We start from the raw sequence: 55,851 nt of genomic DNA, 5'->3' as shown, positions 1-55,851 counted from the left end.
CTCACGGGCAACCTTCACTTCTTCAACCGGGTCCGCACTCAATGAAATACGAAGCGTGTTCCCGATTCCTTTGCTTAAAATCGCCCCAAGACCGGCCGCACTTTTCACGGTTCCGGCGAATAATGTACCCGATTCCGTAATACCGAGATGAAGAGGGTAGTCGAACGCTTTCGCTGCTTTTTCATATGCTTCAATGGCCAGATTCACATCGGACGCTTTCATGGAAACAATGATGTCATGGAAATCAAGGTCTTCCAAAATTTTAATATGGTGAAGCGCGCTTTCGACCATGCCGTCCGCAGTCGGATAGCCGTATTTTTCTAAAATTTTGCGTTCCAGACTGCCGGCGTTGACACCAATCCGGATCGGGACTCCCTTTGCTTTTGCCGCGTTGACAACAGCTTCTACTTTTTCACGGCGGCCAATGTTTCCGGGATTAATCCGTATTTTATCGACACCCGCTTCAATCGCTTTTAATGCCAGTTTATAGTCAAAATGAATATCAGCAACGAGAGGGATGTTAATGCGGCTTTTAATTTCAACCAGCGCATCAGCAGCACGCTCATCCGGGCAGGCAACGCGGACAATTTGACAGCCTGCTTCTTCAAGACGGTTAATTTCCGCCACAGTTGCTTCTACATCGTGTGTTTTTGTTGTGGTCATACTTTGAATGACGACCTCGTTATTGCCGCCAATCGTCAAGCTGCCGACTTTGACCGGACGGGTTTTCGTGCGGTGGGTGATTTCACTCAATGGTGATTCGCTCCTTTAATGTTAATCTACTATCTGTTTTCATTTTATCAGAGGGATGCCCGTTCAGACAACCGTTGCGTTTACTTTGGCGCTCCAGGTAAATAGCGGACAGCCGCATACAGCATAGCTCCGGTAATCAGCCAGTCAAGCAAATAGCCTGAAGGCAGTGTCCAGCCTGCAAGCTCCAGTATGATCGTGATGATGGCCGGCAGGGTCACAGCGTAGGCTGCCATTCTGAATGTGTGTCTGTATTCTGCCCGCTTTTTCAATATACGGGCGATTAAGAGACCGGTACCCCCAAAAATAGACACTTTTACAAACAATATGAAGGAAACCAACAAATAGTAAGTGACGAATACGACCGGCATGATGTCTCCTTTTAATGCCAGAACCGGTAATTCTGCTTCTACAATTCCTTTGGCTGACTCACTGCCAGATATTACATATAAAAACATGTAAACAATCATTGGTACGCACATAAGGAGTGCGAGGAAAAAAAGGTAATTAATCGTTTTTCCAATACCCTGCATGCGAAAGGCGGCAATATGTTTTGGTGAAAACAAACTTTTTATAAACTGCTTGAAAATAGACATTTAGATTCTATTCCTTTCTGTTCTGTTAGAAATCAAGCCTTCTATATTGTAGTCACACGATCAATTCAATTCAAGATAAATACATTGTAATGATTTTTTTTTGTAACCTATTTGTAATATTAACCCCTTTATATTAACTAAATGTAAATATTATGTGTAGCTACTTTACTTATTCCTTACTTTTTCTTCATAATTGTAAAGGATTTTGTTGAAGAAGAGGACTGGAGCTGAAAAGATGGTAATCAATATCCAGGAAACGTTGTTTCAGTTTTTGGGCGGTCTAGCGATATTTTTATATGGTATTAAACAAATGGGAGATGGTCTTCAGGAGTCTGCGGGTGATCGTCTTCGTGAAATTTTAAACCGGTTTACAACGAATCCGCTTTTAGGTGTTTTAGCGGGTATTCTTATAACCGTTTTAATTCAAAGCAGTTCAGGAACAACTGTCATTACAGTTGGCCTTGTAAGCGCGGGATTTCTGACTCTTAAGCAGGCCATAGGTGTTATTATGGGGGCGAATATTGGAACGACTGTAACGGCTTTTATTATTGGGATCGACATAGGCGATTATTCTCTGCCGATATTGGCGCTCGGTACTATGTTAATCATTTTTTTTAAAAATAAAAAGGTGAACAATCTGGGACAGATAACTTTCGGATTAGGTGCTCTTTTCTATGGATTGGAGTTAATGGACAGCGGCATGAAGCCGTTTCATAATCTTGAGTCGTTTCATGATTTAACGTTGAATATGGCGTCGAGTCCAATCCTTGGCGTAGCTGTCGGCACAATATTCACGATGATCGTTCAAAGTTCAAGTGCGACAATAGGTGTTTTGCAGGGGCTTTTTGCAGAAGGTCTGCTTGATTTACCAACTGCATTGCCTGTCTTATTTGGGGATAATATTGGAACAACAATAACAGCCGTGCTTGCTTCTATTGGCGCGTCTGTTGCAGCAAGACGTGCAGCAGCGACTCACGTTTTATTCAACATTATTGGAACGGTTATTTTCTTGGTCTTATTACCACTGTATACAAACTTTATCTTATTTTTGCAAGAAGCATTGCATTTAAATCCCCAAATGACCATTGCTTTTGCGCATGGTACATTTACCGTGACTAATACTATTATTCAGCTGCCTTTTGTTGCAGTTCTGGCTATGATTGTCACAAAATTGATTCCAGGTGAAGATTTATACATTAAATATAAGCCGAAGTACCTTGACCCAATTTTTATTGAGCAGTCTTCATCGATTGCGCTCAGCCAGGCAAAAGAAGAAATTATTCGCATGGGTCAATATGCGATAAGTGAAATGGAAGCAACACATGAATACTTCAAAACGAAACATCAAAAACATGCCATAACCGCCAGTCAGCTAGAGGAAGCACTTAATAACCTTGATCAAAAAATTACCGATTATCTTGTCAATGTTGGTGCTAAACAGCTGACATGGGCTGAATCGGAACGTCATACAACTTTAATGGATGCGGTCCGCGATATTGAACGGATCGGTGACCATGCGGAAAACATTTGTGAACTTGTCGAATATCAGCAGGCAAACAAAGTGCTTATTACTGATCAGGCAGTGGCGGATCTTGATGAAATGTTTAAACTGACGATTGAAACGGTGACAAAAGCGATTCGTGCGCTTGATTCAAATGATATGGATCTTGCCCGTGAAGTTGCGGAGCAGGAGGACCGGATTGATAAAATGGAGCGGAAATTGCGCAAACAGCATATTTTACGCTTAAATGAAGGGAAGTGTACGGGTCAGGCTGGCATCGTGTACGTAGACATTATTTCCAACCTGGAAAGAATGGGCGACCATGCGGTCAACCTTGCAGAAACAGTTCTTGGCATTCGTGATTTATAAAAGTGAGCAGCCGGCGCCGGCTGCTCATTTTTTATGGGCATAATCATTGCGCCATGTTCACAATTTTGTTAATCTTATTAATGTTAGCAGTTATATCAATTTTAATTTTTCGGGAGGAATTTCACAATGGCATTTGAACTACCACAACTACCTTACGCGTATGACGCACTTGAGCCTCACATCGACAAAGAAACAATGAACATTCATCACACAAAACATCACAACACGTACGTAACAAACTTAAATGCTGCACTAGAAGGCAACGAAGAGCTTCTTTCTAAATCAGTAGAAGAAGTGATTGCAAACCTTGATGCGGTTCCTGAATCTGCACGTACCGCAGTTCGTAATAACGGCGGCGGACATGCCAACCACTCTCTTTTCTGGCAGCTTCTTTCTCCAAACGGCGGCGGCGCTCCATCTGGAAAATTGGCTGATGCAATCAATTCAAAATTCGGCAGCTTTGATGCATTTAAAGAAGAATTTGCAAAAGCAGGCGCAACCCGTTTCGGTTCTGGCTGGGCGTGGCTTTCAGTTGCGAACGGTGAACTAGAGCTTTCAAGCACACCGAACCAGGACTCTCCAATCATGGAAGGTAAAACGCCAATTCTTGGTCTTGACGTATGGGAGCATGCGTATTACTTAAACTATCAAAACCGCCGTCCTGACTACATTGCCGCATTCTGGAATGTTGTCAATTGGGATGAAGTGTCAAAGCGTTACGAAGCGGCTCTTTAATAGCTGATTCTTTTGAACCGGTCCTCTAAATGGACCGGTTTTTTGGTGGAAAAAAACGTGCCGGTTCGCTACAATGAAAGATAGACAAAAAGAAACATAGAAAGGATCAGACGGTTGAAAAAAGCAAATAAAAAGAAAAAAACGCATGTCCCATTTCGCATGAATATGTTGTTTTTTATCGTATTTCTGCTGTTCTCGGCGCTTATTTTCCGTCTTGGGATTGTGCAGATCGTACAGGGTGAGGATTATCAGCGCAAAATTGAACGAACGGAAGATATTACGGTAAATACAAGTGTACCGCGCGGGAAAATTTTTGACCGGAATGGACAGATTGTGGTCGATAACGTGCCGCAAAATGCGATCACGTATACGCGTGCGAAGAGCCCGGACGCCGATGAGATGATGGAAACTGCGGAGAAACTGGCACAGCTTATTGAAAAAGAAACGGATCAAGTAACGGAGCGGGATAAAAAAGATTTCTGGATCCGTAAAAATGAAGAGAAAGCGAAAGCAAAAGTGACCGATGAGGAATGGGCCGCATATGAAAATGATGAGCTCTCGGAAGACGAAATTTACGATTTGCAGCTGGACCGTATTACAGAAGAAGATTTAAGCGAATTGACCGCTGAAGAACTTGAAGTCCTGGCTATTTACCGTGAATTTACAGCCGGGTATGCGATGACACCGCAAATTGTGAAAAATCAAAATGTGACGGATGTGGAATATGCGGTTGTCAGTGAAAATTTATCGTCGCTTCCAGGTGTGAATACGACAACGGACTGGGAACGCGCGTATGCGTTTGACAGTACATTAAAAACCGTACTCGGCAATATTTCTTCCTCTAAAGAAGGACTTCCAAAAGAAATGGTTGATTATTATTTAGCACGTGATTACAGCCGTAATGACCGCGTTGGAAAAAGTTATCTCGAGTATCAGTATGAAGATGTATTACGCGGCCAGAAAACAAAAATGAAAAATATAACGGATAAGTCAGGCAACGTGCTTGACTCGGAAATCATTACGGAAGGGCAGCGGGGGCATGACCTTGTTCTCACAGTCGATATGGATCTGCAAATTGCTGTTGAAAAAATCATTGAAGAAGAGTTGGGCAAAGCGAAGCGCTCCGGGGGCCATCCACTGCTTGACCGTGCTTTTGTCACGATGATGGATCCGAATACGGGCGAAATTTTAGCAATGGCCGGTAAAAAGTATGAAATCAATGACGGCAAAGCAGAGATGCTTGATTTTGCGCTCGGCAACATGACAACTTCTTATGCAATGGGGTCTGCTGTCAAAGGAGCGACCATTTTGACAGGCTATATGACCGGAGTCAATGAACCGGGGGAATATATTGTCGATGAACCGCTTCGCTTTGCTGGGACAAGCCCGAAAAGCTCCTGGTTTAACCGCGGAGGCGCCTTTGGCATAAGCGACACGTATGCGTTGATGCGTTCATCCAACGTGTACATGTTTAAAACAGCGATGAAAATCGGAGGAGCTAATTATGTTCCAAATGGCGGCCTGCGAATTGACATGGAAGCATTCAGTACGATGCGAAAATATTTTAATCAATTTGGACTTGGCGTGAAAACAGGTATTGATTTGCCAAATGAGCAGGCAGGCTATCAAGGGATAGTAGATCCGAGAGAACCGGGTAAACTGCTCGATTTTTCAATTGGACAGTTTGATACGTATACACCTCTTCAGCTCGCACAGTATGTGTCAACGATCGCGAATGGCGGCTACCGGATGGAGCCGCACATTGTAAAGGAAATTCGTCAGCCGATGTCTGATGCGAATAAAATTGGACCGGTTGCAGAAGAAATTCGGCCGAAAGTATTGAATACACTGGATCTGGAACCCGGCTGGATTGAGCGTGTACAGGAAGGGTTCCGTCTCGTAGCACAGGCTTCTCAAGGTACAGCGTCCGGCTATTTCGGCGATGCGCCATATAAAATGGCAGCCAAAACCGGAACAGCAGAAGGTGTTTATGATGGGCCATTAAGGGAAAACTATAAGAACCAAATGACGTGGAATGTAACGCTGGTCGGCTATGCTCCCTATGACAATCCCGAGGTCGCAATGGCCGTTGTGGTTCCATGGGCATATCAAAGCAGTGCAAACTCCATTCCGATCAATCATAATATCGGACGCCGGGCAATGGACAAGTACTTTGAATTGAAAGCACAAAAAGCGAAAGAAAAACCGGCAGACGCTATTGTTGAGCAGGAAATTTTGAATAAAAAAGAAACAGAAACGGAATCATAATGAAAAAGACGTTCTTTTATGAAGGACGTCTTTTTTGGTTTTTACAAAACCTTAACATTTCATTAAAACCGTATTAATACTGTTCCTTTATTGTATTCAGTGTAGCAAATAACCAAAAAACAAAATTGCAGGGGGAAATGAAGAAAATGAAACCAGTGAAAGTCCTTACTTTATCAGCATTGCTTGGATCGGCGCTTGTGCTTGGAGCTTGTGGGAACGATGCGCAATCCGACACGGGGGAAAATACAGAGCAAGCAGAATCAGGAGACGCGCAGCTTCAAGGACAAATCGCAATTGATGGTTCATCAACAGTCTTCCCGATCATGGAAGCTGTTTCTGAAGAATTTATGATGGAACAGCCTGATGTACAAGTAACAGTTGGATTATCTGGAACTGGCGGCGGTTTTGAAAAATTTATCGCCGGTGAAACGCAAATGAGTAACGCTTCTCGCCCGATTAAAGAGGAAGAAGCAGCTGCTCTTAAAGAAGCGGGAGTTGAATTTACAGAATTCCAACTTGCATATGATGGTTTATCCGTTGTTGTAAATAAAGACAATGACTGGGTGGACCAATTAACAGTGGATGAATTGAAAAAGATGTGGGTTGATAACGGTACTGCCGTGAAATGGTCTGACATCCGTGAGGGATGGCCGGAAGAAGAAATTAAATTCTATTCTCCTGGTACAGATTCAGGAACTTTTGATTACTTCGATGAAGTGATTTTAGATGGCGCCCAAATTAACAAAGGTGCAACTCTTTCTGAAGATGACAATGTGCTTGTTCAAGGTGTAACCGGGGAGAAAAACGCTATCGGCTACTTCGGTTATGCATATTATTTGGAAAACAAAGACAACATCAAAGTGGTTCCGATCGTAAATGAAGAGGGTAAGGCAGTCGAGCCAAATGCTGAAACAATTGAAAGCGGTGAATACGAGCCACTTTCACGTCCGCTTTTCACATATGTAAGCAACGCGGCGATTGCGGAGGATGAAGCAACTGCAGGATTTGTTCAATTCATGCTGGAAAATGCATCCGTTCTTTCTGAAGATGTTGGATATGTATCTCTTCCACAAGAAAAATATGATGAACAATTGGTAACACTTGAAGGTTTGAAATAAATTTTACAGTAAATATAAAAGCGGATAAAGAACATGACGTACACCAAAAAGAAGCAGAGGCTTCTTTTTGGTGTACTCGGGTTGAAAGGAGTAATTCGGGTTGAAAACGACAAAAAAAGAACTCAGTCCGGTTCAACAGCTGCTTGAAAAAAAATATAATGGCGGCTTTTTGAACAGAAGTGAAAGAATAATACCGATCGTTCTCTTTTTTATGGCGGCGGTATCCGTATTAACTACATTAGGTATTGTGTTAACATTGATTTTTGAAACAATAATCTTTTTTGGTGAGGTATCAATTGTCGAGTTTTTCACAGCGGCAGAATGGTATCCATTCTCTGAAACAGAAGCTGTTTATGGCATTTGGCCGCTGGTCCTTGGTACACTGAAAATCACATTGATCGCATCCGCTTTTGCTGTGCCAATCGGCCTTGCAGTAGCACTTTATTTGAGTGAATATGCCAGCCGCCGCACACGCAAAGTGATGAAGCCGATTCTTGAAGTGCTTGCTGGTGTGCCGACAATCGTATACGGTTTTTTTGCTCTTACATTTGTTACACCTGTTTTGCGCGACTTGTTCCCGTCAATTGAATTGTTTAACGCGATCAGCCCGGGAATTGTTGTAGGAATCATGATTATCCCAACCATCGTTTCTTTATCGGAAGATGCATTGTCATCCGTGCCGGAGCCGGTGCGTCATGGTGCTCTTGCAATGGGTGCTACAAAATGGGAAACAGCATCAAAAGTCATTTTCCCGGCTGCTCTATCAGGTATTCTTGCTTCGATTGTCCTCGGGGTATCACGTGCCATCGGTGAAACCATGATCGTGTCCATTGCAGCAGGTTCTACACCGTCTGCCGCACTTGAATTAACGTCATCTTTACAAACGATGACATCGTACATTGTACAGGTCACAACAGGTGACGCCGGCTTTGGAACGACGATTTATTACAGTATTTATGCTGTCGGTTTTACATTGTTCATCTTTACATTGTCGATGAACGTGCTGGCTCAGTTCATCTCGAAGCGCTTTAGGGAGGAATACTGATGGAGAAGATAGAACGTATTAAATCTGAAGAAATGATCGGCCGGATTGATAGCCGGCTGGTAAAAAATAAAGTTGTCAAAAGCATCTTTTTTGCTGCGACAGTTTTCACATCGATTATTCTAATTGTGCTGCTTGTCCGCATTCTAACTCAAGGTGCTCCTTATTTATCTTGGGACTTCCTTCAAAACTTCGCTTCACGCCGGCCTGAACAAGCGGGGATTAAAGCAGCTGTCATCGGAACAGTATGGATGATGTCCGTTGTCATTCCTACGGCTGCGATTCTCGGTGTCGGTACAGCGATTTATCTGGAAGAATATGCAAAAAAGAACGCCATAACCCGCTGGATTCAAATGAATATTTCAAATTTGGCTGGTGTTCCTTCTGTCGTATTCGGTTTACTTGGTTTAACGATTTTTGTCCGTTTATTTGGCTTCGGCAACAGCGTTTTGGCAGCCGGATTTACAATGGCCCTGCTCGTGCTGCCGGTTGTCATCGTGGCATCCCAGGAAGCCATACGTGCCGTTCCCAGCGAATTAAAAGAAGCTTCTTATGGCCTTGGTGCAACAAAATGGCAGACGATCTTCCGGGTTGTTCTTCCATATGCCATCCCAGGCATCGCGACAGGAAGCATTTTGGCTTTCTCACGTGCCATCGGTGAAACTGCACCACTGATCGTGATAGGGATACCAACATTTGTTGCTTTTCTGCCATCTGATGTATTTGATTCTTTTACTGCCTTGCCGATGCAGATTTACAACTGGACCAGTCGTCCGCAGATTGAGTTCCATAACCTTGCAGCAGCGGGAATCATCATTCTTCTCGGTGTGCTGATCGTCATGAACTCCGTTGCGGTATGGATTCGTAATCGTTACCAGAGCAGATAATTCGTTTTGTTTTGAGGAAAAATGATTTTACATTTGGAGGGGACTTGAAATGGCGTTAACAGCAGTAAAGACAATGAAAAATAATCAAACAACACAGACAGAAGAAGTGCTTGTTTATAATACAAAAAACTTGAATTTATGGTATGGCGATCATCATGCGCTGAAAAACATTAATTTGGACATTAAAGAAAAAGATGTGACAGCTATTATCGGTCCATCGGGCTGTGGGAAGTCCACTTATATTAAAACTTTAAACCGCATGATTGATCTTGTACCTGGTGTAAAAACAAACGGAAGTATTGAGTACCGAGGCCGTGACATTTTCAGTAAAGAATTTCTTGTGGAAGAGTTGCGGACCCGTGTCGGCATGGTTTTCCAAAAGCCGAATCCATTTCCAAAATCGATTTATGAAAATATTGCATTCGGTTTGAAAATTCATGGTATTAAAAATAAGCAAATTATTAATGAAACAGTTGAAAAAAGTTTGCGCGGAGCTGCTCTCTGGGATGAAGTTAAAGATCGGATTCATGAGCCGGCATACGGACTGTCAGGCGGGCAACAGCAGCGTCTTTGCATCGCCCGCTGTCTCGCGCTTGAACCGGATGTCATTTTAATGGATGAACCTACGTCTGCTCTTGACCCGGTGTCCACACTTAAAATTGAAGAGTTGATTCAAGAGTTGAAAGAACAGTATTCAATCATTATTGTGACGCATAACATGCAGCAGGCAGCTCGTATTTCAAATAAAACAGCTTTCTTCTTAAATGGGGAAGTCGTGGAGTTTGATTCGACAGAAACCATCTTTAATAATCCTGCCGACAGTCGTACAGACGATTATATATCAGGACGATTCGGATAAGAAAAAGCCGGCGCTATGGGGTCAGTCCCATGGCAACGCCGGCTTTTTATTTTATTAAAATTGATACAATTTCCTCATTCGACATATTTGGTGAAAACGTGAAGGTGCCGATTTGCAGCTTTGATGCATATTTATTTTCTTTCAAATATGCATTAAAAGATTGCGCATCTTCTATCACACCGGCATTTTCCAGCGCCTTTACAATATCGGCAGAGGACATTCCAGATGCAATGGTAATGGTCATTTCTTTCTTGCCAGTAACAGATTCGACCGGCTCAATATTTTCTTCTTCGGCTGGTGTTGCTGGTTCTTTTGATTCAGGTATGGCTGGCTGTTCGTTCATTTCATCGTCTGTTAGTACCGTATAGTTTTGTTCTTCGAGTAACCTGATCATTTCTTCATTTGTCATTGTCTCTTCTTTAGAAATGTTATCAAAAAAGGAAAGAGCGGCTGCAGAAGCAAGGAGACCAAGGCCAAAAGCACGGATTGATTGCTTCATCATACTCCCGCGTCCCTTCGGCTGGACTGATTCATTGCTAGGATTTTCTTTACTTGTTCTACTGATAAAGAAGATTGTCCGGCAATTTGCTGCAGATCAATCCCTTGATTGAAAAGAGCGATTACCTGACTTTGTATAATTTGATTGACGGAGGCTGCAGGTGCTGACGCCGGAGAAGGCACATCGCTTATTAACAGCTCTTCTTCTATAATTTTTAATTTTTTATTTATTTGATAATGTTCTTGAAGCATTTGCATGGACAGTTCTTCCAGGTCTTTCTGGAGCTGCCGTTGCTTGTCTTTTATAAAAAAGGACAGAAAAATAAAAGCAGCACCTGAAGCGGCAAGTCCGATGATCAGTCCGTTCATACATGTTTCCCTCCTTGATACTAGTCCATTCATTATACCACATTTTAGCAGAATAAAGAGATAGATGCTGTCCATTGCCGCACGGATTCGAAAATGATACGATAGAAATATAAACAAATTAGGGAAAAAATGCTGGACTGGGGTGATTCAGATTGATTGAAGAAATCGTTCAACTAAAAAAACGTAATTTTTCATGGGATCAGATTTCAGACCAATTGGACCTGCCGCTTGATAATATAAAAAGCAAATGGCGTAAGTATACGAGACAACAAGACGGCATACGTTGGCAAAATGATTTGAATGCGGTTTTTTTATCAGCAGACCGTTTGTATTGCCGGTGGCGAATTCACCCTTCAATTCTAGAGGCAGCGGTCCGATGTGAAAAGCCGTTAAATCCGGCCATTATGGATTTACGTATTTTTGATATTACCGATATTTATTATAATGGTGTGAATGCTCACTCCGTTACTTGTATAAAAGTAAGTAAGGACGATCAATTCTGGACGATAAAAGGACTGAAGTGCAATCGTTCGTACATTTGTGAGCTTGGGTTTTTAACGGAAGATTATTTGTTTTTTCCGATCGTGCAATCTCATCCTATTCATACACCTTACCAGAGCAGCGGAGATTATATTCACAGACTCCGCGAAGCGAAACAGTTTTATCACAATCCGTTCCGGCCTCCGTGCTGGATTGAACATCCTGACTGCCATTAATGAAGTATGAACGAAAAAGAATTGGAGGTTACTACAAAATGGAATATCCATTTTCGATAATGGTACTGGCAGATAGTCCGTTCCGGCCTCTCGTTCTTGCCGGTTCAAGTATGAGCAGTAAAGAAATAACAAAAATTATGGATGTTTACGGCTATATCATTGCGTCCGCTAAAAAATCGACAGCAGAAAAACCGATTGCGGCCGCTGTCAATTTATTTACACTAGGTTGGTTGAATGGGGTAAGGGGAAAGATGGCCGTTCAGTCGTTTGTAGAGAACCAGCCTAATCATGCAGCTGCAGCCTTTTTAAATGAATGTAGTGGTTCTTTTATCGATGCCTGCCGGTCATTAATAACGGAAAAGAAACTTCTGCTCATTCCGGTTGCGCTCAGTCAGTTTCCACTTACTTCTTATCCTGTAAAGAATGCCGCAGCGGAAGATATTAAACGGACAGTTAAGATATGGAAAGATATTTTTGGTGAAGCGCCGCCTTCTATATGGCTTCCGCGCGGTGCCTATATGCCCGGTATTGATGAGCTGCTTCAGAGGGAAGGCTGCCGATTTGTTTTCTTGCCGGGCGAAGCGTTCCCGGCGAATGAACGGGATACATTTCATTGGATATCACCTCATGGTTTATCGATTTTACCTTATGAATATGGACAAATAGAAACGGATCACAATCGATCTACTCCACCAGTCATTCGGCTAATGGAAGAAAATGCCTATTCTTTTTATGAACAAGTTGATTTTTTGCATTTTCATGGATCAATTAGTCAAAATGATGAACGAATCATTCATATTCCACTCATATATGAACGTATGAATGAAGGAAGGGCGTTACTGACAGCAGAAGAGCTGAACCGCTGTGAAACGATTTTTCAATTAAAACATGAATGGGATGACAGGACGGCCTTTCAAATGTGCGAAGCGGGCGGTGTACTCGATCTTGAATGGGCTTTTTGTTTATACGCTTGCTTACACAATTTAGAGGAGGAATTGGAGAGTGCAGTAGACTCGCTCCGGTATTTGCTGGATGGGGCCTTGAAAAAATTTCCTGATTTTGATTATGCGCATCAAAGAATGAGGCTTCATTACGGTGTTGAACTTATTCCGACGTTATTACATGAAGAGCTCGATGAAATGGATGGCGCTGTTGTCATGCTGACATGGGAGTATCCACCGAATATTATAGGCGGCATGGCAAGACACGTGCATGGACTCGCGGAAGCTTTGGTTGAATCAGGACGTGAAGTGATTGTGCTCACATCTGCTTGCCGGGGTGCTCCTGAATACGAGTGTGTAAATGGCGTTCACATATACCGCTCGGGGCCTTTGCATGAAAGCGAGTACGATTTCATGCGCCGTGTGGCTGATTTGAATATGTGTTTATTCCAAAAAGGCGAGGAATTAATACGGAACTATGACATTTCCGTCATTCATACACATGACTGGCTGACCGGCGACGCAGCCGTTCTTTTAGCGGAGAATCATCAGCTCCCGATTGTGTCAACCATTCATGCTACAGAATACGGCCGTAATAATGGAATTCACAATGAACTTCAGTCGTCGATTGCCGCAAAAGAAAAGAAATTAATTTCCGCATCCAACACAGTAATCGTGTGCAGCCAGCCGATGAAAGAAGAACTTCGTGTTTTTTATGAAGCCCGCGATAAAGATATTTATGTTATTCCAAACGGTGTCGAATTTGAGGAACATGTAACGACAGAAGGCCGTTTTCATCAAATGCGTCCCTTTATATTTTCTATTGGGCGGATGGTGTATGAAAAAGGTTTTCAAACTTTTTTTGACATTGATATAAAAAACTTGAAAAAAAGAAATATTCAGTTTATTATTGCCGGTAAGGGTCCGCTTTTGGAAGAGTGGCGAAGAGAAGTGAAGAAACGCGGTTACGAGGATATTATTCATTTTGTCGGTTATGTAAGTGATGACGAGAGAAAAGCGTTATTTCAAACATGTGAAGCAGCTGTATTTCCGAGTCTTTACGAACCGTTCGGTATTGTAGCTTTGGAAGCAATGGCGTTTCGTAAACCAGTCATCGCTTCTGCAACGGGCGGATTGAAGTCGTTTGTGCTTCACGCGCAGACAGGGCTTTTATTTGAGCCGGGAAACCCTGGTGATTTGTCCACAAAAATCAGGACCATTTTAGATCGTCCTGAACTTGCAAAACAATTAGGTGCCAATGGACACGAAATGGCGAAAGAACTTTATAGCTGGAAACACATCAGTGAGCAGACAGAAAAAGTGTACGATCAAACCGTTTTCATCAAAAAAATGGAAGGTGTTCGAACATGATAGGAGTATTGCTTGCAGGAGGAAGAGGGAAACGTCTCCGGCCGATGACAGACCATATTCCAAAGCCGCTGGTGCCATTGTTGAACAGACCGCTGCTCGATTATAATTTAAACGTATTTAAAGTGAATGGAATTCGCCGCATATTTATGACGGTGTGCTACAAAAAAGAAATTATTAAACAGTACGCAGGAACGGGAAAAGAAGCCGGGATGGACATTCAATACATCGAAGAGATTACACCGCTCGGGACAGCAGGGAGTCTTTTCGCATCAAATGAATTATTTGAAGAAACAATTGCTGTCTTAAGCGGCGATGCTTTAACAAACGTGCCGCTTCGGGATGTTTATGCTTTTCATCAGGCAAAAAAAGCGCGCGTCACCATCGTCACGGCTCCGTCAGAAAGCCCGGAACAATTTGGCGTTTGCCTGGCGGACAGGGAAAGCCGTCTTTTATCTATTTTGGAAAAGCCTGATGAACCCCGTCTGTTGACGAATCAGGTGAGCACCGGTATCTATTTAATTGAATCGTCTCTTTTTTCGGACTATGCGTTCAGAGGAGAAGTTGATTTTGCAAAAGATGTTTTCCCTGCCTTACTGGCTAATGGTGAACCTGTTTTTGTGTATGAAACGAATGCATACTGGCAGGATATTGGGACGATTCGTCAATATACATTAGCCGAAAAAAGGCTGAAACGGGGGATACCGGGAATCAGCCTTCTGAAGCAATTTTATCCGCTGTCTAAAACCTTTTCAGCACCACTTTTACACGAAAAAATATTGCCGGCAGCACTGGCTGATTCTTATTCATCAATCTTAAAAAAACAGACTGGCATTTTAGATGAAAAGGTGCTATTATAGAAAAGTCGCAATGAACAGAATAAGCGAGACAAGTTTGGAGGGAAATGAACTATGCGTGTAAATATTACATTAGCTTGCACTGAGAGCGGTGATCGCAACTATATCACAACTAAAAACAAACGTAACAACCCGGATCGTCTCGAGTTGAAAAAATACAGCCCGCGATTGAAAAAAGTGACAGTGCACCGCGAAACGAAGTAAACAGCAGGAGACTCTCCTGCTGTTTTTTTGTATGGAGGAAATGATGAAAAAAAAGCAAATGCGATTGCAGATAAAAGAACAGCTGTCTGCACTTGAAAAAACGGAATATGAGCAGCGATGCCACCTTATTGCAGCACAATTGTATGCGCTTCCGGAGTGGCAGCGTGCCGAGGTTATAGCGGTAACCGTTTCAGCACCGTACGAGATTGACACATGGTCGATTATTCGCTACGCGTGGCTGAGCGGGAAAAAAGTATGTGTGCCGAAATGTGCCCCTGAAACGAAAGAAATGCATTTTTATATCCTTTCCGATTTTCGTGAGCTTGAAAAAGTATACGCCGGCTTATACGAGCCATCTCCTCACATGACTGCATTCATTTCGCCTAATTTGATTAATTTTGTATTGGTACCTGGATTATTGTTTGATGAAAATGGCTACAGGATCGGATTTGGCGGGGGGTATTATGATCGTTTTTTAACGGCATTTAGGGGTACCACTATATCGCTTGCTTTCTCATTTCAGCTTTGTCATGAAGTTCCGGTTGAGCCGCATGATGTGCCTGTTCAGAAAATTGTGACTGAAATGGGTGTTATAAATTGCGCGAAATAATTCTTCGCACTTTACCGGCTGAGTGTGTTCCGCTATAGTGAGAACAACAGGATGTACGAAAGTAGTGATGAAATGAATGTACAAACAGATGTTATTTTCTGGCGGCTGGCGTTTTTTTTCGTTGTTGAACAAGAGTACACCATTGCACGCTTAAGCCAGGATCGACAGGAAATGTGGCTTGAAAATCGGTCAAATAAAGAGGCATCCATTGTTCGGCTGACGAACCAAAATCTCGGCTGGGCAGCAGGGCTTGGGCGTGATGTAGAACGTCTCCTGTGGAATGGTGAGCAAATACGCAAAAAAATGGGTGCGAGAAAACTGTCTTTGTTGAATATTGTTGTCTCTCCTTACCCGCCTGTTGATGATTATGATCGCTTTTTAAAACCAGTTCTTTCCCCAAAGAAGGGGAGAACGAAAGCGGCCACATTGCTTTTTACAAAAAATGATCTGGATGAATCGTTAAGAAGGCTTGAATCCATTTTGCCTCCTGTACCCGAACGCCGTGACTTTGACGGAGCAGAAGATGAAGCTGCAGCATACGAAAGAGCCGTTTTATCCCATGAAGTAAAGCGAAAAGAAGAGGAACAACGCTTTTTTCATTATGGAAAACCATTTTTTACGTATATCTTTACGGCGGTTAACATCATTCTGTTTATCATGATGACACTTGCAGGCGGCAGTACCAATACGGCTGTGTTAATTGAATTCGGAGCAAAATTTAATCCGCTTATTTTAGAAGGAGAATGGTGGCGATTCATCACACCAATGTTTTTACACATCGGATTGCTGCATCTCATCATGAACTCGCTTGCTCTCTATTATCTCGGTACAGCGGTGGAACAAATATATGGCCGTCTTCGCTTTTTGTGGATCTATTTGTTTTCGGGGCTCACTGGCAGTCTGCTTAGTTTTTTACTTACACCAAATTTGTCGGCCGGGGCGAGCGGAGCCATTTTTGGGCTATTTGGTGCGCTTCTTTATTTCGGTGTCACCAAACCGAAACTGTTTTTCCGGACAATGGGCATGAACGTCCTTGTTGTCATTGGGATTAACCTTCTATTCGGTTTTTCGGTTCCCGGGATTGATAATGCAGGGCATATTGGCGGATTGATCGGCGGCTTTCTGGCGACAGGTGTCGTTCATTTCCCTAAAAAACGGCGCATATTACAACAAATGGCATTTGCTGCAGCGGCGGCGGCAGCAGTCGCAGCAGGCCTCTTTATTGGTTTTCAAAGCGGCTATGCGGCCATTGATGCAAATGCAGTCAACTTACGTGTTCAGGAAGAAATTAATGCCGGAAATGATGATGAAGCGGAAGACATACTGGGCGCTTTTATAGAAGACGGCGGCACACCTTCTGCTGAAACGTTTTTCTATCTTTCCTATATTGAAATGGGCGACGGCCGTCTTGAGGAAGCGGAACAGCATTTAAAGCAGGCCATCGAGGAACGGGCCAATTTTCATGAAGCGCATTATAACCTGGCGCTCATTTATGTTGAAAACGGGCAGTTGGAAGAAGCAAGGAAATCAGTAGGAGAAGCGCTTACGTACGCACCGGATGAGACGCAGTACCAGGAACTGGCGAACAAACTTGATTAATGGGTCGGGTGAACGAAATGAGAACGATTTATGATGTTCAGCAGCTGTTAAAACGATATGGTGTTTTTGTGTATATCGGAAACCGCGTTGCGGATCTGCAGCTGATGGAAGTGGAGTTGAAAGAGCTGTACCAGTCACAGCTTGTTGAAACACAGGAATATCAAATGGCGCTGCTGCTTTTGCGACAGCAAATGGCGATTGAAAAAGAGAAGGAACAGGAGAGTTGATGATGGGAGAAAAACGACTTGGGGCTTGTGATATTGGCGGAACATCGATTAAAATGGCCTTTTTAACAACAGAAGGCGACATTATTCGCAAATGGTCGATTCCAACCGATCGGTCAGAGGGCGGCCTGAACATTGTGTCTCATATTGCCCGTTCATTTAACGAGGAGCTTGAACAGGACGGAGTAACAGCCGCGGATGTAATAGCGGTCGGTGTTGGGGCGCCCGGGCCTGCTGATCCGGTTGAAGGTACTATTTCAGGAGCGGTGAATATTGGCTGGGAAAATGGCTATCCGTTGAAAAAATTGCTGGAAGAAGCGCTTGAACTGCCTGTATTTATTGAAAATGATGCCAACTGTGCGGCACTAGGAGAAATGTGGCGCGGTGCAGGAAACGGCGCCGGTGATGTTGTATGTGTGACTCTTGGGACAGGCGTAGGCGGAGGTGTTGTATCAAAAGGCATGATTATTACCGGTGTTAATGGAGCGGCAGGAGAAATCGGCCACATTACAGTCGTGCCGGAAAATGGCTTTTTGTGCAACTGCGGCAAAAAAGGATGCTTGGAAACAGTTGCATCGGCGACAGGAATCGTCAATCTTTACAAAGCGGAAGGAAAAGATGCTCCGGATGCGCGTACTGTGTTTGAACGGGCTGCAGAGGGTGATGCGGCGGCCAAACGTGTCATCGACCGGTGTGCGTTTTATCTCGGGCTTGCAATCGGTAATATCGCAAACACACTGAACCCGGCAAAAGTGGTTGTTGGCGGCGGTGTATCAGAAGCAGGCGATGTTCTTCTTGCACCGCTTGAACAGTATGTACGCCAATTTACGTTCCCGCGGGCGATGGATGTGCTTTCCATCGAAAAAGCAAAACTCGGCAACGATGCGGGCGTGATTGGCGCAGCGTATCTTGCAAAAGTGATGACAGTTTAATCAAAAATCCAGTTCCGTTAAAAAGGGACTGGATTTTTTTTTGAAACTATTTAAGAATCAATGCGTATGAATAACATGTGCAAGGGTCAAGAATACATTATAAAGATTTTCAATTTCGTGCTGTTTGATTTTTTGTAAAAAAAGTATTAAGATTGTGGAAGGCAATTTACAAAGGTTGAAAGATCCGTTCGACCCCGTAACAGTGTTACAGATGTAACGAGGAGGTTAGAAAGATGAAAAGAACAATTCGCAGCAACATCTCACTCATTGCTGTGGCTGTTTTGTTCTTATGGATGAAAACATATATCGTCTATAAAACAAGCTTTAACATGGATATTGAAAACGCGCTCCAGGAGTTTATTTTGCTGATTAACCCGCTTAGCTTTATTATGCTGGCAATGGGGATCGGTTTTTTATTTAAAAGTGATAAAGCGCGCAACCGTTATTTGCTTACAACCAGTTTTCTCTTAACATTTTTGCTGTATGCAAACGTTGTGTTTTACCGCTTTTTCAACGATTTCATTACGATGCCGCTGTTGTTTCAAACAAGCAATTTTGCAGATCTGGGCAACAGTGTAACGGAAGAATTTAGTGTAACGGATATTTTATATTTTGCAGATGTGATTATTTTATTCCTTCTGTTAAAATTTAAGCCGTCATTTGTGAAATTCCGCCCAATGTCAAAAATGAACCGCCGCGCTTATTTTTTATCCGCCGCGGCTATTATGTTTTTAAACCTTGGTCTTGCGGAAGTGGAACGACCGCAGCTATTAACACGAACATTCGACCGCGAAATGCTTGTTAAAAATATCGGTACATTCAACTACCACATTTACGATATCTTTTTACAGTCGAAATCATCTGCTCAAAGAGCACTTGCGGACGGCAGTGAACTAACGGAAGTCGAAAACTTTGCCGATGCTAAATATGCAGCGCCGGATGATGAATTGTTTGGGGTTGCTAAAGGTAAAAACTTAATTATGGTATCAGTAGAATCCACACAGGCTTTCGTGCTGAACAACACAGTGAACGGTCAGGAAATCACGCCATTTTTAAATGATTTCGCCAAAGAAAGTTTAAACTTTACAAACTTTTATCACCAGACAGGGCAGGGGAAAACGTCCGATGCTGAATTTTTAACGGAGAATTCACTCTATCCGTTAAGCCGCGGTGCAGTATTCTTCACTCACTCTGGAAATGAATTCAATTCGATGGCTGAGAAGCTTGCAGAGAACGGCTATTATTCGAATGCCATGCACGCGAACAATAAGAGCTTCTGGAACCGTGACATTATGTACAAGTCACTTGGATATGAGCGTTTTTATGAAGTGTCTGACTACGATGTCAACGAAGACAACAGCGTGAACTGGGGGATGAAAGACATTCCGTTTTTTGAACAGTCTGTCGGCTTAATGAAAGAAATGCCGCAGCCTTTTTACTCTAAAATGATTACTCTCACAAACCATCATCCATTCTACTATGATGCAGAGGATCAAATGATTGATGAGTTTAATTCAAACAGCGGCACACTTAATCGTTATTTTGTGACGGTCCGCTACACGGATGAGTCGCTGAAGCGTTTCGTCGAAGAATTAAAAGCATCCGGTTTATATGATAATTCTGTTATCGTGCTTTACGGTGACCATTACGGCATTTCTGAAAATCACAACGAAGCCATGTCTCAATACCTTGGCAAAGAAGTAACGCCGTTTGTCTCTGCGGAACTTCAAAAAGTACCATTTATGATTCATATTCCGGGTGTAGATGGACGGGAAATTCCAACAGTCGGCGGGCAGGTGGACGTACGTCCTACATTGCTGCATTTGCTCGGTATTGAAACAAAAGGGGATATTCAGTTTGGCCAGGATCTGCTTTCGGACGATCATGAAAGCTTTGCTGCATTCCGTGACGGCCGCTTTGTCACAGAAGATTATGTATATGCGGATAATAAGTGCTGGGATAAAGAAACGGAACAGCCGACAGACAATAGTTACTGTGAACCTTACATTGATAAAGCAGCAGCTGAATTGAGCTATTCGGACCGTGTTATTTATGGCGATTTGCTCCGCTTCTATGATCCGGATTCTGCGAAAAAAGAAGAATAAAAAAAACTGCCTTCCGGGGCAGTTTTTTTTTGCATGAAAAAAGCACCCGGAGAATTGGGTGCCTGTTTTTTTAGTGGGCTGCTGGATAACCGTGGTGAATAATCGTCATGATTGTGAACCAGCCGATCACGCCGGCAGTGCCAAGACCAAAGAAAATACCAAGCGGGTTTTTGTTTTTCAAGGCGCTGATCGTACTGAATACAGCAAGAATCGCAACTAAAGCGAAAATAATCGTTAAACCGTTCATTTCATCAAACCCCTTTCTATATCAGATCATTAAAAGAAAAAACTATGTAAAATCAGTACATACACCAATATTGTATAGTGTTTCATCATATTTGTCGAGAGTGAAAACGGATTGTTCTTTTATCAGACAAGATTACCTGTTAAGATGGGTGAGTACAGAAAAGGAAAGGTGGAGATTATATGGATTGGACACAGCTGCCGCTTGGTCCGCTTGCGACAAACTGCTACGTGCTTTCACATGGCAAAGAATGCGTTATTTTTGATCCTGGATCAGAAGGGGAAAAGCTTGCGGAATGGCTGAATCAAAACAGTTTAAAGCCGCTCGCTATTCTGTTGACACATGCCCATTTTGACCATATCGGAGCCGTTGAACACATCAGGCAGACGTTTCATATTCCTGTTTATATTCATAAAGCGGAAGAGCAGTGGCTTGAAAATCCGGAATTAAACGGCTCGAACCGATTTGGTATGGGAGCCATTACGGCCGCTCCTGCCGATTTTATCGTGGAAACAGAAGAAGAGCTGGAGATCGGTCCATTTCAATTTAAATTGTTTCATACACCAGGTCATTCACCTGGAAGTTTATCGTATTTTTTTGAAGAGGGCGGCGCTTTATTCGCTGGAGATACGCTTTTTATGGGCAGCATCGGGCGGACTGATCTTCCGGGAGGCGATCATCAGCTGCTGCTTGACAGCATTCATCACAAATTTCTGGCACTTCCTGAAGAAACCATTGTTCTGCCTGGACACGGACCTGCCACATCGATCGCAAGCGAGATGGACAGCAATCCATTTTTAAATGGTTTTTAAGAAACATAAAAAGAGAGTGCCGATTTGCGGTACTCTCTTTTTTGGGGGATGTTTTTTCTCCTCGTAATGGGAGGGGTAAAGCTTAAGCTATTGTTTAAAATTCTAATACAAGTAAAGTACTATGTCAATAGTGTTAATGTCATAAGGAGGGGGCTGTCAGCCGCTCAGCCCGTAAATTTCATGATCTGTTTTTTGTTTGTTAAGCTTCTTAATTTCTCAGGATTATAGCCGACGACAAGCGTTTTGCCATCTGTTAAAATCGGCCGGCGCAATAATTTCGGCTCGTTGATTAATAAGTCAACAACATGTGAGAGCGGCATGTCATCAATGTCAATATTTAAAGATTTAAACGTGCTGCTGCGGGTGGCGAGGAGTTCATCCACCCCCTCTGAAGTCATGGATAAAAGCGTAAATAATTCGCTTCTGGTGGGTGTCTCACGAAAAAGATGCCGTTCTTGTACCTTAACTGAATGGGTACTAAGCCACTTTTTCGTTTTGCGGCATGAAGTACAGCTTGGATACGTAAAAAATGTGACGATCGACATCAGTTATTCCCCTTTCATGTACTTTTAATTATTGTACGCTGATTGTATAACTTTTGTATATATAAGATTTTTTGAAAATTGCGCTTTTTTTCGAGATGCGTAAAAAGTATAATGATTATCATTTTCTACCATGGGATAGTTGTTTATAATAAATAAAAACAAGATTGGAGTGTTATAATGAACACAATATTGAAAGTAACCGGAACGCTGGCCGATGCAACGCGATATTCCATTTACGAATATGTTTTAAAAGAACATAATGACGTTACGGTTCAGGATGTAGCGAATGAATTTGGCATTCATCCAAATGTGGCCCGCTTTCATTTAACAAAGTTAGAGGATGTAAAATTAATTTATTCTCACTTATATAAAACAGGTAAAGGCGGCAGGCCAGGAAGGGTATATAAGCCAGCAGAAAAGGCGGTGCAGCTCTCTTTTCCCCGCCGTGATTATCAGCTTCTAGCCGATATTTTAGTGGAAACGGTACAAATGCTTGGTGAAGAAGGGGTGAATATGGCCCAGGTAGCAGCCATGAAGGCTGGACGTCATGCTGCGGAGGCTGAAGCTGGAAAATCCATTTCTGCTTTAACGGATGAGGAGAAGTTTTTGCTGTTGCAGTCAATAGCTGCCCAAGTTGGTTACATGCCGAAAATGGTGCATACAAAAGATGGATTGGACGTGCAATTTGTCATTTATAATTGTCCATTTAAAGAGATGCTTCATGATAAAACAGATTTGACATGCGGTATACATACTGCGTTTTTAAATGGAACGTTTCAAGCACTTTTTGATGGGACGGAACTGAACCAACAAACGTCCATGTTAGAAGGCTGCCATGATTGCACGTATCACGCAATCGTCACAAACTGACTGAAAGAAACATTTACAATTCCACACTGATTCCTTTATAATATGTTATTGATGGAGTGTACGAATAAAGGAGGGATATTTAATGGATCGCATGTTTCGCGTAATAGCATTCTGGACCGGGATCTTCGCATTGATGTTTTATCTCGGGCACATGGACAAAACCGCATTGCTTTTCCTTGGTCAAACTGGATTTTTCTTGTTATTAGGTTATTTACGTCTTTCTGAACGCATGTACATCTACGTTTTTGGAGCGTACTTGACTGTCGCTTTTGCAGGTTTTACATACTGGTCAACATTCATGATGACTCCTGGAAGCGGCGGTCATTAATCGCGCTTCCCACCTTTAAAGCAGTTTGCTTTAAAGGTTTTTTTGTTAAGAATTTGTAAATTTCGTCGAAAAAGTGATGAAATTTTCTGATAAATGTTGTATGGTATAAAAAAGAAGGAAGGTGATATTTTGAAAATTGAACAAAAAGTGGAACATGTTTTAACGACTGCGGTTCAAATGCAGGCGACCGATATTCATTTAACGCCGAAATTAAACGGCTACTTGATGCGAATTCGGACAGGCGGCATGTTGACCGGTACGGATTCCCTATCAATCCGTGAAGGCGAGCGGATGATCTCATATTTAAAGTTTACCGCCTCATTGGATATCGGTGAAAAGCGAAAACCGCAAAGCGGGTCGTATAAACAAATGATTAAGGGTATTCCAATTTCTCTGCGCATCTCAACGCTTCCCGCTGTTCCCCACAAAGAAAGTTTAGTCATCCGGATTCTTCCGCAAGAACAGGTTCCGCCTCTTTCGGATTTAACTCTTTTCCCTGGTACAGCCAAAAAACTAACCTCATTATTGAACCATTCAACCGGCCTTGTACTGCTCAGCGGACCGACTGGAAGCGGCAAATCCACCACGCTTTATTCCATGATTCAGTACTGTGCTGGCATACTTAACAAAAATGTCATCACCCTCGAAGATCCCGTTGAAAAACAACATGATTCCTTATTACAAATACAAGTAAATGAAAAAGCCGGTATAACTTATGCGACTGGCTTGAAGGCCATTTTAAGGCATGACCCCGATGTGATTATGGTCGGCGAAATAAGAGATGAAGAAACGGCTCGTGTAGCTGTACGTACCGCGCTTACCGGTCACCTGGTGCTGTCGACGATACATGCCCGTGATACGTATGGGGTGATAGGGCGTCTGTTGGAATTTGGTATAACCCATCATGAAATCAGCCAAACGATTGTGGGTATTACGGCCCAAAGGCTCGTCCGAATTCGCTGTCCGGCGTGTGGTGATTCATGCAGGCTAGAATGTGAAAAAGTCATTCGTCAAGCCATCGTGTGTGAATTATTATCCGGATGGACGCTGGAATCGCTTTTAAAGGAGGTGAAGACCGGGGACCGCTGCATCTTGTATAAGCAGCTGAAAGATGAAATTGGAAAGGGGATTGCCTATGGATACCTCGCTCAAGAGGAGTGGGCTCGCTGGGTTATTGACAAAGCGGATGTCAGCGAAAAATAGTGCTGATTTTATTTGCCGGCTCGGTGAAATGATGAACAAAGGTTTTACAATCAGGGATTCAATTGATTTTTTAATGTTGAACATACCGGGATTAAGCCGGAAGCAGATGGACTATATTAGGCAAAATCTCCAGGCTGGATCACCTCTTCATGAAATTCTGCCAATTCTTCATGTACCATCACTCATTTGTCTTCAAGTATATTTCGCTGAAAAACATGGAAATGTTCAAGAGGCGCTTATGCATGCAGGTTCACAGTGGAAAAAATCTGAACAGTCAAAAGAAAAATTGATGAAATTGCTTCATTACCCGCTCTTTCTCTTGTTGTTATTAGTGCTGCTTCTGGCCGTTTTGAATACGTTTGTGCTCCCGCAATTTCATGATTTGCATGCATCAATGGGATACAAGCCAGAAGGACTAATTTCACTCCTGCTTTTTTTTCTGCAATGGGCTCCGCCGATCACACTTCTCTTGCTTCCGGGTACAATTGGGCTTTCTCTATTAATGTATACAAGGTACCGCATGCTGCCGCCAAAAAAACGGGCGGATAGGCTGTCCAGAATTCCTTACGTCCGGACCTTTTTTCAGCTTTACTTTACAAGGCTTTTTGCACGTGAAACGGCACAGCTTTTAAACAGCGGATTTGCAGTAAATGAAATCCTTGATGTCTTTGAGCGCCAGACTATTTATCCAATTTTGAAGGCCGTATCCACAATGATTGATGAGCGTTTAATGAACGGTGAATCACTTCAAGAAGCCATTAAACATATTCCATGGTTTGATAAAAAGTTGTCCGCATTAACCGCTCATGGGGCCGCCAATGGCCGAATGGGAGAAGAACTGCTTATTTATGCCGAATTTTGCGATGGACTTGTCGAAGAGAAAATGAAAAGGTTGACCGGTTTTATTCAGCCGGCTGTCTTTTTGTTTATCGGCACTGTCGTCATGGCCGTCTATTTGTCGGTGATGCTTCCAATGTTTGAGATGATCGGCTCAGTATAAAAAGGGGGAGTCTATAATGAAGAAACAACTGCAAAACGAGACCGGGTTTACACTGGTTGAAATGATGATTGTACTCCTGGTTATTACAGTCCTTTTGTTTATTGCAATTCCGAACGTCGCAAAACAAAACAAAAACATTAACGCAAAAGGCTGCAAAGCATTCCAGCATATGGTGCAGGGACAGGTGCAGGCATATCGCATTGATAACAAAAAATACCCGGATTCAATTGAGACAATGGTAACAGACGGCTATTTACGCCAAGATGAAACCACGTGTCCGGACGGCGCGGCGCTGACGATTGATGCCGAAGGAGAAGTTCAGGTAAGTGGCGCATAAAGAAAGCGGCTTCACGCTGGTTGAAATGATGCTTGTTTTAACGGTTTTCATGGTTTGCTTTGCGGCTGTCCTTATCCCGCTGTTAAACATAACAGATAAGGTAAACGATGAGCAGTTTTTTAATCAATTGGAGCGGGACTTGTTTGAGGCACAGGCTTTTGCGATTGTAAACAATGTAGGTGTCATCGTTTCTTTTTATCAGTCAGGGCAGCATAAATACAGGATCGCGACCTATGAATCTGATCGGAAAATGTTAGTGGAGCGTGATATTCCTGCTCATTTTATTTCTGTAAACGGAAGTATGCCGGATATTATATTTCAAAAATCAGGCATGACCAACCGGTTTGGCACCGTTTATTTTAAATCAAAGGAAAAGAGGACGAAGCTGATTTTTTTAATTGGGAGGGGGCGCTTTTATTTTTTGGAAGAATGAAGATGGGTTTACGCTATCGGAAAGTATTCTGGCACTGTCTGCATTGTTAATCGCTGCAACGGTTATCCTGCCGCTTTGTTTCAAAATGGCTGCTGAAACATCAAGCAGGTGGGAACAGCAGGAAGGAATGAGAAGATTATATGAAGAGGCAGAATGGCGGATTTATGAACCGGCTGCATTTTCGCATGAAGTGGATCAGCCGAATTTTTCAGGACGAATCTTTTGGAAAACAGAGAATGGAAAAGATCAGGCCTGTGTATCTGCAGCCGGTAAAACAACGTGTGTTTCGGAACAGTAATGGATTTACGCTCGTGGAGGCACTGATTGCGCTGACTATTTTTTTGGCGTGTGCCGCGTCTTTTCCTCTTTTATACGATGCAGGCTATCGCGCCATTGCAACAAGTAAAGCGGAAAAAAATATAGAATGGGAAATTTTCATTATACAGCTTCGTAATGAACTGCACATGTCAAAAAACTGGTATATTTCTGGAGGGGCGTTGTATTACGGTGAAGAAGACGCCAAAATTTCCATCAGCCAGTATCAGGATAAGCTGCGTCGTCAAATAAATGGACAAGGTCATGAAGTCATGCTTCAGCATGTTAAAACGTCGGCTTTTTCCTTGGAAGGAGGGAAAGTGTATATTCATGTTACTTTTCAGAACGGCGAAGAGGAAGGAGCCTCGTTTTATCCATTTAACCGGGAGACTCCGTCATGACGAGCAGGGCATGATTTATCCGCATGTGCTTCTGCTGCTTTTTTTAATAAGTTCGGCTGCCATTACAGCGGCAGATGCGGCAGTTACCAAAATGAAAACGTCGGATCAATTAACAGAGTATTATGAGATAAGAGTAGTGGAACTAATGGCAATTCGGGATGTGCTGCAACATCCGGAAGCCTCTGATTTTTCAATAGAGACAAATAAAGGGACTACCACGATTCAAATAACGGATCGTTCAGAAACAGAGCGAAAAATCCGTATTACGACAATGAGAGAGGAACGTCTGTTTTATTCAACATTCTTTTTAAATACAGCACAAAACCGAATTATGAAAAGGACAGAGCATAACTAGAATGAGTGATACCGTTCATGTGATAAATAAAAAAGACCGCCATTTAAAACAGAAACATGAATGACCGGCTCAAACCGCCTCATGATCGCTTCTTTCTCTTTGTTGTAAAGTTCATGATCTTCTTCATTGCCATTGTAAAAGGCATGGAGCAGCGAAAGTTCCTTTTCCTGTTTCTTTTTTGCTTCTTTTGCCCATTCATGATCTTCTTGATCAAGTTCGTTTTCTAAAAGCTTCCGTAGTCGTTTCAGGCCGCTTACAGGTGTAATAAAGGGCGACAGCACATAATGCAAAGAAGGAATCGTCTGATCAAAAGGGATCGTGGAAATTTTCGATAAAAAGTCATGATGAACCTTGCCGCTTATTAAATGGATGGCTATCGATTCCATTCGTTCCTTCTTTCCGTTTGCTTCATAAGAAACTAAAAAATGAACGAACAGCCATGGCTCCATTTTTACCGGCTGTATCGATTGGCATTGTTCATATAGACGGACAAATGACGATTTTTTTTTCGCATAGTCGAGCAGCTGATGAAAGCGGGGAGACCCAAAACTGATGTATTCTTCCTGAGCACGCAGCGGCTGACCAGTGTGTTTAACATAGAAAGTGACAGTCATCGGCGCCCCTTTTTCATTCAGCTGATCTTTATAGTGCCAGTAAAAAGGACGGTTCATAAAGGCGCGGTCGGCTTCTTCCGTTAATTCAACTTTAATGGAATGGTCATCCCGGGCAATGATCCGGCAGTTGCAGGCGCTGAAAAATTGTTCAAGAAAAGACATCACATTACATCACTCCAGTGCGGCAGCAAGATTATGAACTTTAATTTCCCATTCACGAATGCTTTTTGAATGGTGAAAGGCATCATGCAAATGCTCTTCAATCCAATTTTGATCCAGAATATCATCCAGCTTCCCGATTGCGGATTGAAATAAATGAATTTTTTCATGAAGCAGTGTAAGCATCCGATCCTCAACAGTCTGTTCGTACGCCAAATGGTAAATGTGGACATCCTGTTCCTGTCCGAACCGATGAATCCGGCCGATCCGCTGTTCCAGCTTCATTGGATTCCAGGGCAGGTCAAAGTTAATGAGACGCCGGCAAAATTGCAGATTAAGACCTTCACTGCCCGCTTCTGTCGCTATCAAAACGTTCGCAGGTCCTTTGAAGAGCTCCACCATCCAATCTTTTTTCCCTTTTTTGAAATTCCCTTGAAATGAAACTGCCATTAATCCGTGTTCTCGGAAATAGCTTTCAAGATATCGCTGTGTGGCTCGATACTGTGTAAAGATAATGGTTTTTTCTGGATGATTTTTGATAATGGAAAGCGTTTCTTCTGCCTTAGAGTTCGCAGTAATAGCTTCTGCAAGCCTCGTGATTTCTTCCCGCTCCTGCCCGGGCAGCTTTTGAATGGTGCTGAGTGCCGCATATTTACTGCTGCACGCTTCCCGTTGCAATGTTAACAGCGTCATGGCATTTGGAACAGCGTCTTTTAACTGGATGAGTGCTTCATAAAACGCTTTTTCTTCTTTTGTCTGTGTAATCCGGATCGTTTCCACGAAACGTTTGACAGGACTTTGATCCGTTTCATCCCGCCTGTTGCGGATCATCACTTTTTGCAGTAATGCTTTAAATGAATCCTGGTCGTGAATGGAACGTTTCCCATTTTTAAAGCGGCTGTTAAATGAGTCGCTGCTGCCAAAATGGCCGGGTTTTAATAAAGAAACAAGATGAAATAGTTCATCGACATTATTTTGAACGGGTGTCGCGGTTAACAACAGGCAGTAAGTTTTATTTAAGCGGCGGACAAATTGATAATTTAATGTAGCGGGATTTTTTAACCGGTGCGCTTCATCGATAATGACCATGTCAAATATCATCCCTTCCATCGCCTCCGCATTTTTTGCCTGTTTGGCGGAATCGATGGAAGCAATTTGTACGCCGTTCCATGTCCAGTCCGGTTTCTTTTTTTGTACAAGTGCGTAAATTTGACATTTCTCCCGGAGTTCTTTTGCCCACTGGTTGACAAGTGAGGCCGGTGTTAAAATAAGTGCCCGTGATACGAGGCCGCGCAGCATGTACTCTTTTAATATCAGCCCTGCTTCAATTGTTTTCCCGAGACCGACTTCATCTGCTAAAATAGCGGTTCCGTTCATTTCTTCCATTACCGTGCGGGCTGCCGCTGTCTGATGGGGAAGAAAATCGATAGAAGTAAGCAATGACGGTGTCAATAATCCATGAAATTCATCCGGAATGATCCGCAATTTCGTTTCGATGGCTAACTTGAAGAGCGGCCAGCTGCTGACTGTGTGAGAAGAACGAAGCCAATCAGGAAGCTGCTGTTCCCATGAATGATCAAATGTAATCTGCGGTTTCAAATTGACAAACCTTCTTTCCAATCTAGTTGCCGAACTAGATAAATGTTGTTACGATGAATGAAAATGATGGGATCAGTATGCCCGAATAAGCAGATTATATGAATAATAAATGATTCAGCAAGCAGCGTTCTTTTGAATACGGCCATTTCAGGAGTGGTAATGAGGCAGAAGCTGCGCTTCCAAAATAAAAAGCAGCGCTGAAAAATTTCAGGGCTGCTTTTACGATTATTTCGTTTTAATTTTGCCTGTCCATTTTTTGAATCCGCCCTGCAGATGGTAAATATCGCGGTAGCCTTTTTTGTAGAGCATCTGCGCTGCGCGGCCGCTGCGAAGTCCGCTTTGGCAATACAAGTAAACGGGTTTATCGGGTCGGATTTCCGTCATTCGCTGCTTCAGTTGTGTAACAGGAATATTGCGTGCGCCAAGAATGTGGCCGCCATTATATTCATTCGGTTCACGCACATCAATGAGCTGTGCTTTCCGGTATCCTTGTACAAATTCTTCCTGACTGAGCGGCTTAACCGCACGTTTTTGAGAGAAATACATAAAGAGAGCGTACAAAATAATCGCTCCGAGTACTGCGGCGATAGAATAAAGCAACGTCATGTTCCCCTTTCGAATAAACTGCTTCTTTTATTATATCTATACGGCCATCAGATGGAAAGAAAATTCTCTGTAAAAAAGCAGTGTTCGCGGCTTTGATTTTTACGTTCAATTTGTTAGACTGTATTAGGGAATTTACAACGAAAAGAAGGCGTTATTCATGACGAAAGAAACATGGGCTTTTCTCGATACAGGAAACCATAGTGCGGCTTACAATATGGCTGTGGATGAAGCGCTGCTTGACTGGCACAGCAAAGGTGAAATCCCGCCTGTCGTCCGTTTTTATGGCTGGGAGCCGGCTGCGCTATCGATCGGTTATTTTCAAAAAGCAGAAAAAGAAGTCGATTTTGACGCGCTCCGCAGACATAATCTTGGCTTTGTGCGCCGTCCGACCGGCGGCAGAGGGGTACTTCATGAACATGAACTTACGTACAGTGTCATCGTCAGTGAAGAGCATCCTGAAATGCCGGCCGGCGTGACAGAAGCCTATCGAGTGATTTCGGAAGGTGTCCTGCAAGGGTTTCGGGCGCTCGGTCTTGAGGCTGAATTTGCGGTTCCGAGAACAGAAGAAGAAAAAGCCAGTTTGAAAAACCCCCGCTCAAGCGTCTGCTTTGATGCACCGAGCTGGTATGAGCTTGTCGTTGAAGGCCGTAAAGTGGCCGGCAGTGCGCAGACAAGACAAAAAGGGGTTATTTTGCAGCATGGCTCCATCTTGCTGGACATCGATGAAGACAAGCTGTTCAGCCTGTTTCATTATTCAAATGAGCGGGTAAAAGAACGTATACAGCGGGCGTTTAAAGAGAAGGCCGTTGCCATTAATGCGTTAAGATCTGAACGTGTAACGCTTGATGAAGCACGTACAGCGTTTAAAAAAGGATTTGAGCAGGGGCTTCATATCGATCTTGAGCCGCTTACTTTGACAGAAGAACAGATTCAGCAGATTGATATGATTCAAAAAGAGCGGTATGAAAATCGCGAATGGAATTTCCGGAGATAAGTATTCCCGGCTGAGGCCGGGAATTTTTTACGGACAGAAAAATTTTTTTTTGCGTATTTTAGACAGGAATCGTGCCCGTTTGCGGCTTTTTGCAGAAATCGGCCTGCTTGACAAATAGATCTTTCTCACTCAATATATAGAGTATAAAACAGAAAACAAACACAATATATTGTGTTTGTTTTCGTTTTTTCTACTAGACAACAGAATACTAAAGGAGTTGTTTGCATGTCTGCTACGTCCACGAAACAAATGTCGCTAAATGTCGACAGATTAAACAAGGACATCAGCATTTTTCCTCAGGTTCACCCTGTTACACCCGAAATGAAGATTACACACAAAGGCGTTTCCCGTCTCGTCATGATTGACCGTTATTCATTTAAAGACACGGAAAAGATTACATTATCTGAAGGCGATTTTGTTGTGTTGACGATTAAGGAAGATCCGAAATTTCCTGCACGCGGAACTGGCTTTATTACAGCCATCGACCGTGAAGCGAAAAAAGCATCGATTTTAATTGATGAAGAGTACAGAAGCGCGATTGATGATCCGCAAGAAGCGGAAACGGGCATCATTCACCGGGGGCTTGATGTTATTGAAAAGCCGCTTGAAGTGTTCTACGAGCAAATTGCAAAACGGAACGCGACAGGTCTTGCCTCTGTAGAAAAAACAGAAGAAAAGCGAAAAGAGTGGTTTGATAAGTTTTACAATGAACTCGTGAACTTGAATTTTATTCCGGCAGGACGTGTTTTATATGGAGCGGGCGCCGATACAGACGTTACATATTTCAACTGCTACGTCATGCCGTTTGTAGCGGACTCACGCGAAGGAATCTCAGAACACCGTAAACAGGTGATGGAAATCATGAGCCGCGGCGGCGGTGTCGGTACGAATGGTTCAACCCTTCGTCCGCGCAATACACTTGCAAAAGGTGTCAACGGCAAATCATCCGGCTCCGTTTCATGGTTGGATGATATTGCGAAATTGACACATCTTGTCGAACAGGGCGGATCCAGACGCGGAGCTCAAATGATTATGCTCGCAGACTGGCACCCGGACATTGTTGAATTTATTATTTCGAAAATGCAAAATCCGCGTATTTTGCGTTACTTGCTTGAAAACACAGAAGATGAGCAGATTAAAAAAGCGGCGAAAGACAAGCTGAAATTTAAGCCGCTCACAGAACGCGAAGAGCAAATGTACCAGGGTGTTGTCAACTACAAAAACATTCCCGGCTACGGCGGATTCAGCCCGGAAATCTTTAAAGAAGCAGAAGAAAAACTTCGCACAGGCGGCACATACAGCGTACACAACCCTGAATTTTTAACGGGTGCAAACATTTCGATCTGCCTGACGAAAGAGTTCATGGAAGCTGTTGAAAACGATCAGGAGTATGAACTCCGTTTCCCGGCCGTTGAAAAATATACAAAAGAAGAAATGGCGTACTATAACGAAAACTGGCATAAAGTCGGTGACGTCCGCGAATGGGAAAAAGAAGGCCATGAAATTCGCACGTATCGGAAAATTAAAGCGCGCGAACTATGGAATTTGATCAATGTCTGCGCGACATATTCCGCAGAACCAGGCATTTTCTTTATCGACAACGCGAACGATATGACCAATGCCAAAGCATACGGACAGCAAGTTGTCGCGACAAACCCGTGTGGTGAATAGTTTGCCTCACGTAAAACATTGCGGAATAAAGCGGGAAGGCTGAGAAGCTAATCCGAACCGAAGGCTGAATGTAAAAATTCAGTCAGGGGCAACGCATAGGAGATGAACCTGCCAGAGGCAGAATATAATTCTCCCACGAGGCCGCAACATTACAATAACTTTTTTCGCCTTATATCAATGGATTAGCTCTGAAAGGAAGGGTGATTGTCAATGAACAGGGGATACGCGGGTTTTTATAAGGATTTTTATTTAAGAAGTTCTTATGAATACGCGTATGCTGTATACTTGGATCATCATTCGATTCCTTGGAGTTATGAAGATAAAATATATGATATTGGGTTCAAAAAATATAAGCCGGATTTTTTCTTTTATGATCAATACGGTAATGTTGAAAAAATTGTGGAAATCAAATCACGAGATTCACAAGCAAAAAAAGACGCGCAGCATTGTTTAAAAACGATTGAAAATATGTATAACATTGGTCAAAAAATAATAAAGAAATCGTTTTGAATACGCGTCTTAACAAAATAAAATCAACTATTACTCCGATGACAGATGAAATTTTCGCAAAATATGGTGTTAAAGATTTCAGAGTTATATCTAAAGCCGTATTTGGTCAAGATCGTGGAAGAAAAGAATTGCTTATATTTATGAAAAGTGTTTGTAATGAAAATATATGCTGAGCTTACAGGAATATGAACTGTAAGAACTAAAGGATAAAAAGCCTTTAGGATAACATAAAACTGGAACAGCCGCTTGCGCCATTCTCCGTCTGCAACCTGGCGGCGGTAAATCTTGCTGAAATGGCGGATAAAGATTCAAAAACCGTAAATTTTGATAAACTGAAGGAAACGGTTCGTACCGGTGTCCGCATGCAGGATAACGTCATCGATGCGACACCTTATTTCCTTGAAGAAAACCGGAAGCAGGCCCTTGGCGAACGACGTGTCGGCCTCGGCGTGATGGGACTTGCGGACTTGCTCATTTACTGTGAAAAAGAGTATGGTTCACCGGAAGGAAATGAGCTTGTCGATCAAGTATTTGAAGCGATAGCTGTAACAGCGTATGAGACGTCTGTTGAGCTTGCGAAAGAAAAAGGCAGTTTCCCATTCCTTGAAGGGGAAACGCTTGAAGAAACAAATCGTCTGCGCGATGCATTTATCAACACAGGCTACATGAAAAAAATGCCAGAGCATGTACGCCAGGCGATCGTTGAAAATGGTATTCGCAATTCTCATTTATTGACGGTTGCTCCTACAGGAAGTACCGGTACGATGGTGGGCGTATCAACAGGTCTTGAACCATACTTTTCATTCACATACTATCGCAGCGGCCGCCTTGGTAAATTTATCGAGGTGAAAGCCGATATCGTAACGGATTATCTGGCGCGCAATCCTGAAGCAGACCCGGATCAGCTTCCAGACTACTTTGTGACGGCAATGGGTCTTGCACCGGAAGCGCATGCGGATGTTCAATGTGTGATCCAGCGCTGGATTGACAGCTCGATTTCAAAAACGGTTAATGCACCGCGCGGCTATACAGTTGAACAAGTACAAGATGTTTACGAGCGTCTATATAAAGGCGGCGCCAAAGGCGGTACTGTCTATGTCGATGGAAGCCGTGATTCTCAGGTTCTGACGCTGAAAGCAGAAGAAAATAGCTGGGATGAAGAAGAAAAAACAACCACAAAAGAATTTGAAAACCATGTTGTTCTTGTTGATACGATTCAAGACCTTCGTTCAACAGATGTGACAATCGGCAGCGAAGTCGGCAACACTTGCCCGGTCTGCCGTAAAGGTACAGTAGAAGAACTGGGCGGCTGTAACACATGCACAAACTGCGGTGCACAGCTAAAATGTGGATTATAAAAATATAAAATGGAAAGAGCCGCCCCTGTCAAGGAGGCGGCTCTTTCCGTGACCAAAATGAGAAATAAAAAAACCGCCAGCATTTCTGGCGGAATCATTCGGAGGAAGCGCGCGTACCTCGTTTACCTTTGTTACCTTGAATCACGGTTAAGTGTGAGGCTTTCTTGCGCCGGGCTTGCTTCTTTTTCGATTTGGTTGAGAAAGAAGAAGCGCGGACAGGTGAATATTTTGTTTTCGAACGGTGCCGCTTTTTCGACTGCTTGACAGCTTTTGAATAGGCACGGTCTTCATTGCTGCTGCCCATGCGCTTTCTCATGATCAAACGGAACAATAAGATCACAATGGCGACAGAAACAACAGCGAATATCAGCTGCCGCATAAGCTGCCCGGGAGAGGTGATCATCATAGACACGAGACCAATGGCAGCAAGCGCGACAATAACGGACGTTAAGACAGTACGAGCATTCATTAAAGCCACCTCCCGGAAATAGTGTTACTTACATATTAGACAATTTCGTCTGATTTTAACCCTTTTTCAGCACTTTTTTCGATGGAAATTAATTTCTCGAATGAAGCAATGGCGACTTCCGCTTGATCATCAGACGGCTCTTTTGTTGTCAGCAGCTGCAGCCAGAGCCCGGGATAGCCGAGGAATTTCAAAACGGGAATATCCCGCACTTTATTCGTCAGCTGCAGTACTTCAAATGAAATACCGAGAACAACCGGAATAAGGGCAATACGGTTTAAGACGCGGACATAGAGCGGTTCAGTCGGGACAAGCATATAGACAAACATTCCGACAATAACGGTAAATAAAATAAAACTGGATCCGCAGCGATAATGTAGACGCGATGATTTTTGTACGTTCTCAACCGTTAACGGCAGACCGTTTTCGTAGGCATTAATTACTTTATGCTCGGCACCGTGATATTGGAATACCCGTTTAATAATGGGTGTCATCGATATGAAGTATACATAGACGAGCAGCAGTAAAAGCTTAAAGGCCCCTTCGACTAAAATTTGGGCAAAGTCACCGGAGAAAACAGGACGTGTCAATTCGGCCAAAAACACCGGTACAAGTGTAAAGACAAATTTTCCGAATAAAAACGACAGTATGCCGACAAGGGCAACGCCTAACAGCAATGTTAATTTAGACGGTTCCTCAGCGATCTCGTCTGCCTCTTCACCCGGCTTAACATCGTACCGGTCGTTGGCAAAGTTTAAATGTTTCGATCCAGTTGCGGCTGCATCTAAAATCGCTACAATACCACGTAAAAACGGAATTTTTTTAATGGTTTGGAGTGCAGGGCGGACCGCGCGGGGCAAGTGAAAGTATTCAATAGATCCATCGTTGCGCCGGATCGCTGTTACCGTATGCTTTTTGCCGCCGAACATCACGCCTTCGACAACGGCCTGACCTCCGTAAACCGGCTTATCATTACTCATTCAATCGTTCCCTCTTTCATTCATCTTGGCAAATCAAGACAGGTAGTAATCATATTTTAGCGATAAAGCGGCAAAAATAAAAGTGAGACTTATCAGATGGGGGGAAAAAGAATGAGTAGTCAAAATAATTCTAAACATTCAGATAATTTTAAGGGGAAAATTATTCAAACTGGCATCGCGGCAGGCACCCTGCTCTTTATATTCAGCTGGCTGGCCTATACTTTCCGATTTTCCAGACTGGACCCGGCTTCACCTGTTTTATTTTTGCATCAATCGGCCGTCATTCAGAACATCATCGCTTTTTGCTTCATCATATTAATTTCCATCGTGCTGTCTTTATTATACTATGCACTGCTTGGGAAAGGAAAGCCTTTCATTACGGGAATTGTCTTTGGAGCAGTTCTCTTTTGGCTGCTTTTTTCTTTCATTTCTCACAGTATGCTTAATTTGATCACAGTCTTTTGTCTTCTTATATGCTATTCAGTCTTTATCAGCACATCAATTTCGTGGGTTTATGAGCGAAGAAGGTAGTATTTTACCGGCTGAATATGATAAACTATTCGGGAAAATTGCATAGGCGGGAGACGGGGATGAATGAAAAAAATTCTTTTGATGAACGGTGTGAATTTAAACAGATTAGGCAAGCGCGAACCGCATATATATGGTTACACGACACTCGGTGAACTTGAAAAACGGGTCATTGAACGCGGTCAAAAAGCGGGTGTGGAAGTGGTGACGTTCCATTCCAATTTTGAAGGGGAGCTTGTGGAACGCCTTCATCTGGCAGAAGATGAAGGTTTGGACGGGATTGTTTTTAATCCAGGAGCGTTTACCCATTACAGCCATGCCATCGGTGACGCAGTGGCAGGAATTAAAGTGCCGGTCGTGGAGGTACATATTTCAAATATTCATGCGCGTGAGGAATTTCGGCGTCATTCTGTCGTAGCCCCTCATGCGGCCGGACAGCTTTGCGGGTTCGGGTTGTACGGCTATGAAATGGCGCTTGACTTTTTAATCAGCCGGGGGGAATAAAAGATGTCTTTACTTGAAAAGCTTCGCGTGCAGCTGGCCGACAATGCGGTGGATGGACTCTTTATTATGAGCCCATATAACCGCCGCTATGTAACCGGATTTACCGGTACAGCAGGCGCGGTACTTGTCACACAAAACGATGCGGTTTTCTTAACGGATTTCCGCTATACTGAGCAGGCGGAAAAGCAGGCGTCGGGCTTTACCATTGTCCAACATACAAAGCCCCTTTTACAGGAAGCGATGGAGCAGGCGAAAACGCTTGGTGTTCAAACCCTTGGTTTTGAAAAAGAGCACGTTTCCTACCAGGAATATGAACTTCTTAATAAGTACTTTACCGGCCATCTTAAACCGGTTGCCGGAATCGTTGAAAACTTGCGCTTGATTAAGACGGAATCAGAGATTAAGATATTAAAGGAAGCGTGTAATATCGCGGATGCAGCGTTCAAACATATTCTCGATTTTCTTAAGCCGGGAACGAGAGAAATTGATGTGTCTAATGAACTCGAATTTTTTATGAGAAAATGCGGTGCGGCTTCTTCTTCCTTTGATATAATCGTCGCATCAGGTGCGCGCTCAGCATTGCCGCACGGTGTTGCGAGTGATAAAAAAATCGAATCAGGCGACTTCGTGACATTGGATTTCGGTGCACTCTACAAAGGATATGCATCGGACATTACGCGCACAGTCGCAGTGGGAGAACCATCTGAACAGCTGAAAGAGATTTTTGAGATCGTTTTGGAAGCACAGATGGCGGGGGTCGAACAAATCAAGCCGGGTATGACCGGGAAGGAAGCAGACGCTGTAACGCGTGACATTATTACATCAAAAGGATACGGCGGCGCGTTCGGTCATTCAACCGGACACGGCCTTGGGCTTGAAGTGCATGAAAGTCCAACACTTTCCATTCGCAACGACAAACCGCTAGAAGCAGGCATGGTCGTGACTGTGGAGCCGGGTATTTATTTGCCGGGGATCGGCGGCGTGCGGATCGAAGACGATATTCTATTGACTGATGGTGGAAACGAACGGCTTACACATTCCACAAAAGAACTTATTATTTTGTAATTTCCAGGAGGAACACACATGATTTCAGTAAATGATTTTCGTACAGGACTAACCATTGAAACAGACGGAGGTATCTGGCGCGTTGTCGATTTCCAGCACGTAAAGCCAGGGAAAGGAGCTGCATTCGTCCGTTCAAAACTTCGCAACCTGCGCACGGGTGCGATTCAGGAAAAAACATTCCGTGCGGGTGAGAAAGTGGGCAAAGCGCAAATTGATAACCGCCGTATGCAATATTTGTATGCGAATGGTGACCAGCACGTATTCATGGATAATGAATCATACGATCAAATCGAACTGCCGGCATCACAAATCGAGTATGAATTGAAATTCTTGAAAGAAAACATGGAAGTATCCATCATGATGTATGGCACAGAAACACTCGGTGTTGAACTTCCAAATACTGTTGAATTGAAAGTAACAGAAACGGAGCCGGGCATTAAAGGCGATACAGCATCAGGGGGTACTAAACCTGCAATTGTTGAAACAGGCCTTTCTGTCAATGTTCCATTTTTTGTTAATGAAGGTGACGTATTGATCGTCAACACAACAGACGGCTCATACGTATCGCGCGCATAATACATCAGAGCGTACCTTATTGGTGCGCTCTTTTTATTTGCGTTCTGCCGCGCTTCTCCGTACGATAAAAGAAGATGAAAAGAAAGAAGGTAGTGCGTTGTGAAAATAAAAGAGGAATTACAATCGCTTATTCCTGTATTTCAAACGAGAGAACCGGCTCTTGATCAGCTGAATTCCTTTCCGTTTGACAATATAGAAGATCTGAAAAAAATCGGTTACACGAATGCGATGCTTCCTGAAAATGGCGGTATGCCGCTGCTTGAATTTGTACAGTGCCAGGAAACGATCGCGAAAGGATGCGGAGCGACAGCCCTTTCCATCGGCTGGCATACAGGCATCTTAATGGAATTTGCCGAACACGGACATTGGAATCTGGATATTACGGATTTTCTAAAGGAAGAAGTGCAGAAAGGAAAGCTCTTCAATGCGGCTGCGAGTGAGCGAAATGCCGGAAGCCCACTTCGGGGTGCGGCATTTAAAACGACCGCTCGGATCGTTGACAATACATATGTGATCAACGGGGAAAAAACGTTTACATCCGCTGCCCCTGTTCTCGATTATTTTTTTGTTTCAGCATCCATACAAGGCACACCGGAGTCTGCCGTATTTCTCGTCCCAGCTTCCAATGATGGCGTATCCATTCGGGAAACGTGGGACAGCGTCGCCATGCGCGGTACAGCAAGTCATGACTTAATTCTTGAAAATGTCCGGATACCAGCACATTATGTTGTCGAGCAGCTCGATGATGACAGTAAATCTCGCCGGAAAGGCTGGCTTTTACATATCCCTGCATGCTACATCGGGATTGCCGGCGCCGCCAGGGATTTTGCGGTCCAGTTTGCGGCTCATTATACCCCGGCTTCACTTGATCAGCCGATCGGTACATTACCTGTCACAGAACAGCTGATTGGTGAAATGGATATGAAATTAATGGCTGCTCAGCAGTTTTTATACCGGACGGCTGAGTTGTATGACCATGCGCCAAGCGAGCCGATCAAGCCGCAAATGGCTGCAGCCAAATCTTTTGTCACAAATACGGCAATAGAGGTAACGGACATGGCCATGCGCATTGTCGGAGCCCGTAGTTTGTCTGAGAAAAACCCGCTTCACCGATACTGGCAAAACGTCAGAGCCGGGTTGCATAACCCGCCGATGGATGACATTGCTTATCGGACGCTTGCACAGGAAGCCATTTCCCGCGCCCGATCATAAAGAAGAAGCCCGCCAGTCACAACGGCGGGTTTTTGATGTTTCCGATTCAGCTGTTAGAAAGGACGCAAACAAGTGATGCTTATTTAATGCTGGTTTCTCACTTTCGTTTCATATTTCCCCTCTTTTTCTCATACAGTATGAAAAGAAAGGAAGGAGGCGACAGTTGTTTATGCCGTATGAAGCCATATTGCCGTATTTGCCGGAAACGATTGTTCAGGCAGTGACACCGATCTTAAAAAAAGATACGCACATAGAAGAAATCAGACTTCGAACGGGGCAGCCCGTTGAACTATCGGGGGCAGAGCAATATTTTCTCCCTGTTGTGTTTACAGAGAAAGAACGACTGGCATTTGTGCATAAATTAACGAAGCATTCTTTTTACAGGCTGGAAGAGCAGCTGAAAAAAGGGTATATCACGATTGAAGGCGGACACCGCATCGGGCTGGCGGGACAGGCGGTGTTAAAAAAAGGTTTGATTCACTCCATGACAAACCTCTCTTTTTTTAATATACGCGTAGCGAAAGAAAAGAAAGGCATCGCGCGTCATCTGCTTCCTGTTCTGTACGAGAAAGGGTGGGAAAGCACACTTCTGATTGGTCCGCCCCGATCCGGAAAAACAACATTGCTTCGTGATATCGCCCGAATGGCAGCAAGCGGACAGACAGAATTGGGAATTCCGGCAAGTAAAACTTCCATTGTGGACGAGCGCTCCGAAATTGCCGGATGCCTGAACGGTGTTCCACAGCTGGATATCGGCACACGGGCAGATGTTCTAGATGCGTGCCCAAAATCAGAAGGGATGATGATGATGATCCGGTCGATGAGTCCGGATGTCTTAATTGCAGATGAAATCGGCCGGGCTGAAGATGCCTATGCCATGTCAGAAGCGCTTAACGCCGGGATAACCGTCATTGCATCGGTCCATGCTCATTCGTATGAAGAAGCGATTCGCCGGCTCGTTATCCGTGAGATAAAGGAGAGCGGAATGTTCAAGCGGTATATTGAAATCAAGCCAAACCATGAATACATTGTGCGCGATCAGCACGGCAAGACCTTAAAAGCAGCGCTGGCATGGCCATGAAATGGGCCGGTGCCTTCTTCATCATCCTAGCCTCATTTCTCATCGGCTGGCGAAAATCAAAAACGTATTCCGACCGGGTTAAGCATATTCGTCAGTTCGAATCTGCCCTGTTAACGATGGAAACCGCTATCGTATTCGGAGCCGACTCGATTGAAACAACCGCCCGCTTTATTGCCGGAACAAGTGAAAAACCGGCTTCGCTTTTTTTTCATGATTTTGCCGAAAAGCTGCCGTCATCTGAAACGAGTGCGGATTATATATGGACAAGTACACTGCAGCAGCACAAAAACCGGTTTGCTTTCAAGCCGGGAGATATCCGTCTGCTCGAGCAGGCAGGTCATATGCTGGGGGCATGTACGCAGGAAGCGGAGGAACGAAGGCTGAAACATGTGACGGCGCAGCTTGAAAGAAGACGGGAGGAAGCATTAACAGAAGAACAGCGCCTCGCCGGTGTGGTTCGCGCAGTGAGTGTTCTATCCGGCTTGTTAACAGCTATTTTGCTAATGTAAGGCGGGGAATGAAATGAATGTGGACGTAGACCTACTTTTCAAAATAGCAGGCATCGGTATTATCGCCGCTTTTTTGCATACGATTTTAGAGCAGCTTGGAAAAAAAGAATATGCCCAATGGGTGACACTATTTGGTTTTTTGTACATTTTATTTATGGCAGCAACCATTGTCGGACAACTGTTTGACCGGATAAAATCGGTTTTTTTATTCCAGTGACAGGAGCGTTCATACCATTGCTATCACACATGTAGCCGCTCTTATTCTCGTAGCCGTGTTTCTGGCGGTATTACTGCGTGAATACAGTGCGGGTTATTCACTATTGTTCGTTTTTTTCGTCTGCGGCCTGCTTTTGTACGGACTGGCTGGGGAAATGGCAGCGCTCATTGGCGCGGTCCGCAAGATGGCGGCGTATGCCGGCGCTGAGAAAATATATGTTGAGACAGTACTGAAAGCAGTCGGCATTGCCTATATTTCAGAATTCATTGCAAACATCGCCAGGGACGCCGGTCAAAATGCTCTTGCAGCTAAAATGGAAATCGCAGGGAAAATTATCATTATGACACTCATATTGCCAATTTTAGCAATGCTCATTGAAACGGTCATTGCGATGCTGCCGGGACGGTGAACAAATGGGACAAGTCATGCAGCCGCTGATGGAAAATGTTGATTTATCCGCCATCGAAGACCGATGGAGCGAAATAAAGGAGACGTATGGCCCGTTTTTACCCCATCAATTAGAAATAGATACAGAAGATCTCAGCGTGTCCGATTTTTTTTCTATCGAGAAATGGGTGGATGCGTTTCAAGCCTATTTTATTTTTGAGGTGACGGAGCATGCACAGTTATTGTCGACTATTTTTTTGCTGTCCATTTTAGCATCCGTGCTGAAGACGATGGGACATGCATTCGGTCATCAAACGGTAAGTAAGACTGCGGAAGCCGCCATATTAATTCCGGTGTTTATTTTGGCAATGAACACATTCAGGATGGCGGTTGAGTCAGCATCAGGCGCCGTTGAGAATATGACTGTTTTTATGACTGCGTTTATGCCGGTGCTGATCGCTCTGCTGGCACTGTCGGGTGCGGTTGCTTCCGCTGCCCTGTTTCCGCCGCTGCTTTTATTTATGATGAATGTGTCCGGGATTTTAATTGATCAAATCGTGCTGCCGTGCCTCATTTTTTCAGTCATGTTCAGCTTAGTCGGATTACTGTCAGACCATTATAAGGCGGACCGGATTGCTTCGCTGCTTCGGACCCTCAGTGTATCCATTCTTAGTGCGTTTATGACTGTGTTCCTTGCCGTCATTACAATGAGAGGGATGACAGCGGCCACCGCAGACGGGCTGACCGTGAAAACGGCCAAATTTATAAGCGGCACATTTGTTCCGGTCGTCGGCCGGATGATGGCCGATGCCGCCGATACTGCGTCAGGTGCCGCACTTATGATTAACAATACAGCAGGTGCTGCCGGAATTGGCTTGCTGCTATTGACCGCTCTTTTTCCGGTTGTCAAAATTATGGTGCTCGTTTTGTTATATAAAGTGGCGGCGGCAATCCTTCAGCCATTGGGCGATTCAGCCGCTGCATCGTGTCTGGACATGATCGGCAAAACCATGTCGTTTGTTCTTGCATCCCTTGCGCTTGTATCGTTTATGTATTTTTTAATGATGGCTGCTGTTGTGGCAGCCGGCAATGCAGCGTACATGATGAGGTGAGTTTGTGCAATCCATTTTTGACTGGCTGACCAGTGTGCTTGCCATATTGTTATGTGCTGCAGCAGTAGACATGCTGATTCCGGAAACAGCGATGCAAAAATATGTCCGTCTTGCCGCGGGCCTCGTGATTATGACAGCCATTGTGTCACCGATTTTCTCACTCTTTACCGATGTGGATTTTTCATTGGGTCAGCAAAGCGGGCAAAAAATAAACGTTTTTGAGCAGCAAACAGATCGTCAGCTGACTCACTTAATGAAAACTGAATCGTTAAGGCCAGATTCTTACCTGGAACCGCAGTTATTGAAAGAAGCTCAAGCGGCACTGCAATCTTATCCGTCTTGTACGATAAGCCGTGTAGACACAGATATCCAGCAAAATGAAATAAAGAACCTTGTTTTCATTGTACAGGAGACAGCAGAAGGCGGCTGTCCGAAAGAAAAATTAATCAATATGATCGCACAAAAGTGGAATATGGATGCGGGGCAATTGAATATGGTGATTCAAAAGGGGGATTCGGGAGGTGAGTGAGCGAAACCGGCTATTTGCCTTTTTGCAAAAAGGCAAAGCAGACAAGCCATTAAAATGGGCGGCCATTCTATTAGGCGGAGGAATTGCTCTAATGGCACTCGGTGATCTGCAGGGCGGCGATCCGCCTGAGAAGGAACAAAAGGCTGAAAAATCGGAAACGGCTGAAGTGGATGTAAAAAGCCATTATGAACGGGAACTAACCGCCGCATTAAATGAAATTGCCGGGGCGAAAAACGTTTCCGTCATTGTCAATCTTGCATCATCCGAGCGGAAAGTGCTGGAGAAAAACATATCGTCATCAACTGGAAGCGGAGACGACACAAATGAAGAAGAGATGGCCGTTGTCAGGTCAGGGGACGCGGAAGCTCCGGTCATATTAGAGGTGCGAAAGCCGGAAATTCAAGGTGTGCTTGTCGTTGCGGAAGGAGCGGAAAAGATACAGGTAAAAAAACGGATCATGGAAGCGGTGACGCGCGTGCTGGGAGTACCGGTTCATCGCGTTGCTGTTATGCCGGGAAAAAAGGGGGAAACAGAGTGATGCCGAAAAAACAAACGGTCTGGCTGTTTACAATGGTTAGTTTAACGGCGGTATTAGGTGTTTATTATGTGACAGGACCTGAGAAATTGCTGCCGGCCTCCACACTGGAAGAATCGATGCCTGATTCTGCAGCGAAAGACGTCGACGTGACGGTGGAAGAAACAGCAGGTGATGAAGTATTTGAACTGATCAGACTTGAAGCGGAAGATGAACGGAGCCGCTTAAAAGAAGAATTAACCGCCAAAGTTGCGTCTGCTGACGTATCGGCTGAAGCAAAAAACGAGGCATACGATGAAATGCAGGAGCTTGATGCCCTCGCGGCGAAAGAACAGATGTTAGAAACGCTGATTAAATCGAAAGGATACGACGATGCACTTGTGCGGGCGAGTGACGGCGAAGTGCGGATTACGGTGAAATCGGACAGCCATTCGGCGGAAGCGGCGAATGAAATTATCCGGCTTGCAAAAGAAGAAATGGACGAAAAAATGCCTGTTTCTGTTGAGTTTCAGCCGTTTAAATAGATAAAAACGCTCGCCTTTGAACGGGTGAGCTCTTTTTCGTTTTTTTTTTCGTATTTGCTAATTGACGAAAAAAAGATAAAATGAGAGGAGGAGTTTCCTCATTTCCCAATGAAGATACTCCGGAAATCATTTATTTTGAAGGGGTGTTTTGAAAATGAAAGTACAGGAAATTAGAGAATTGATCAAACTCGTTGATCAATCGGGAATTGAGGAGTTTGTTTTTGAATCAGCAGGCAGCAAATTGAAAATGAAAAAATCAACAGGCACGACTACATATGCAGCAGCACCGGCTGTACAGCCTGCACCGGTACAGGAAGCACCGAAAGCCGAGGCACCGGCTGTTCAGGAAGCACCGGCACCAGAAGCACCAAAGTCAGCAGCAGATGATGCTCATTTACATAAAATCACCTCTCCTATGGTTGGCACATTTTATCAGTCACCGTCACCGGATGCTGACGCATACGTTAAACCGGGCGATAAAATCAAATCAGACTCAGTGGTTTGTATAGTGGAAGCGATGAAACTGTTTAATGAAATTGAAGCGGAAGTAGACGGAGAAATTGTGGAAATTCTCGTTAAAGACGGCCAGCTTGTGGAATACGGCCAGCCGCTCTTCTTAGTAAAACCTGAATAAAGGAGGATTTGCGCATGATTAAAAAAGTATTGATTGCCAACCGCGGTGAAATTGCAGTGCGTATTATCCGTGCATGCAAAGAGCTGAATATTGAAACAGTTGCCGTGTTTTCGGAAGCGGACCGCGATGCTTTGCACGTTCAGCTTGCGGATGAAGCATACTGCATCGGCCCGACGGCATCGAAAGACAGCTATTTAAACTTTACAAATATTGTGAGCGTCGCAAAATTAACCGAAACGGACGCCATTCATCCAGGCTATGGGTTTTTGGCGGAAAACGCTGATTTCGCGGAGCTTTGCCGTGAATGCAACATCATATTCATCGGTCCCTCGCCGGAGGCCATTACGCAAATGGGAACGAAAGACGTTGCGCGTGATACGATGGAGAAAGCAGGTGTTCCCATTGTGCCTGGTTCAGACGGGATTATTAAAGACGTGGAAGACGGCTTGAAAATTGCCGAACAAATCGGTTACCCGGTTATTATTAAAGCAACAGCAGGCGGCGGCGGGAAAGGGATCCGGGTTGCCCGCGATCCGGGAGAGCTTGAAAAGGGCGTAAATATGACGCAGCAGGAAGCGGCCACTGCTTTTGGGAATCCAGGAGTGTATTTGGAAAAATTTATTGAAGATTTTCGCCATGTTGAAATTCAAGTGCTCGCGGATACGCATGGGAACGTGATTCACCTTGGTGAACGTGATTGCACCATTCAACGCCGGATGCAAAAGCTGCTCGAAGAAACACCATCACCGGCTCTCGATTCGAAAACGAGGGAAGCCATGGGTGAAGCGGCGGTTAAAGCGGCCAGAGCGGTTGATTATACAGGTGCCGGTACGGTAGAATTTATTTATGATGCGAACCAGAAGACGTTTTACTTTATGGAAATGAATACGCGTATTCAAGTGGAACATCCCGTCACAGAAATGGTCACGGGTGTTGACTTAATTAAAGAACAAATCCGTGTCGCATCCGGAGAAAAGCTTTCCTTGAAGCAGGAAGACGTAACGTTTGACGGCTGGTCCATCGAATGCCGGATCAATGCCGAAAATCCGGAGAAGAACTTTATGCCGTCACCGGGCCGCGTAGAAGGCTACCTGCCGCCGGGTGGGTACGGTGTGCGTGTTGATTCCGCCGTGTATCCGGGCTACATGATCCCGCCGTACTATGATTCAATGGTGGCGAAGTTAATTGTACATGGCAAAACGCGGGAAGAAGCCATTGCGCGCATGAAGCGGGCGCTGTCCGAATTCGTCGTGGAAGGTGTGCATACGACCATCCCATTCCATCAAAAATTGCTTGAGAACGATGTATTTATCAGCGGCGAATTTAACACAAAGTTTCTTGAAATGTATGATGTGATGAAAGCCCAATCTTAATTTTGGAGGTGTTGTATATGGCAGATCAGCAGGCAGTAAACCAAGTGCTTGACATGAGTGACGGTGAAAACGGCCATGGCCGCATTGAAATTGCCCCGGAAGTCATTGAAGTCATTGCCGGCATTGCCGCATCTGAAGTGGATGGAGTAGAAAAAATGCGCGGCAGTTTTGCATCAGGTGTGGTCGAACGTCTCGGCAAAAAAAACCACGGCAAAGGCGTACGCGTCGATTTGACAGAAGACGGCATTAAAGTGGATGTATACTGCGTTGTCAAATTCGGCGTGTCGATCCCGCAGGTAGCTAAATTAATACAGGAAGGGATTCGTCAAACCCTTCTGAATATGACGGCGCTTGAAGCGGACGAAGTGAACATTCATATTGTCGGCATTCAATTTGAAACAAAGCAGCCGGAACCAGAATACGAGGAAGAACTATAAAAGGACGCTCCGGCATGTTCGGAGCGTTTTTCTCATGTTTTCGCGCGTCTTGTTTTATGCTATGATCATAAGGGCATTAAATAAAAAGGAGTTAACATGAATGAATAGACGGACAGCACGTGAAAAGGGTATCCAGGCTCTTTATCAAATGGATTTAAGCGGAGCGGAAGCGTCAGAAGCAATCGAAAACGTTCTGGACGGAGACAGCAGTGACAGCAGCTATTTACACGACATTGTTGTCGGGGTGGAGCGTCACCTTGAAGACATTGACAGCGTAATAAAAGAAAACCTTGAGAATTGGTCGTTTGATCGTCTGGCGAAAGTAGACCGTAACATTTTGCGCCTTGCTGTATATGAAATGAAATATGCAGAAGACGTACCGTCGAAAGTCGCGATGAACGAAGCGATCGAATTAGCAAAACATTTCAGCGATGCACGCGCCGGCAAGTTTATTAACGGCGTGTTATCGAAAATAAATCAATCGATGGAATAAGTGAGGGGTATTATAATGACAGCAGCAATCATTGATGGCAAAGCCATTGCAAAAGACATTCGGGCCGAATTGAAAGAAGAAATTGAGGCATTAAAGGCGGCGGGTACAACACCGGGCCTTGCCGTTGTCATTGTCGGCGATGACCAGGCGTCCCACACGTATGTGAACAGCAAAGAAAAAAGCAGTAAAGAAATCGGCATCCACTCCGAGGTACACCGCTATCCCGCCGATTTTTCAGAAGAAGCGTTGCTTCAAAAAGTAGACGAGTTGAATAATGATGACCGCATTCACGGCATTCTCGTTCAATTACCGCTACCAAAGCATATTTCAGAAGATAAAGTCATTGATGCGATTGCTCCGGAAAAGGATGTCGACGGCTTCCATCCGGTCAATGTCGGCAAAATGGCGATCGGCAAAGATTCATTTTACTCCTGTACACCGTACGGCATTATCAAAATGCTTGAGAAAGAAAATATTTCACTTGAAGGCAAGCATGTTGTGGTGATTGGCCGCAGCAATATCGTCGGCAAACCGGCGGCGCTTCTTTCATTAATGAACAACGCAACCGTGACGATCACGCACTCGCAAACAAAAGACCTTCCGTCGATTACGCGCCAGGCAGACGTCATTATCGCCGCAGTCGGTATTGCGAATTATGTCACGGCGGATCATATTAAACCGGGTGCTGTTGTCATTGATGTCGGCATTAACCGGAATGAAGACGGAAAATTGTGCGGCGATGTTGATTTTGAAAGCGCAAAAGAAAAAGCTGGAGCGATCACACCGGTTCCAGGCGGCGTCGGTCCCATGACGATCACGATGCTTTTATACAACACAGTGAAATCCGCCAAAGCTTTTGCTGCAAAATAAACGGCACAACCGATTGATGAATCTGTCTTTCCGATCATGCTATAATCGGAAAGACAGATTTTTTATTTGAAGAAAAAGGTGAACAGAAATGGAAGCCAATCAATGTTTGACCGTAAAGGCCTTAACCAAATACATAAAACGAAAATTTGATGCGGATCCGCACTTGAAAGATGTCGCAGTCAAAGGGGAAATTTCGAACTTTAAGCATCATTCAAGCGGGCATATGTATTTTACGCTGAAGGATGACAGCGCCCGCCTATTGGCGGTCATGTTTTCTGCTGCGAACCGGTCATTAAAATTTCGTCCGGAAAACGGAATGCAGGTTGTGCTGACAGGGGAAGTGACCGTTTACGAATCAAGCGGACAGTATCAAATGTACGTGAAAACGATGCAGCCGGACGGTGTCGGCGATCTTTATTTTGCGTATGAACAGCTGAAAAAAAAGCTCGAGCAGGAAGGGTTGTTCCGTGCTGACCGCAAACGTCCGCTCCCGGCATATCCGACCTGCGTGGCCGTAGTCACTTCACCAACGGGGGCGGCTGTTCGCGATATCATTACAACGATTAAACGCCGTTACCCTGCTGTGTTGATCTTGATTTATCCGGCACTTGTACAAGGGGACCGGGCGACAGCATCGATTGTTTCCCAAATTGAAAAAGTCAATAAAGACGGACGGGCAGACGTAATCATTGCGGGGCGCGGGGGCGGTTCAATTGAAGAATTATGGGCATTTAATGAAGAGGCGGTTGCGCGTGCGGTCAGCAGTTCAACCATTCCTGTTATTTCAGCGGTCGGGCATGAAACGGACTTTACAATTGCAGATTTTGCGGCTGATTTGAGGGCGCCGACACCGACAGCTGCCGCTGAAATGGCGGTGCCGCACGTGGAAGAAGTGCTTGAACGGCTGCTGTCAAAGCAAAACAGGCTGACCCGGGCAGCGGCAGAAACAGTCCGCGTGTCAAGAAATCGCCATCAAACGGTTTTAAATACGTATATTATCCGTAACCCGCAGGCGTTGTACAGACAGCAATCGGAGCAGGCTGACAGGGTGACAGAACGGTTGATCCGCGGGATGAAATCCTTGGTGGACCGAAAAAAAACAGCAGCTGCCCATTCGGCAGCAAGAATTCAGCAAATGGGTCCGCACCGGCGCATTCAAGTGGAGACAGCCCAGCTGGAGCGTCTGAATCATCGTTTGCGTGTTTTAACGGAAGCGGCGGTCGAGGACAAAAAAAACCGGTTTCAAAACGCTATTTCCATGCTTGATGCACTCAGCCCGCTCAAAGTGATGGAAAGAGGATACAGTTTAACATACCATGATGACGATACGTTAGTGAAATCGGTAAAAGACGTGAAAATAGGGGATCAAGTCCGTATTCGTCTCTCAGATGGCACACTTTATACGGACGTTCAATCAATCGGGGGGAATAAAAATGAACCTTAATGACTTAAGCTTTGAACAAGCGATGGAAAGACTTGAAAAAATTACGGCCCGTCTGGAAGAAGGCGATGTGCCGCTTGAAGAAGCACTGGCAGAATATAAGCTGGGCATGGAGCTGTCCGCACTCTGCCACGAAAAATTAAAAAAAGCAGAATCGGAACTGGCAAAGCTCGTTACCAATCAGGGAGACGAACCATTTCGGCTGGATGGAGAGGAATCATGACAGCGATTAAAAGCTATATCGAAGAAAAACGTACCATGTTTGAATCGTATTTACTTCAGCGTGTCGAAGCGCTTCAGGCACCTGCACCGCTAAAAGAATCGATGGCTTATTCATTGAGAGCCGGAGGGAAACGCATACGGCCCATGCTGTTATTTGCGGCGCTCGAAACATATGGGAAAGAAGCGGAAAAAGGGCTTGATTCAGCATGTGCCCTGGAGATGATTCACACGTACTCGCTTATTCATGATGATTTGCCGGCAATGGATGATGACGACCTGCGCCGCGGAAAGCCAACCAATCATAAGGTGTTTGGCGAGGCCACGGCCATTTTAGCGGGAGACGCTCTATTAACATTTGCATTTGAACTCATTGCATCTTCCACAGCCCATTCCCCGGAACAATCTGTTAAGCTGATTAGAATGCTGGCATCCGCTGCCGGACCTGAGGGAATGGTCGGCGGGCAGATGGCGGATATGGCAGGGGAACAAAAGACGTTAACACTCCCAGAACTCGAATATATTCATCTTCACAAAACAGGGCGGTTACTTGCTTTCAGTGTGATGGCCGGCGCATTCATTGGCGGCGCGGATGAGCGTGAAACGTCATTGCTCGAAAAATATGCGCGCCATATCGGACTTGCCTTCCAGATCCGAGATGATATCCTCGATGTCGAAGGAACGGAAGAAGAAATCGGCAAGCCGGTCGGCAGCGATGAATCAAATGACAAAAGTACATACCCATCGCTGTTATCAATGAACGGGGCAAAAGAAAAATTAACGGAAGAATTAAACGGCGCGCATGAGGCACTCGCGGCACTCGGCCGTCCGGCACCGCTTCTTGAAGCGTTCGCCAATTTAATTGCCGAACGAACGGCTTAAATGCCGAAAATTGTTAGCAAAGATGCGCGTGTGCTATAATAGCGATACATTTTAACAATAATCTGAAACAGCCAGGAAAGTGAGTTGATCCACTTGGATCTTTTATCCATTACAGACCCGTCCTTTGTGAAAAAAATGAACGTTCATGAAATGGAGCAGTTAAGTGCAGAAATTCGTAAATTTTTAATTGAAAAATTATCCGTAACCGGTGGTCATATTGGTCCGAATCTTGGCGTAGTGGAACTGACTGTGGCACTCCATCATTGTTTCACCAGCCCGAAAGATAAATTTTTATGGGATGTCGGCCATCAATCGTACGTCCATAAAATTTTAACGGGCCGCGCTGATAAATTTGATACGCTCCGTCAATACAAAGGGCTGTGCGGTTTCCCGAAAATGATTGAAAGTGAGCATGATGTGTGGGAGACAGGCCACAGTTCGACATCGCTTTCCGCTGCCATGGGCATGGCGATTGCCCGCGACTTAAAAAAAGAGGATTCACACATTGTTCCGGTCATTGGCGACGGTGCGTTGACGGGCGGGATGGCGCTTGAAGCATTGAACCATATCGGTCATGAAAAAACGAATATGATTGTCATTTTAAATGACAATGAAATGTCCATCGCCCCCAATGTCGGTGCGCTTCATAACATGCTTGGACGCATGAGAACAGGCGGGAAATACAACAAGCTGAAAGATGAGCTGGAATTTTTGCTGAAGCGTATTCCGGCTGTCGGCGGCAAAGTAGCCAGTACAGCAGAGCGGATGAAAGACAGCTTGAAGTACATGTTTGTTCCGGGGATGTTCTTTGAAGAGTTTGGTTTTACTTACCTCGGCCCTATTGACGGGCACAGCTTTGATGATTTAATTAAGAGCCTGGAGCAGGCGAAACGTACAGAAGGGCCCGTGCTTGTTCATGTTATCACGAAAAAAGGAAAAGGCTACAAACCGGCCGAATCCGATACAGTTGGTTCGTGGCATGGAATCGGTCCATATAAAATGGAAACGGGAGATATCATTAAATCGAAAAATGAACCGCCGGCCTGGAGTGCTCTTGTCAGTGAAACGGTGCGGGAAATTGCCCGCACGGATGATCGGATCGTGGCCATTACACCGGCCATGCCTGTTGGATCGAAGCTTCTCGGTTTTGCGGAAGAATTTCCGGATCGCATGTTTGATGTCGGAATCGCAGAGCAGCATGCAGCGACTGTGGCAGCCGGCTTAGCCACTCAGGGCATGAAACCGTTTCTTGCCATTTACTCCACATTCCTGCAGCGGGCATATGACCAGGTCGTTCATGATATTTGCCGTCCTAATTTGAATGTATTCATTGGCATTGACCGCTCCGGACTTGTCGGCGCGGATGGGGAAACACATCAAGGTGTATTTGATATTGCCTTCCTGCGTCATTTGCCGAATATGGTGTTAATGATGCCGAAAGATGAAAATGAAGGACGCCATATGGTGAATACAGCGATTCACTACAACGATGGTCCGATTGCCATGCGATTCCCTCGTGGAAACGGGCTGGGTGTTGAGATGGATGCTGAGATGACAACGATCCCGATTGGCTCATGGGAAGTGCTGAGAGAAGGAACGGATGCGGCCATTTTAACGTTTGGCACAACGATTCCCATGGCGCTTGAAGCGGCGTCCGCACTCGCAAAACGCGGCATTGAGGTGAAAGTGGTCAATGCGCGGTTCATTAAGCCGCTTGACGAAGAAATGTTGGACGAGCTGCTCGACAGGAACATACCGGTTTTGACGATAGAAGAAGCGGTACTTGAAGGAGGGTTTGGCAGTGCCGTGCTTGAATATGCCCATGAATCCGGTCATCATGGGGCGGTTATTGAGCGGATGGGGATTCCAGATCAGTTTATTGAACATGGAAGCGTCGATAAGCTGCTGGAGGAGATTCATTTGACAGCGGAAGAAGCCATTCGTAAAATCACCTTGCTCGTTCCTGAAAAACAGAAGAAAAGAGTGTAACGATGGCGAAAAAAGAACGAATTGATGTACTTCTTGTCGAAAAAGGTTTAATGGAAACAAGGGAAAAAGCGAAGCGGGCCGTCATGGCAGGCATCGTGTATTCCAACGAGGAACGGATTGACAAGCCGGGTGAAAAGATCCCGGTGGATGCTCCCCTCGAAATTAAAGGAAAAACGATGCCTTACGTCAGCCGCGGCGGGTTAAAGCTTGAAAAAGCCTTGCAGGTGTTTGACGTCACCGTACAGGATAAAATTTTACTTGATATCGGTGCGTCAACAGGCGGATTTACGGATTGTGCCCTGCAAAATGGAGCGGCTTTATCCTATGCGCTTGATGTCGGATACAACCAGCTTGCATGGAAACTCCGTCAGGATGATCGTGTCGTTGTGATGGAGCGGACGAACTTCCGTTATGTAACGCCGGCTGATTTAACGAAAGGAATGCCGCAGTTTGCGGTGATTGATGTCTCGTTTATATCACTGTCCTTAATTTTGCCGGTGTTAAAAACATTGCTTGTCCCGGGCGGCGATGTGGTGGCACTTGTGAAACCGCAATTTGAAGCCGGCCGCGAACAGGTCGGCAAAAAGGGCATTGTCCGTGATAAAGGTGTTCATAAATCAGTCATTGAAAAAATGGTTCACCTCTCTTCAGAACTGGGCTATGATGTCATCAATCTATCCCATTCACCGATTACAGGAGGCGACGGCAATATTGAATTTTTATTGCATATTCGCTGGCCGGGTGACAACGGCGGGAAAGTGACGCTGCCGATTACACCGGAACAGGCCGTCGAGGCTGCGCACGATGAATTTAAAGAAAAAAACTAAATCGCTTTTCATTCCATTTTAAGTGGCCGGCTCTTTCGATGAATAGAAGCCGGCCGTTTTTTGAATACTTTTCAAGACAAATACAATATGATAATGTATAGACAAGTATAATTATACATTATGAGGTGAACGTGATGAATAAAGGCCAGAGACATATTAAAATTAGAGAAATGATTGCCAATAACGAAATTGAAACGCAGGATGAACTGGTGGATCTGCTGAGAGAAGCCGGCTATAACGTGACACAGGCGACCATTTCACGCGACATTAAAGAACTGCATCTTGTGAAAGTCCCGTTAATGGACGGCCGCTATAAGTACAGCCTGCCTGCCGATCAGCGTTTTAATCCGCTGCAAAAATTAAAGCGGTCGCTCGTTGACTGCTTTGTCAGCATTGATTCGGCGGGACATTTTGTGGTGATGAAAACATTGCCGGGCAATGCGCAGGCAGTCGGGGCATTAATTGATAACCTGGATTGGGAAGAAATTATGGGCACGATTTGCGGCGATGATACATGTCTGCTTATTTGCCGGGCGCCGGAACATACCGAGATTGTATCCGCCCGCTTTTTAGAAATGCTTTAATAAGGATGTGATTGTTCGTGCTTCAGGAATTATCCATACGCCATTTTGCGATTATTGATGCCCTTGAATTATCTTTTGAAAAAGGGCTGACGGTCTTAACAGGTGAAACCGGTGCGGGAAAATCGATTATTATTGATGCATTGCAGCTGTTAACCGGCGGCCGCGGTTCAGGCGAATTTGTCCGGCATGGAGAGAAAAAAGCGGAGATTGAGGGAATGTTTACGCTTCATGATCACCATCCTTGTTTTGACGTATGCCGGGAATTCGGCATTGAGGCGGAAGAAGGAGCCGTGATTTTACGCCGTGAAATTTCCGCCGCAGGCAAAAGTGTCTGCCGCGTGAACGGAAAAATGGTTACACTTGCGATTTTGCGTGAAATCGGTGCCCGCCTACTGGACATTCACGGTCAGCATGAACATCAAGAGCTAATGAATGCCGGAAGTCATCTTCGCTTATTGGACGATTTTGGCGGGCTGCCGATTAAGCAGGCAAAAGAACAATATAAAGAAATATACAACCGTTATGATCAATTACATACGGAAATAAGACGGCTGAGTGAAAATGAACAAAATCTTGCCCATCGGCTTGATTTAATTCAATTTCAATTTAATGAAATTGAAAAAGCGGAATTAAAACGTGGTGAAGAAGAAAAGCTGGAATCGGAAAGACAGCAGCTGGCCAACTTTGAAAAGCTTTTTGCGGCGCTGTCAGAAGCGTACAGCACACTTTCAGGGGAAGGGAAAGCGTTGGATTGGCTTGGTCTAAGTGTAAATGGACTGGAAGCAGCTGCCGGCATTAATAAAGAATTTAAACCGCTTCATGACGCGGCGGCAAATAGTTTTTATGTGCTTGAAGATACAGTTCGCGACCTCAGTTCAGCTTTAGATACGCTCGAGTTTAACCCGGCCAGACTGAATGAAATTGAAAGCAGGCTGAATGAAATTAATCAGTTAAAACGAAAATACGGCGCAACCA

At 44.4% G+C, this 55,851-nt stretch carries 64 protein-coding genes and 2 pseudogenes (2 of these 66 running past the window's edge); 55 read left to right on the top strand and 11 right to left on the bottom strand.

From position 1 onward, the window contains the following. Positions 1-753, bottom strand: the 5' portion of a protein-coding gene (gene ispG, locus BTO30_RS05260) for a flavodoxin-dependent (E)-4-hydroxy-3-methylbut-2-enyl-diphosphate synthase (RefSeq protein ID WP_075397664.1). 351 nt of this gene lie to the left of the window's left edge; only the first 753 of its 1,104 coding nucleotides appear in the window; it begins with the start codon at positions 751-753; its stop codon lies beyond the left edge, outside the window. A gap of 80 nt (positions 754-833) precedes the next feature. Further along, a complete protein-coding gene (locus BTO30_RS05255) occupies positions 834-1,346 on the bottom strand; it encodes a DUF1189 family protein (RefSeq protein ID WP_075397663.1) in 513 nt (170 codons plus the stop codon). Positions 1,347-1,581: 235 nt separating this feature from the next. On the opposite strand from BTO30_RS05255, the gene BTO30_RS05250 reads away from it, so the two are divergent. The 7 genes from BTO30_RS05250 (at position 1,582) to pstB (ending at position 10,125) form a co-directional block, all read left to right on the top strand. Continuing rightward, a complete protein-coding gene (locus BTO30_RS05250) occupies positions 1,582-3,216 on the top strand; it encodes a Na/Pi cotransporter family protein (RefSeq protein WP_075397662.1) in 1,635 nt (544 codons plus the stop codon). Positions 3,217-3,342: 126 nt separating this feature from the next. Next, the gene (locus BTO30_RS05245; protein ID WP_075397661.1) at positions 3,343-3,951 is read left to right on the top strand and encodes a superoxide dismutase; all 609 of its coding nucleotides are present in this window, start codon (positions 3,343-3,345) and stop codon (positions 3,949-3,951) included. Positions 3,952-4,110: 159 nt separating this feature from the next. Then, positions 4,111-6,219 carry a peptidoglycan D,D-transpeptidase FtsI family protein gene (locus BTO30_RS05240; protein ID WP_425429444.1) on the top strand — a complete coding sequence of 703 codons (2,109 nt, stop codon included), beginning with the start codon at positions 4,111-4,113 and terminating at the stop codon, positions 6,217-6,219. A gap of 146 nt (positions 6,220-6,365) precedes the next feature. Further along, positions 6,366-7,337: a PstS family phosphate ABC transporter substrate-binding protein gene (locus tag BTO30_RS05235; RefSeq protein WP_075397659.1), complete on the top strand. Its 972-nt coding sequence runs from the start codon at positions 6,366-6,368 to the stop codon at positions 7,335-7,337. 100 nt (positions 7,338-7,437) lie between these two features. Beyond that, entirely contained in the window at positions 7,438-8,382 is a 945-nt protein-coding gene (gene pstC / locus BTO30_RS05230; protein ID WP_075397658.1) for a phosphate ABC transporter permease subunit PstC, read from the top strand. Next, on the top strand, positions 8,382-9,266 hold the full coding sequence (pstA, locus tag BTO30_RS05225) for a phosphate ABC transporter permease PstA (RefSeq protein WP_075397657.1): 885 nt from the start codon (positions 8,382-8,384) through the stop codon (positions 9,264-9,266). The genes pstC and pstA overlap by 1 nt, the downstream gene beginning before the upstream one ends. Before the next feature lie 49 nt (positions 9,267-9,315). Next, positions 9,316-10,125, top strand: coding sequence for a phosphate ABC transporter ATP-binding protein PstB (pstB, locus tag BTO30_RS05220; RefSeq protein ID WP_075397656.1), 810 nt, complete (start codon positions 9,316-9,318; stop codon positions 10,123-10,125). Between the two features lie 46 nt (positions 10,126-10,171). On the opposite strand, the gene BTO30_RS05215 is transcribed toward pstB, so the two are convergent. Both BTO30_RS05215 and BTO30_RS05210 read right to left on the bottom strand, forming a co-directional pair. Then, the gene (locus BTO30_RS05215) at positions 10,172-10,627 is read right to left on the bottom strand and encodes an endolytic transglycosylase MltG (RefSeq protein WP_075397655.1); all 456 of its coding nucleotides are present in this window, start codon (positions 10,625-10,627) and stop codon (positions 10,172-10,174) included. Then, positions 10,624-10,992, bottom strand: coding sequence for a hypothetical protein (locus tag BTO30_RS05210; protein ID WP_075397654.1), 369 nt, complete (start codon positions 10,990-10,992; stop codon positions 10,624-10,626). The genes BTO30_RS05215 and BTO30_RS05210 overlap by 4 nt, the downstream gene beginning before the upstream one ends. A gap of 152 nt (positions 10,993-11,144) precedes the next feature. Between BTO30_RS05210 and BTO30_RS05205 the strand changes: the two genes are divergently transcribed. The 9 genes from BTO30_RS05205 (at position 11,145) to BTO30_RS05160 (ending at position 20,548) form a co-directional block, all read left to right on the top strand. Next, the gene (locus BTO30_RS05205; RefSeq protein WP_075397653.1) at positions 11,145-11,708 is read left to right on the top strand and encodes a DUF4912 domain-containing protein; all 564 of its coding nucleotides are present in this window, start codon (positions 11,145-11,147) and stop codon (positions 11,706-11,708) included. 38 nt (positions 11,709-11,746) lie between these two features. Further along, positions 11,747-14,020 (top strand): glycosyltransferase family 4 protein, encoded by a 2,274-nt coding sequence (locus tag BTO30_RS16810; RefSeq protein WP_158023567.1) that lies wholly within the window; start codon positions 11,747-11,749, stop codon positions 14,018-14,020. After that, positions 14,017-14,877 (top strand): nucleotidyltransferase family protein, encoded by an 861-nt coding sequence (locus BTO30_RS05190; RefSeq protein WP_075397652.1) that lies wholly within the window; start codon positions 14,017-14,019, stop codon positions 14,875-14,877. The genes BTO30_RS16810 and BTO30_RS05190 overlap by 4 nt, the downstream gene beginning before the upstream one ends. 51 nt (positions 14,878-14,928) lie before the next feature. Further along, complete coding sequence (gene rpmG / locus BTO30_RS05185; RefSeq protein WP_045850975.1) at positions 14,929-15,078, top strand: 50S ribosomal protein L33; 150 nt, start codon at positions 14,929-14,931, stop codon at positions 15,076-15,078. A gap of 43 nt (positions 15,079-15,121) precedes the next feature. Continuing rightward, the gene (locus BTO30_RS05180) at positions 15,122-15,688 is read left to right on the top strand and encodes a 5-formyltetrahydrofolate cyclo-ligase (protein WP_211272821.1); all 567 of its coding nucleotides are present in this window, start codon (positions 15,122-15,124) and stop codon (positions 15,686-15,688) included. A gap of 51 nt (positions 15,689-15,739) precedes the next feature. Then, on the top strand, positions 15,740-17,287 hold the full coding sequence (locus BTO30_RS05175; RefSeq protein WP_245796336.1) for a rhomboid family intramembrane serine protease: 1,548 nt from the start codon (positions 15,740-15,742) through the stop codon (positions 17,285-17,287). 17 nt (positions 17,288-17,304) lie between these two features. Beyond that, a complete protein-coding gene (locus BTO30_RS05170) occupies positions 17,305-17,514 on the top strand; it encodes a YqgQ family protein (RefSeq protein WP_075397815.1) in 210 nt (69 codons plus the stop codon). Positions 17,515-17,516: 2 nt separating this feature from the next. Then, positions 17,517-18,443: an ROK family glucokinase gene (locus tag BTO30_RS05165; protein ID WP_075397650.1), complete on the top strand. Its 927-nt coding sequence runs from the start codon at positions 17,517-17,519 to the stop codon at positions 18,441-18,443. A gap of 233 nt (positions 18,444-18,676) precedes the next feature. Next, positions 18,677-20,548 (top strand): LTA synthase family protein, encoded by a 1,872-nt coding sequence (locus tag BTO30_RS05160; protein ID WP_075397649.1) that lies wholly within the window; start codon positions 18,677-18,679, stop codon positions 20,546-20,548. 70 nt (positions 20,549-20,618) lie between these two features. On the opposite strand, the gene BTO30_RS05155 is transcribed toward BTO30_RS05160, so the two are convergent. Beyond that, entirely contained in the window at positions 20,619-20,795 is a 177-nt protein-coding gene (locus BTO30_RS05155; protein ID WP_075397648.1) for a DUF2759 domain-containing protein, read from the bottom strand. Between the two features lie 179 nt (positions 20,796-20,974). On the opposite strand from BTO30_RS05155, the gene BTO30_RS05150 reads away from it, so the two are divergent. Next, positions 20,975-21,604: an MBL fold metallo-hydrolase gene (locus tag BTO30_RS05150; RefSeq protein WP_075397647.1), complete on the top strand. Its 630-nt coding sequence runs from the start codon at positions 20,975-20,977 to the stop codon at positions 21,602-21,604. A gap of 164 nt (positions 21,605-21,768) precedes the next feature. Here the strand turns inward: BTO30_RS05150 and BTO30_RS05145 are convergent, their stop codons facing one another. After that, positions 21,769-22,149: a Spx/MgsR family RNA polymerase-binding regulatory protein gene (locus tag BTO30_RS05145; protein ID WP_075397646.1), complete on the bottom strand. Its 381-nt coding sequence runs from the start codon at positions 22,147-22,149 to the stop codon at positions 21,769-21,771. Positions 22,150-22,326: 177 nt separating this feature from the next. Here BTO30_RS05145 and BTO30_RS05140 point away from each other — a divergent pair, with 177 nt between their 5' ends. The 9 genes from BTO30_RS05140 (at position 22,327) to BTO30_RS05100 (ending at position 27,391) form a co-directional block, all read left to right on the top strand. Further along, positions 22,327-23,019 (top strand): helix-turn-helix transcriptional regulator, encoded by a 693-nt coding sequence (locus BTO30_RS05140; protein WP_075397645.1) that lies wholly within the window; start codon positions 22,327-22,329, stop codon positions 23,017-23,019. 82 nt (positions 23,020-23,101) lie between these two features. Then, positions 23,102-23,347: a DUF2626 domain-containing protein gene (locus BTO30_RS05135; protein WP_075397644.1), complete on the top strand. Its 246-nt coding sequence runs from the start codon at positions 23,102-23,104 to the stop codon at positions 23,345-23,347. Positions 23,348-23,476: 129 nt separating this feature from the next. After that, positions 23,477-24,550, top strand: a complete 1,074-nt coding sequence (gene comGA / locus BTO30_RS05130; RefSeq protein WP_075397643.1) for a competence type IV pilus ATPase ComGA — start codon at positions 23,477-23,479, stop codon at positions 24,548-24,550. Beyond that, the gene (comGB, locus tag BTO30_RS05125; RefSeq protein WP_158023566.1) at positions 24,522-25,550 is read left to right on the top strand and encodes a competence type IV pilus assembly protein ComGB; all 1,029 of its coding nucleotides are present in this window, start codon (positions 24,522-24,524) and stop codon (positions 25,548-25,550) included. Before comGA ends, comGB begins: the two co-directional genes overlap by 29 nt. 16 nt (positions 25,551-25,566) lie before the next feature. Next, positions 25,567-25,887: a competence type IV pilus major pilin ComGC gene (gene comGC, locus BTO30_RS05120; protein WP_075397641.1), complete on the top strand. Its 321-nt coding sequence runs from the start codon at positions 25,567-25,569 to the stop codon at positions 25,885-25,887. Then, the gene (gene comGD / locus BTO30_RS05115) at positions 25,877-26,320 is read left to right on the top strand and encodes a competence type IV pilus minor pilin ComGD (RefSeq protein ID WP_075397640.1); all 444 of its coding nucleotides are present in this window, start codon (positions 25,877-25,879) and stop codon (positions 26,318-26,320) included. Before comGC ends, comGD begins: the two co-directional genes overlap by 11 nt. Next, positions 26,286-26,618, top strand: a complete 333-nt coding sequence (locus BTO30_RS17195; protein ID WP_075397639.1) for a hypothetical protein — start codon at positions 26,286-26,288, stop codon at positions 26,616-26,618. Before comGD ends, BTO30_RS17195 begins: the two co-directional genes overlap by 35 nt. Before the next feature lie 13 nt (positions 26,619-26,631). Further along, positions 26,632-27,036, top strand: coding sequence for a competence type IV pilus minor pilin ComGF (comGF, locus tag BTO30_RS05105; RefSeq protein WP_158023565.1), 405 nt, complete (start codon positions 26,632-26,634; stop codon positions 27,034-27,036). Continuing rightward, on the top strand, positions 26,966-27,391 hold the full coding sequence (locus tag BTO30_RS05100) for a hypothetical protein (protein WP_143331914.1): 426 nt from the start codon (positions 26,966-26,968) through the stop codon (positions 27,389-27,391). The genes comGF and BTO30_RS05100 overlap by 71 nt, the downstream gene beginning before the upstream one ends. On the opposite strand, the gene BTO30_RS05095 is transcribed toward BTO30_RS05100, so the two are convergent. The 3 genes from BTO30_RS05095 to BTO30_RS05085 all read right to left on the bottom strand — a co-directional run bounded on the left by BTO30_RS05095 (position 27,388) and on the right by BTO30_RS05085 (position 30,369). Further along, a complete protein-coding gene (locus BTO30_RS05095) occupies positions 27,388-28,167 on the bottom strand; it encodes a YqhG family protein (protein ID WP_075397813.1) in 780 nt (259 codons plus the stop codon). The genes BTO30_RS05100 and BTO30_RS05095 overlap by 4 nt on opposite strands. Before the next feature lie 9 nt (positions 28,168-28,176). Further along, positions 28,177-29,763, bottom strand: a complete 1,587-nt coding sequence (locus tag BTO30_RS05090; protein WP_075397636.1) for a DEAD/DEAH box helicase — start codon at positions 29,761-29,763, stop codon at positions 28,177-28,179. 225 nt (positions 29,764-29,988) lie between these two features. Further along, positions 29,989-30,369 (bottom strand): rhodanese-like domain-containing protein, encoded by a 381-nt coding sequence (locus BTO30_RS05085; RefSeq protein ID WP_075397635.1) that lies wholly within the window; start codon positions 30,367-30,369, stop codon positions 29,989-29,991. A 157-nt stretch (positions 30,370-30,526) separates the two neighbouring features. Between BTO30_RS05085 and BTO30_RS05080 the strand changes: the two genes are divergently transcribed. From BTO30_RS05080 to BTO30_RS05065, 4 genes and pseudogenes are all read left to right on the top strand, one after another. Then, the gene (locus BTO30_RS05080) at positions 30,527-31,363 is read left to right on the top strand and encodes a lipoate--protein ligase family protein (RefSeq protein WP_075397634.1); all 837 of its coding nucleotides are present in this window, start codon (positions 30,527-30,529) and stop codon (positions 31,361-31,363) included. Between the two features lie 225 nt (positions 31,364-31,588). Continuing rightward, a pseudogene (locus tag BTO30_RS05075) lies at positions 31,589-33,031 on the top strand (vitamin B12-dependent ribonucleotide reductase); the annotation flags it as partial. 213 nt (positions 33,032-33,244) lie between these two features. Next, a complete protein-coding gene (locus BTO30_RS17600) occupies positions 33,245-33,544 on the top strand; it encodes a hypothetical protein (protein WP_075397632.1) in 300 nt (99 codons plus the stop codon). 236 nt (positions 33,545-33,780) lie between these two features. Continuing rightward, positions 33,781-34,902 (top strand): annotated as a pseudogene (locus tag BTO30_RS05065) (ribonucleoside-diphosphate reductase); the annotation flags it as partial. Positions 34,903-34,996: 94 nt separating this feature from the next. On the opposite strand, the gene BTO30_RS05060 reads toward BTO30_RS05065, so the two are convergent. Both BTO30_RS05060 and BTO30_RS05055 read right to left on the bottom strand, forming a co-directional pair. Continuing rightward, positions 34,997-35,371, bottom strand: coding sequence for an SA1362 family protein (locus BTO30_RS05060; RefSeq protein WP_075397630.1), 375 nt, complete (start codon positions 35,369-35,371; stop codon positions 34,997-34,999). Positions 35,372-35,406: 35 nt separating this feature from the next. Beyond that, positions 35,407-36,348 carry a DUF1385 domain-containing protein gene (locus BTO30_RS05055; RefSeq protein WP_075397629.1) on the bottom strand — a complete coding sequence of 314 codons (942 nt, stop codon included), beginning with the start codon at positions 36,346-36,348 and terminating at the stop codon, positions 35,407-35,409. A gap of 96 nt (positions 36,349-36,444) precedes the next feature. Between BTO30_RS05055 and BTO30_RS17970 the strand changes: the two genes are divergently transcribed. The 25 genes from BTO30_RS17970 to recN all read left to right on the top strand — a co-directional run. Then, entirely contained in the window at positions 36,445-36,879 is a 435-nt protein-coding gene (locus tag BTO30_RS17970; protein ID WP_083632303.1) for a YqhR family membrane protein, read from the top strand. A 63-nt stretch (positions 36,880-36,942) separates the two neighbouring features. Beyond that, positions 36,943-37,380, top strand: a complete 438-nt coding sequence (aroQ, locus tag BTO30_RS05045) for a type II 3-dehydroquinate dehydratase (protein ID WP_075397627.1) — start codon at positions 36,943-36,945, stop codon at positions 37,378-37,380. Positions 37,381-37,383: 3 nt separating this feature from the next. Continuing rightward, a complete protein-coding gene (locus BTO30_RS05040; protein WP_075397626.1) occupies positions 37,384-38,445 on the top strand; it encodes a M24 family metallopeptidase in 1,062 nt (353 codons plus the stop codon). Between the two features lie 18 nt (positions 38,446-38,463). Continuing rightward, positions 38,464-39,021: an elongation factor P gene (gene efp, locus BTO30_RS05035; RefSeq protein WP_075397625.1), complete on the top strand. Its 558-nt coding sequence runs from the start codon at positions 38,464-38,466 to the stop codon at positions 39,019-39,021. Between the two features lie 99 nt (positions 39,022-39,120). Further along, on the top strand, positions 39,121-40,233 hold the full coding sequence (locus BTO30_RS05030; protein WP_075397624.1) for an acyl-CoA dehydrogenase family protein: 1,113 nt from the start codon (positions 39,121-39,123) through the stop codon (positions 40,231-40,233). A gap of 169 nt (positions 40,234-40,402) precedes the next feature. Next, positions 40,403-41,314: a stage III sporulation protein AA gene (gene spoIIIAA, locus BTO30_RS05025; RefSeq protein ID WP_075397812.1), complete on the top strand. Its 912-nt coding sequence runs from the start codon at positions 40,403-40,405 to the stop codon at positions 41,312-41,314. Then, positions 41,305-41,823 carry a stage III sporulation protein AB gene (locus tag BTO30_RS05020; protein ID WP_075397623.1) on the top strand — a complete coding sequence of 173 codons (519 nt, stop codon included), beginning with the start codon at positions 41,305-41,307 and terminating at the stop codon, positions 41,821-41,823. The genes spoIIIAA and BTO30_RS05020 overlap by 10 nt, the downstream gene beginning before the upstream one ends. A 13-nt stretch (positions 41,824-41,836) precedes the next feature. Continuing rightward, positions 41,837-42,040 carry a stage III sporulation protein AC gene (gene spoIIIAC / locus BTO30_RS05015; protein ID WP_075397622.1) on the top strand — a complete coding sequence of 68 codons (204 nt, stop codon included), beginning with the start codon at positions 41,837-41,839 and terminating at the stop codon, positions 42,038-42,040. A gap of 55 nt (positions 42,041-42,095) precedes the next feature. Continuing rightward, positions 42,096-42,449 (top strand): SpoIIIAC/SpoIIIAD family protein, encoded by a 354-nt coding sequence (locus tag BTO30_RS05010; protein WP_245796333.1) that lies wholly within the window; start codon positions 42,096-42,098, stop codon positions 42,447-42,449. A gap of 4 nt (positions 42,450-42,453) precedes the next feature. Further along, positions 42,454-43,539: a stage III sporulation protein AE gene (spoIIIAE, locus tag BTO30_RS05005; protein ID WP_075397620.1), complete on the top strand. Its 1,086-nt coding sequence runs from the start codon at positions 42,454-42,456 to the stop codon at positions 43,537-43,539. Positions 43,540-43,543: 4 nt separating this feature from the next. Next, positions 43,544-44,068, top strand: coding sequence for a stage III sporulation protein AF (locus tag BTO30_RS05000; protein ID WP_075397619.1), 525 nt, complete (start codon positions 43,544-43,546; stop codon positions 44,066-44,068). Then, positions 44,061-44,606 carry a stage III sporulation protein AG gene (locus BTO30_RS04995; RefSeq protein ID WP_245796332.1) on the top strand — a complete coding sequence of 182 codons (546 nt, stop codon included), beginning with the start codon at positions 44,061-44,063 and terminating at the stop codon, positions 44,604-44,606. The genes BTO30_RS05000 and BTO30_RS04995 overlap by 8 nt, the downstream gene beginning before the upstream one ends. Beyond that, the gene (locus BTO30_RS04990; RefSeq protein ID WP_075397618.1) at positions 44,606-45,127 is read left to right on the top strand and encodes a SpoIIIAH-like family protein; all 522 of its coding nucleotides are present in this window, start codon (positions 44,606-44,608) and stop codon (positions 45,125-45,127) included. The genes BTO30_RS04995 and BTO30_RS04990 overlap by 1 nt, the downstream gene beginning before the upstream one ends. Before the next feature lie 154 nt (positions 45,128-45,281). Then, positions 45,282-45,761 (top strand): acetyl-CoA carboxylase biotin carboxyl carrier protein, encoded by a 480-nt coding sequence (gene accB, locus BTO30_RS04985; protein ID WP_075397617.1) that lies wholly within the window; start codon positions 45,282-45,284, stop codon positions 45,759-45,761. Positions 45,762-45,775: 14 nt separating this feature from the next. Then, positions 45,776-47,134, top strand: a complete 1,359-nt coding sequence (gene accC / locus BTO30_RS04980; RefSeq protein WP_075397616.1) for an acetyl-CoA carboxylase biotin carboxylase subunit — start codon at positions 45,776-45,778, stop codon at positions 47,132-47,134. Between the two features lie 17 nt (positions 47,135-47,151). Further along, positions 47,152-47,571 (top strand): Asp23/Gls24 family envelope stress response protein, encoded by a 420-nt coding sequence (locus BTO30_RS04975; RefSeq protein WP_075397615.1) that lies wholly within the window; start codon positions 47,152-47,154, stop codon positions 47,569-47,571. A 100-nt stretch (positions 47,572-47,671) separates the two neighbouring features. Next, on the top strand, positions 47,672-48,064 hold the full coding sequence (gene nusB / locus BTO30_RS04970; protein WP_075397614.1) for a transcription antitermination factor NusB: 393 nt from the start codon (positions 47,672-47,674) through the stop codon (positions 48,062-48,064). 15 nt (positions 48,065-48,079) lie between these two features. Beyond that, complete coding sequence (gene folD / locus BTO30_RS04965) at positions 48,080-48,934, top strand: bifunctional methylenetetrahydrofolate dehydrogenase/methenyltetrahydrofolate cyclohydrolase FolD (RefSeq protein ID WP_075397613.1); 855 nt, start codon at positions 48,080-48,082, stop codon at positions 48,932-48,934. An 88-nt stretch (positions 48,935-49,022) separates the two neighbouring features. Continuing rightward, positions 49,023-50,378: an exodeoxyribonuclease VII large subunit gene (gene xseA, locus BTO30_RS04960; protein WP_075397612.1), complete on the top strand. Its 1,356-nt coding sequence runs from the start codon at positions 49,023-49,025 to the stop codon at positions 50,376-50,378. Beyond that, complete coding sequence (xseB, locus tag BTO30_RS04955) at positions 50,368-50,598, top strand: exodeoxyribonuclease VII small subunit (protein ID WP_075397611.1); 231 nt, start codon at positions 50,368-50,370, stop codon at positions 50,596-50,598. Before xseA ends, xseB begins: the two co-directional genes overlap by 11 nt. Then, positions 50,595-51,476: a polyprenyl synthetase family protein gene (locus tag BTO30_RS04950; RefSeq protein WP_075397610.1), complete on the top strand. Its 882-nt coding sequence runs from the start codon at positions 50,595-50,597 to the stop codon at positions 51,474-51,476. Before xseB ends, BTO30_RS04950 begins: the two co-directional genes overlap by 4 nt. A gap of 93 nt (positions 51,477-51,569) precedes the next feature. Further along, a complete protein-coding gene (gene dxs, locus BTO30_RS04945) occupies positions 51,570-53,465 on the top strand; it encodes a 1-deoxy-D-xylulose-5-phosphate synthase (protein WP_075397609.1) in 1,896 nt (631 codons plus the stop codon). Positions 53,466-53,467: 2 nt separating this feature from the next. Continuing rightward, positions 53,468-54,292 (top strand): TlyA family RNA methyltransferase, encoded by an 825-nt coding sequence (locus BTO30_RS04940; protein WP_075397608.1) that lies wholly within the window; start codon positions 53,468-53,470, stop codon positions 54,290-54,292. A 134-nt stretch (positions 54,293-54,426) separates the two neighbouring features. Continuing rightward, on the top strand, positions 54,427-54,876 hold the full coding sequence (gene ahrC / locus BTO30_RS04935; protein WP_075397607.1) for a transcriptional regulator AhrC/ArgR: 450 nt from the start codon (positions 54,427-54,429) through the stop codon (positions 54,874-54,876). A gap of 17 nt (positions 54,877-54,893) precedes the next feature. After that, on the top strand, positions 54,894-55,851 hold the 5' portion of the coding sequence (gene recN, locus BTO30_RS04930) for a DNA repair protein RecN (protein ID WP_075397606.1). The gene runs 734 nt beyond the window's last position; only the first 958 of its 1,692 coding nucleotides appear in the window; the start codon lies at positions 54,894-54,896; the stop codon falls past the right edge of the window.

Origin of the sequence: Domibacillus antri, from assembly GCF_001936625.1 — a bacterium.
GTDB lineage: Bacteria > Bacillota > Bacilli > Bacillales > Domibacillaceae > Domibacillus > Domibacillus antri.
Note: the sequence above shows the minus strand (reverse complement) of the source record. Positions and strands in the feature narration are given on the sequence as shown.

What these genes read in the sequence shown, in the direction of transcription:
- BTO30_RS17970 (WP_083632303.1), top strand. Translation starts at nt 36,445, where the DNA reads ATGGGGGGAAAAAGAATGAGTAGTCAAAATAATTCTAAACATTCAGAT.
- BTO30_RS05150 (WP_075397647.1), top strand. Translation starts at nt 20,975, where the DNA reads ATGGATTGGACACAGCTGCCGCTTGGTCCGCTTGCGACAAACTGCTAC.
- BTO30_RS05190 (WP_075397652.1), top strand. Translation starts at nt 14,017, where the DNA reads ATGATAGGAGTATTGCTTGCAGGAGGAAGAGGGAAACGTCTCCGGCCG.
- BTO30_RS05235 (WP_075397659.1), top strand. Translation starts at nt 6,366, where the DNA reads ATGAAACCAGTGAAAGTCCTTACTTTATCAGCATTGCTTGGATCGGCG.
- BTO30_RS05215 (WP_075397655.1), bottom strand. Translation starts at nt 10,627, where the DNA reads ATGATGAAGCAATCAATCCGTGCTTTTGGCCTTGGTCTCCTTGCTTCT.
- BTO30_RS05040 (WP_075397626.1), top strand. Translation starts at nt 37,384, where the DNA reads ATGTCTTTACTTGAAAAGCTTCGCGTGCAGCTGGCCGACAATGCGGTG.
- BTO30_RS05240 (WP_425429444.1), top strand. Translation starts at nt 4,111, where the DNA reads ATGAATATGTTGTTTTTTATCGTATTTCTGCTGTTCTCGGCGCTTATT.
- BTO30_RS05175 (WP_245796336.1), top strand. Translation starts at nt 15,740, where the DNA reads ATGTACGAAAGTAGTGATGAAATGAATGTACAAACAGATGTTATTTTC.
- BTO30_RS04940 (WP_075397608.1), top strand. Translation starts at nt 53,468, where the DNA reads ATGGCGAAAAAAGAACGAATTGATGTACTTCTTGTCGAAAAAGGTTTA.
- efp (WP_075397625.1), top strand. Translation starts at nt 38,464, where the DNA reads ATGATTTCAGTAAATGATTTTCGTACAGGACTAACCATTGAAACAGAC.
- BTO30_RS05020 (WP_075397623.1), top strand. Translation starts at nt 41,305, where the DNA reads ATGGCCATGAAATGGGCCGGTGCCTTCTTCATCATCCTAGCCTCATTT.
- pstA (WP_075397657.1), top strand. Translation starts at nt 8,382, where the DNA reads ATGGAGAAGATAGAACGTATTAAATCTGAAGAAATGATCGGCCGGATT.
- BTO30_RS05095 (WP_075397813.1), bottom strand. Translation starts at nt 28,167, where the DNA reads ATGTCTTTTCTTGAACAATTTTTCAGCGCCTGCAACTGCCGGATCATT.
- BTO30_RS05100 (WP_143331914.1), top strand. Translation starts at nt 26,966, where the DNA reads ATGTTACTTTTCAGAACGGCGAAGAGGAAGGAGCCTCGTTTTATCCAT.
- BTO30_RS05180 (WP_211272821.1), top strand. Translation starts at nt 15,122, where the DNA reads ATGAAAAAAAAGCAAATGCGATTGCAGATAAAAGAACAGCTGTCTGCA.
- accC (WP_075397616.1), top strand. Translation starts at nt 45,776, where the DNA reads ATGATTAAAAAAGTATTGATTGCCAACCGCGGTGAAATTGCAGTGCGT.
- spoIIIAA (WP_075397812.1), top strand. Translation starts at nt 40,403, where the DNA reads ATGCCGTATGAAGCCATATTGCCGTATTTGCCGGAAACGATTGTTCAG.
- BTO30_RS05245 (WP_075397661.1), top strand. Translation starts at nt 3,343, where the DNA reads ATGGCATTTGAACTACCACAACTACCTTACGCGTATGACGCACTTGAG.
- spoIIIAC (WP_075397622.1), top strand. Translation starts at nt 41,837, where the DNA reads ATGAATGTGGACGTAGACCTACTTTTCAAAATAGCAGGCATCGGTATT.
- BTO30_RS05060 (WP_075397630.1), bottom strand. Translation starts at nt 35,371, where the DNA reads ATGAATGCTCGTACTGTCTTAACGTCCGTTATTGTCGCGCTTGCTGCC.
- BTO30_RS16810 (WP_158023567.1), top strand. Translation starts at nt 11,747, where the DNA reads ATGGAATATCCATTTTCGATAATGGTACTGGCAGATAGTCCGTTCCGG.
- rpmG (WP_045850975.1), top strand. Translation starts at nt 14,929, where the DNA reads ATGCGTGTAAATATTACATTAGCTTGCACTGAGAGCGGTGATCGCAAC.
- xseB (WP_075397611.1), top strand. Translation starts at nt 50,368, where the DNA reads ATGAACCTTAATGACTTAAGCTTTGAACAAGCGATGGAAAGACTTGAA.
- ahrC (WP_075397607.1), top strand. Translation starts at nt 54,427, where the DNA reads ATGAATAAAGGCCAGAGACATATTAAAATTAGAGAAATGATTGCCAAT.
- BTO30_RS17600 (WP_075397632.1), top strand. Translation starts at nt 33,245, where the DNA reads ATGAACAGGGGATACGCGGGTTTTTATAAGGATTTTTATTTAAGAAGT.
- BTO30_RS05135 (WP_075397644.1), top strand. Translation starts at nt 23,102, where the DNA reads ATGGATCGCATGTTTCGCGTAATAGCATTCTGGACCGGGATCTTCGCA.
- xseA (WP_075397612.1), top strand. Translation starts at nt 49,023, where the DNA reads ATGGAAGCCAATCAATGTTTGACCGTAAAGGCCTTAACCAAATACATA.
- spoIIIAE (WP_075397620.1), top strand. Translation starts at nt 42,454, where the DNA reads ATGGGACAAGTCATGCAGCCGCTGATGGAAAATGTTGATTTATCCGCC.
- BTO30_RS04950 (WP_075397610.1), top strand. Translation starts at nt 50,595, where the DNA reads ATGACAGCGATTAAAAGCTATATCGAAGAAAAACGTACCATGTTTGAA.
- BTO30_RS05255 (WP_075397663.1), bottom strand. Translation starts at nt 1,346, where the DNA reads ATGTCTATTTTCAAGCAGTTTATAAAAAGTTTGTTTTCACCAAAACAT.
- BTO30_RS05140 (WP_075397645.1), top strand. Translation starts at nt 22,327, where the DNA reads ATGAACACAATATTGAAAGTAACCGGAACGCTGGCCGATGCAACGCGA.
- BTO30_RS05145 (WP_075397646.1), bottom strand. Translation starts at nt 22,149, where the DNA reads ATGTCGATCGTCACATTTTTTACGTATCCAAGCTGTACTTCATGCCGC.
- BTO30_RS05085 (WP_075397635.1), bottom strand. Translation starts at nt 30,369, where the DNA reads ATGACGTTGCTTTATTCTATCGCCGCAGTACTCGGAGCGATTATTTTG.
- BTO30_RS05080 (WP_075397634.1), top strand. Translation starts at nt 30,527, where the DNA reads ATGACGAAAGAAACATGGGCTTTTCTCGATACAGGAAACCATAGTGCG.
- folD (WP_075397613.1), top strand. Translation starts at nt 48,080, where the DNA reads ATGACAGCAGCAATCATTGATGGCAAAGCCATTGCAAAAGACATTCGG.
- BTO30_RS04990 (WP_075397618.1), top strand. Translation starts at nt 44,606, where the DNA reads ATGCCGAAAAAACAAACGGTCTGGCTGTTTACAATGGTTAGTTTAACG.
- BTO30_RS05155 (WP_075397648.1), bottom strand. Translation starts at nt 20,795, where the DNA reads ATGAACGGTTTAACGATTATTTTCGCTTTAGTTGCGATTCTTGCTGTA.
- BTO30_RS05165 (WP_075397650.1), top strand. Translation starts at nt 17,517, where the DNA reads ATGGGAGAAAAACGACTTGGGGCTTGTGATATTGGCGGAACATCGATT.
- aroQ (WP_075397627.1), top strand. Translation starts at nt 36,943, where the DNA reads ATGAAAAAAATTCTTTTGATGAACGGTGTGAATTTAAACAGATTAGGC.
- pstB (WP_075397656.1), top strand. Translation starts at nt 9,316, where the DNA reads ATGGCGTTAACAGCAGTAAAGACAATGAAAAATAATCAAACAACACAG.
- BTO30_RS04975 (WP_075397615.1), top strand. Translation starts at nt 47,152, where the DNA reads ATGGCAGATCAGCAGGCAGTAAACCAAGTGCTTGACATGAGTGACGGT.
- BTO30_RS05210 (WP_075397654.1), bottom strand. Translation starts at nt 10,992, where the DNA reads ATGAACGGACTGATCATCGGACTTGCCGCTTCAGGTGCTGCTTTTATT.
- BTO30_RS05170 (WP_075397815.1), top strand. Translation starts at nt 17,305, where the DNA reads ATGAGAACGATTTATGATGTTCAGCAGCTGTTAAAACGATATGGTGTT.
- nusB (WP_075397614.1), top strand. Translation starts at nt 47,672, where the DNA reads ATGAATAGACGGACAGCACGTGAAAAGGGTATCCAGGCTCTTTATCAA.
- BTO30_RS05250 (WP_075397662.1), top strand. Translation starts at nt 1,582, where the DNA reads ATGGTAATCAATATCCAGGAAACGTTGTTTCAGTTTTTGGGCGGTCTA.
- accB (WP_075397617.1), top strand. Translation starts at nt 45,282, where the DNA reads ATGAAAGTACAGGAAATTAGAGAATTGATCAAACTCGTTGATCAATCG.
- comGC (WP_075397641.1), top strand. Translation starts at nt 25,567, where the DNA reads ATGAAGAAACAACTGCAAAACGAGACCGGGTTTACACTGGTTGAAATG.
- BTO30_RS05055 (WP_075397629.1), bottom strand. Translation starts at nt 36,348, where the DNA reads ATGAGTAATGATAAGCCGGTTTACGGAGGTCAGGCCGTTGTCGAAGGC.
- BTO30_RS05160 (WP_075397649.1), top strand. Translation starts at nt 18,677, where the DNA reads ATGAAAAGAACAATTCGCAGCAACATCTCACTCATTGCTGTGGCTGTT.